This window comes from Candidatus Baltobacteraceae bacterium (assembly GCA_036489885.1).
In the GTDB taxonomy this organism is placed as follows: Bacteria; Vulcanimicrobiota; Vulcanimicrobiia; order Vulcanimicrobiales; family Vulcanimicrobiaceae; genus JAFAMS01.
Window position 1 is genome coordinate 979,300 of record DASXEW010000003.1, and the last position, 56,626, is coordinate 1,035,925.

Annotated in this window: 63 protein-coding genes (2 of these 63 running past the window's edge); 34 read left to right on the forward strand and 29 right to left on the reverse strand. The window is 61.0% G+C overall.

Going from position 1 to position 56,626, the window contains the following annotated elements; translation table 11 throughout:
• Positions 1–375 carry the beginning of an adenylate/guanylate cyclase domain-containing protein gene (locus tag VGG22_10600; GenBank protein HEY1728813.1) on the reverse strand. The gene continues 744 nt to the left of window position 1, outside the view, so the window shows 375 of its 1,119 coding nt (coding positions 1–375); its start codon is at positions 373–375; the stop codon falls past the left edge of the window.
• A gap of 106 nt (positions 376–481) precedes the next feature.
• Here VGG22_10600 and VGG22_10605 point away from each other — a divergent pair, with 106 nt between their 5' ends.
• Both VGG22_10605 and VGG22_10610 read left to right on the forward strand, forming a co-directional pair.
• A complete protein-coding gene (locus VGG22_10605) occupies positions 482–889 on the forward strand; it encodes a hypothetical protein (GenBank protein HEY1728814.1) in 408 nt (135 codons plus the stop codon).
• A 95-nt stretch (positions 890–984) separates the two neighbouring features.
• A complete protein-coding gene (locus tag VGG22_10610) occupies positions 985–1,824 on the forward strand; it encodes a 7-cyano-7-deazaguanine synthase (GenBank protein HEY1728815.1) in 840 nt (279 codons plus the stop codon).
• 1 nt (position 1,825) lies between these two features.
• On the opposite strand, the gene VGG22_10615 is transcribed toward VGG22_10610, so the two are convergent.
• On the reverse strand, positions 1,826–4,243 hold the full coding sequence (locus VGG22_10615; protein HEY1728816.1) for a FecR domain-containing protein: 2,418 nt from the start codon (positions 4,241–4,243) through the stop codon (positions 1,826–1,828).
• On the reverse strand, positions 4,224–4,766 hold the full coding sequence (locus tag VGG22_10620; protein ID HEY1728817.1) for a GGDEF domain-containing protein: 543 nt from the start codon (positions 4,764–4,766) through the stop codon (positions 4,224–4,226). Before VGG22_10620 ends, VGG22_10615 begins: the two co-directional genes overlap by 20 nt.
• A gap of 95 nt (positions 4,767–4,861) precedes the next feature.
• Between VGG22_10620 and VGG22_10625 the strand changes: the two genes are divergently transcribed.
• The 7 genes from VGG22_10625 (at position 4,862) to VGG22_10655 (ending at position 11,991) form a co-directional block, all read left to right on the forward strand.
• Positions 4,862–6,748 (forward strand): glycoside hydrolase family 20 zincin-like fold domain-containing protein, encoded by a 1,887-nt coding sequence (locus tag VGG22_10625; protein HEY1728818.1) that lies wholly within the window; start codon positions 4,862–4,864, stop codon positions 6,746–6,748.
• On the forward strand, positions 6,748–7,473 hold the full coding sequence (locus VGG22_10630) for a hypothetical protein (protein HEY1728819.1): 726 nt from the start codon (positions 6,748–6,750) through the stop codon (positions 7,471–7,473). The genes VGG22_10625 and VGG22_10630 overlap by 1 nt, the downstream gene beginning before the upstream one ends.
• A gap of 186 nt (positions 7,474–7,659) precedes the next feature.
• Positions 7,660–8,055, forward strand: coding sequence for a GntR family transcriptional regulator (locus VGG22_10635; GenBank protein ID HEY1728820.1), 396 nt, complete (start codon positions 7,660–7,662; stop codon positions 8,053–8,055).
• Positions 8,052–8,942 carry an ABC transporter ATP-binding protein gene (locus VGG22_10640; protein HEY1728821.1) on the forward strand — a complete coding sequence of 297 codons (891 nt, stop codon included), beginning with the start codon at positions 8,052–8,054 and terminating at the stop codon, positions 8,940–8,942. The genes VGG22_10635 and VGG22_10640 overlap by 4 nt, the downstream gene beginning before the upstream one ends.
• Entirely contained in the window at positions 8,942–9,697 is a 756-nt protein-coding gene (locus VGG22_10645) for a hypothetical protein (GenBank protein HEY1728822.1), read from the forward strand. The genes VGG22_10640 and VGG22_10645 overlap by 1 nt, the downstream gene beginning before the upstream one ends.
• The gene (locus tag VGG22_10650) at positions 9,697–10,458 is read left to right on the forward strand and encodes a hypothetical protein (GenBank protein ID HEY1728823.1); all 762 of its coding nucleotides are present in this window, start codon (positions 9,697–9,699) and stop codon (positions 10,456–10,458) included. Before VGG22_10645 ends, VGG22_10650 begins: the two co-directional genes overlap by 1 nt.
• A 123-nt stretch (positions 10,459–10,581) precedes the next feature.
• Positions 10,582–11,991 carry a dipeptidase gene (locus VGG22_10655; GenBank protein ID HEY1728824.1) on the forward strand — a complete coding sequence of 470 codons (1,410 nt, stop codon included), beginning with the start codon at positions 10,582–10,584 and terminating at the stop codon, positions 11,989–11,991.
• Here VGG22_10655 and VGG22_10660 read toward each other — a convergent pair.
• On the reverse strand, positions 11,946–12,995 hold the full coding sequence (locus tag VGG22_10660; protein ID HEY1728825.1) for an HD domain-containing phosphohydrolase: 1,050 nt from the start codon (positions 12,993–12,995) through the stop codon (positions 11,946–11,948). The genes VGG22_10655 and VGG22_10660 overlap by 46 nt on opposite strands.
• A gap of 75 nt (positions 12,996–13,070) precedes the next feature.
• Between VGG22_10660 and VGG22_10665 the strand changes: the two genes are divergently transcribed.
• From VGG22_10665 to VGG22_10700, 8 genes are all read left to right on the forward strand, one after another.
• Positions 13,071–14,420 carry an FAD-dependent oxidoreductase gene (locus tag VGG22_10665; GenBank protein HEY1728826.1) on the forward strand — a complete coding sequence of 450 codons (1,350 nt, stop codon included), beginning with the start codon at positions 13,071–13,073 and terminating at the stop codon, positions 14,418–14,420.
• Positions 14,417–15,325 carry a BadF/BadG/BcrA/BcrD ATPase family protein gene (locus tag VGG22_10670; protein ID HEY1728827.1) on the forward strand — a complete coding sequence of 303 codons (909 nt, stop codon included), beginning with the start codon at positions 14,417–14,419 and terminating at the stop codon, positions 15,323–15,325. Before VGG22_10665 ends, VGG22_10670 begins: the two co-directional genes overlap by 4 nt.
• Positions 15,326–15,336: 11 nt before the next feature.
• On the forward strand, positions 15,337–16,002 hold the full coding sequence (locus VGG22_10675) for a putative N-acetylmannosamine-6-phosphate 2-epimerase (protein HEY1728828.1): 666 nt from the start codon (positions 15,337–15,339) through the stop codon (positions 16,000–16,002).
• Positions 16,003–16,046: 44 nt separating this feature from the next.
• Positions 16,047–17,144, forward strand: a complete 1,098-nt coding sequence (coxB, locus tag VGG22_10680) for a cytochrome c oxidase subunit II (GenBank protein ID HEY1728829.1) — start codon at positions 16,047–16,049, stop codon at positions 17,142–17,144.
• A 2-nt stretch (positions 17,145–17,146) separates the two neighbouring features.
• Entirely contained in the window at positions 17,147–18,829 is a 1,683-nt protein-coding gene (ctaD, locus tag VGG22_10685) for a cytochrome c oxidase subunit I (protein ID HEY1728830.1), read from the forward strand.
• Between the two features lie 4 nt (positions 18,830–18,833).
• Positions 18,834–19,439, forward strand: coding sequence for a cytochrome c oxidase subunit 3 (locus VGG22_10690; protein HEY1728831.1), 606 nt, complete (start codon positions 18,834–18,836; stop codon positions 19,437–19,439).
• A 130-nt stretch (positions 19,440–19,569) separates the two neighbouring features.
• On the forward strand, positions 19,570–19,788 hold the full coding sequence (locus VGG22_10695) for a hypothetical protein (GenBank protein HEY1728832.1): 219 nt from the start codon (positions 19,570–19,572) through the stop codon (positions 19,786–19,788).
• A gap of 1 nt (position 19,789) precedes the next feature.
• Positions 19,790–19,978 (forward strand): hypothetical protein, encoded by a 189-nt coding sequence (locus tag VGG22_10700; GenBank protein HEY1728833.1) that lies wholly within the window; start codon positions 19,790–19,792, stop codon positions 19,976–19,978.
• Position 19,979: 1 nt separating this feature from the next.
• Here the strand turns inward: VGG22_10700 and VGG22_10705 are convergent, their stop codons facing one another.
• Positions 19,980–20,585, reverse strand: a complete 606-nt coding sequence (locus VGG22_10705) for a hypothetical protein (protein ID HEY1728834.1) — start codon at positions 20,583–20,585, stop codon at positions 19,980–19,982.
• 28 nt (positions 20,586–20,613) lie between these two features.
• On the opposite strand from VGG22_10705, the gene VGG22_10710 reads away from it, so the two are divergent.
• On the forward strand, positions 20,614–21,363 hold the full coding sequence (locus tag VGG22_10710; protein HEY1728835.1) for an SCO family protein: 750 nt from the start codon (positions 20,614–20,616) through the stop codon (positions 21,361–21,363).
• Here the strand turns inward: VGG22_10710 and cydB are convergent.
• The 5 genes from cydB to VGG22_10735 form a co-directional block, all read right to left on the reverse strand.
• On the reverse strand, positions 21,360–22,331 hold the full coding sequence (gene cydB / locus VGG22_10715; protein HEY1728836.1) for a cytochrome d ubiquinol oxidase subunit II: 972 nt from the start codon (positions 22,329–22,331) through the stop codon (positions 21,360–21,362). The genes VGG22_10710 and cydB overlap by 4 nt on opposite strands.
• On the reverse strand, positions 22,324–23,637 hold the full coding sequence (locus tag VGG22_10720) for a cytochrome ubiquinol oxidase subunit I (protein ID HEY1728837.1): 1,314 nt from the start codon (positions 23,635–23,637) through the stop codon (positions 22,324–22,326). Before VGG22_10720 ends, cydB begins: the two co-directional genes overlap by 8 nt.
• A 51-nt stretch (positions 23,638–23,688) precedes the next feature.
• Complete coding sequence (locus VGG22_10725) at positions 23,689–24,129, reverse strand: hypothetical protein (protein HEY1728838.1); 441 nt, start codon at positions 24,127–24,129, stop codon at positions 23,689–23,691.
• A gap of 214 nt (positions 24,130–24,343) precedes the next feature.
• The gene (locus VGG22_10730) at positions 24,344–25,054 is read right to left on the reverse strand and encodes a hypothetical protein (GenBank protein HEY1728839.1); all 711 of its coding nucleotides are present in this window, start codon (positions 25,052–25,054) and stop codon (positions 24,344–24,346) included.
• Positions 25,051–25,494, reverse strand: a complete 444-nt coding sequence (locus tag VGG22_10735) for a hypothetical protein (protein HEY1728840.1) — start codon at positions 25,492–25,494, stop codon at positions 25,051–25,053. The genes VGG22_10730 and VGG22_10735 overlap by 4 nt, the downstream gene beginning before the upstream one ends.
• On the opposite strand from VGG22_10735, the gene VGG22_10740 reads away from it, so the two are divergent.
• On the forward strand, positions 25,493–25,984 hold the full coding sequence (locus tag VGG22_10740; protein ID HEY1728841.1) for a universal stress protein: 492 nt from the start codon (positions 25,493–25,495) through the stop codon (positions 25,982–25,984). The two genes, VGG22_10735 and VGG22_10740, sit on opposite strands and share 2 nt — an antisense overlap.
• 1 nt (position 25,985) lies before the next feature.
• Positions 25,986–26,468, forward strand: coding sequence for a hypothetical protein (locus VGG22_10745; GenBank protein ID HEY1728842.1), 483 nt, complete (start codon positions 25,986–25,988; stop codon positions 26,466–26,468).
• On the opposite strand, the gene VGG22_10750 is transcribed toward VGG22_10745, so the two are convergent.
• The 4 genes from VGG22_10750 to VGG22_10765 are packed head-to-tail and all read right to left on the reverse strand — an operon-like array spanning position 26,443 to position 30,334.
• Complete coding sequence (locus tag VGG22_10750; protein ID HEY1728843.1) at positions 26,443–27,822, reverse strand: MFS transporter; 1,380 nt, start codon at positions 27,820–27,822, stop codon at positions 26,443–26,445. The genes VGG22_10745 and VGG22_10750 overlap by 26 nt on opposite strands.
• Complete coding sequence (locus VGG22_10755; GenBank protein ID HEY1728844.1) at positions 27,806–28,729, reverse strand: heme o synthase; 924 nt, start codon at positions 28,727–28,729, stop codon at positions 27,806–27,808. Before VGG22_10755 ends, VGG22_10750 begins: the two co-directional genes overlap by 17 nt.
• Positions 28,726–29,583, reverse strand: coding sequence for a COX15/CtaA family protein (locus VGG22_10760; GenBank protein ID HEY1728845.1), 858 nt, complete (start codon positions 29,581–29,583; stop codon positions 28,726–28,728). The genes VGG22_10755 and VGG22_10760 overlap by 4 nt, the downstream gene beginning before the upstream one ends.
• 58 nt (positions 29,584–29,641) lie before the next feature.
• Positions 29,642–30,334, reverse strand: a complete 693-nt coding sequence (locus tag VGG22_10765) for a hypothetical protein (protein HEY1728846.1) — start codon at positions 30,332–30,334, stop codon at positions 29,642–29,644.
• An 88-nt stretch (positions 30,335–30,422) separates the two neighbouring features.
• Between VGG22_10765 and VGG22_10770 the strand changes: the two genes are divergently transcribed.
• From VGG22_10770 to VGG22_10800, 7 genes are read left to right on the forward strand one after another with little or no spacing between them, the layout of a single operon-like run.
• On the forward strand, positions 30,423–30,854 hold the full coding sequence (locus VGG22_10770) for a hypothetical protein (protein ID HEY1728847.1): 432 nt from the start codon (positions 30,423–30,425) through the stop codon (positions 30,852–30,854).
• Entirely contained in the window at positions 30,854–31,852 is a 999-nt protein-coding gene (locus tag VGG22_10775; GenBank protein HEY1728848.1) for an alanine racemase, read from the forward strand. The genes VGG22_10770 and VGG22_10775 overlap by 1 nt, the downstream gene beginning before the upstream one ends.
• Before the next feature lie 4 nt (positions 31,853–31,856).
• Positions 31,857–32,921 carry a hypothetical protein gene (locus VGG22_10780; GenBank protein HEY1728849.1) on the forward strand — a complete coding sequence of 355 codons (1,065 nt, stop codon included), beginning with the start codon at positions 31,857–31,859 and terminating at the stop codon, positions 32,919–32,921.
• Between the two features lie 17 nt (positions 32,922–32,938).
• Positions 32,939–33,409, forward strand: coding sequence for a hypothetical protein (locus VGG22_10785; protein ID HEY1728850.1), 471 nt, complete (start codon positions 32,939–32,941; stop codon positions 33,407–33,409).
• Positions 33,406–35,031 (forward strand): peptide chain release factor 3, encoded by a 1,626-nt coding sequence (locus VGG22_10790; GenBank protein ID HEY1728851.1) that lies wholly within the window; start codon positions 33,406–33,408, stop codon positions 35,029–35,031. Before VGG22_10785 ends, VGG22_10790 begins: the two co-directional genes overlap by 4 nt.
• Entirely contained in the window at positions 35,028–35,483 is a 456-nt protein-coding gene (locus VGG22_10795) for a hypothetical protein (GenBank protein HEY1728852.1), read from the forward strand. Before VGG22_10790 ends, VGG22_10795 begins: the two co-directional genes overlap by 4 nt.
• Entirely contained in the window at positions 35,480–36,469 is a 990-nt protein-coding gene (locus VGG22_10800; GenBank protein ID HEY1728853.1) for a threo-3-hydroxy-L-aspartate ammonia-lyase, read from the forward strand. Before VGG22_10795 ends, VGG22_10800 begins: the two co-directional genes overlap by 4 nt.
• Before the next feature lie 31 nt (positions 36,470–36,500).
• Here the strand turns inward: VGG22_10800 and VGG22_10805 are convergent, their stop codons facing one another.
• The 4 genes from VGG22_10805 to VGG22_10820 all read right to left on the reverse strand — a co-directional run bounded on the left by VGG22_10805 (position 36,501) and on the right by VGG22_10820 (position 39,867).
• Positions 36,501–36,917, reverse strand: a complete 417-nt coding sequence (locus tag VGG22_10805) for a hypothetical protein (protein ID HEY1728854.1) — start codon at positions 36,915–36,917, stop codon at positions 36,501–36,503.
• 41 nt (positions 36,918–36,958) lie between these two features.
• Positions 36,959–37,531 (reverse strand): peroxidase-related enzyme, encoded by a 573-nt coding sequence (locus VGG22_10810; protein ID HEY1728855.1) that lies wholly within the window; start codon positions 37,529–37,531, stop codon positions 36,959–36,961.
• A 142-nt stretch (positions 37,532–37,673) separates the two neighbouring features.
• Positions 37,674–39,194 carry an NAD(P)/FAD-dependent oxidoreductase gene (locus VGG22_10815; protein HEY1728856.1) on the reverse strand — a complete coding sequence of 507 codons (1,521 nt, stop codon included), beginning with the start codon at positions 39,192–39,194 and terminating at the stop codon, positions 37,674–37,676.
• Positions 39,181–39,867 carry a YkgJ family cysteine cluster protein gene (locus VGG22_10820; protein HEY1728857.1) on the reverse strand — a complete coding sequence of 229 codons (687 nt, stop codon included), beginning with the start codon at positions 39,865–39,867 and terminating at the stop codon, positions 39,181–39,183. Before VGG22_10820 ends, VGG22_10815 begins: the two co-directional genes overlap by 14 nt.
• A gap of 91 nt (positions 39,868–39,958) precedes the next feature.
• Here VGG22_10820 and VGG22_10825 point away from each other — a divergent pair, with 91 nt between their 5' ends.
• Genes VGG22_10825 through VGG22_10835 form a run of 3 tightly spaced genes read left to right on the forward strand, consistent with a single transcriptional unit; the run spans position 39,959 to position 41,902 of the window.
• Positions 39,959–40,390, forward strand: a complete 432-nt coding sequence (locus VGG22_10825) for a hypothetical protein (protein HEY1728858.1) — start codon at positions 39,959–39,961, stop codon at positions 40,388–40,390.
• Positions 40,391–40,423: 33 nt separating this feature from the next.
• The gene (locus tag VGG22_10830; GenBank protein ID HEY1728859.1) at positions 40,424–41,380 is read left to right on the forward strand and encodes an ROK family protein; all 957 of its coding nucleotides are present in this window, start codon (positions 40,424–40,426) and stop codon (positions 41,378–41,380) included.
• Entirely contained in the window at positions 41,381–41,902 is a 522-nt protein-coding gene (locus VGG22_10835; protein ID HEY1728860.1) for a cytochrome c, read from the forward strand.
• Between the two features lie 71 nt (positions 41,903–41,973).
• Here the strand turns inward: VGG22_10835 and VGG22_10840 are convergent, their stop codons facing one another.
• From VGG22_10840 to VGG22_10850, 3 genes are read right to left on the reverse strand one after another with little or no spacing between them, the layout of a single operon-like run.
• The gene (locus tag VGG22_10840; protein ID HEY1728861.1) at positions 41,974–43,143 is read right to left on the reverse strand and encodes an amidohydrolase; all 1,170 of its coding nucleotides are present in this window, start codon (positions 43,141–43,143) and stop codon (positions 41,974–41,976) included.
• 10 nt (positions 43,144–43,153) lie between these two features.
• On the reverse strand, positions 43,154–44,320 hold the full coding sequence (locus VGG22_10845; GenBank protein ID HEY1728862.1) for a glycosyltransferase: 1,167 nt from the start codon (positions 44,318–44,320) through the stop codon (positions 43,154–43,156).
• A 15-nt stretch (positions 44,321–44,335) separates the two neighbouring features.
• Positions 44,336–44,914 (reverse strand): hypothetical protein, encoded by a 579-nt coding sequence (locus tag VGG22_10850; protein ID HEY1728863.1) that lies wholly within the window; start codon positions 44,912–44,914, stop codon positions 44,336–44,338.
• A gap of 57 nt (positions 44,915–44,971) precedes the next feature.
• Here VGG22_10850 and VGG22_10855 point away from each other — a divergent pair, with 57 nt between their 5' ends.
• Complete coding sequence (locus tag VGG22_10855; GenBank protein ID HEY1728864.1) at positions 44,972–45,673, forward strand: transglycosylase SLT domain-containing protein; 702 nt, start codon at positions 44,972–44,974, stop codon at positions 45,671–45,673.
• On the opposite strand, the gene VGG22_10860 is transcribed toward VGG22_10855, so the two are convergent.
• A complete protein-coding gene (locus VGG22_10860; protein HEY1728865.1) occupies positions 45,609–46,382 on the reverse strand; it encodes an amino acid racemase in 774 nt (257 codons plus the stop codon). The two genes, VGG22_10855 and VGG22_10860, sit on opposite strands and share 65 nt — an antisense overlap.
• A gap of 20 nt (positions 46,383–46,402) precedes the next feature.
• Here VGG22_10860 and VGG22_10865 point away from each other — a divergent pair, with 20 nt between their 5' ends.
• Positions 46,403–47,818, forward strand: a complete 1,416-nt coding sequence (locus tag VGG22_10865; GenBank protein HEY1728866.1) for an amino acid permease — start codon at positions 46,403–46,405, stop codon at positions 47,816–47,818.
• On the opposite strand, the gene VGG22_10870 is transcribed toward VGG22_10865, so the two are convergent.
• Entirely contained in the window at positions 47,799–48,488 is a 690-nt protein-coding gene (locus VGG22_10870) for a dienelactone hydrolase family protein (GenBank protein HEY1728867.1), read from the reverse strand. The two genes, VGG22_10865 and VGG22_10870, sit on opposite strands and share 20 nt — an antisense overlap.
• 103 nt (positions 48,489–48,591) lie before the next feature.
• On the opposite strand from VGG22_10870, the gene egtD reads away from it, so the two are divergent.
• On the forward strand, positions 48,592–49,587 hold the full coding sequence (egtD, locus tag VGG22_10875; protein HEY1728868.1) for an L-histidine N(alpha)-methyltransferase: 996 nt from the start codon (positions 48,592–48,594) through the stop codon (positions 49,585–49,587).
• Here egtD and VGG22_10880 read toward each other — a convergent pair.
• The 5 genes from VGG22_10880 to VGG22_10900 are packed head-to-tail and all read right to left on the reverse strand — an operon-like array spanning position 49,565 to position 54,465.
• On the reverse strand, positions 49,565–51,343 hold the full coding sequence (locus VGG22_10880) for a DEAD/DEAH box helicase (GenBank protein HEY1728869.1): 1,779 nt from the start codon (positions 51,341–51,343) through the stop codon (positions 49,565–49,567). The genes egtD and VGG22_10880 overlap by 23 nt on opposite strands.
• Before the next feature lie 59 nt (positions 51,344–51,402).
• Complete coding sequence (locus tag VGG22_10885) at positions 51,403–52,014, reverse strand: ABC transporter permease (protein HEY1728870.1); 612 nt, start codon at positions 52,012–52,014, stop codon at positions 51,403–51,405.
• Positions 52,011–52,964, reverse strand: a complete 954-nt coding sequence (locus VGG22_10890) for an ABC transporter ATP-binding protein (GenBank protein HEY1728871.1) — start codon at positions 52,962–52,964, stop codon at positions 52,011–52,013. The genes VGG22_10885 and VGG22_10890 overlap by 4 nt, the downstream gene beginning before the upstream one ends.
• Positions 52,961–53,854 (reverse strand): glycine betaine ABC transporter substrate-binding protein, encoded by an 894-nt coding sequence (locus VGG22_10895; GenBank protein HEY1728872.1) that lies wholly within the window; start codon positions 53,852–53,854, stop codon positions 52,961–52,963. Before VGG22_10895 ends, VGG22_10890 begins: the two co-directional genes overlap by 4 nt.
• Positions 53,851–54,465, reverse strand: a complete 615-nt coding sequence (locus VGG22_10900) for an ABC transporter permease (GenBank protein ID HEY1728873.1) — start codon at positions 54,463–54,465, stop codon at positions 53,851–53,853. Before VGG22_10900 ends, VGG22_10895 begins: the two co-directional genes overlap by 4 nt.
• Positions 54,466–54,484: 19 nt before the next feature.
• On the opposite strand from VGG22_10900, the gene ppk1 reads away from it, so the two are divergent.
• Complete coding sequence (gene ppk1 / locus VGG22_10905) at positions 54,485–56,608, forward strand: polyphosphate kinase 1 (protein HEY1728874.1); 2,124 nt, start codon at positions 54,485–54,487, stop codon at positions 56,606–56,608.
• On the opposite strand, the gene VGG22_10910 is transcribed toward ppk1, so the two are convergent.
• Positions 56,541–56,626, reverse strand: the final stretch of a protein-coding gene (locus VGG22_10910; protein HEY1728875.1) for an EVE domain-containing protein. The gene runs 391 nt beyond the window's last position; the window shows 86 of its 477 coding nt (coding positions 392–477); its start codon lies off the right edge, out of view; it ends in the stop codon at positions 56,541–56,543. The two genes, ppk1 and VGG22_10910, sit on opposite strands and share 68 nt — an antisense overlap.

The following is a 56,626-nucleotide window of genomic DNA, read 5'->3' on the forward strand; positions in this document are numbered from 1 at the left end:
GAACCCGAACGCGCCGCTGATCCCGTCGCCGAGGAATTTGTCGACCATCCCCCGGTGTTTTTGAATCGAGCGCCCGGCGACGGTGTAGAAGTCATTGAGATACCGCAGCGTCTCTTCGTGTTCCAGTTGCTCCGCAAACAGCGCGAAGTTCCAGATGCGGCAGACGAGCACCGTCGCGTAGCCGGTTTTCGCCGTGAACGCGCGCGCATCGCGCCGCTCCAAGAGCTCGTCGAGAATAATCGGCGAGACGTACCGCGAGAAGATATTCCGTACCCGGACCGTCTCGCGCTGGGCCGCGAGGACTCGCTGGGCCTGCACATATGCGACCACGACTGCAGCGACGGCCGCACAAAGCGCGAGGAGCGCGATTCCCATTACCTCCCACTTATCGGGTGCCGGGGTATACTTCCCGCCACGAGGCCCGAACTTGACGCTTTTTTTCCAGGGCAGGCGTGCGTCGCGGGCGAAGCGGCGCAGCCTCATGGACGGCTTGAGCTTTCTCAAAGAGCGTATTCCAGCATATGCCGATTACGGCGATGAGGACGCGCGCCATCTCGTCGACAAGCAGGTTCGCGCCTACGTTGGAGAGGCGCTAAGCACCATTCGCGAGCGGCTCGCCGCGGATCTCGTGGAGACCGTCTCGGAGCAACTCGAGAAGACACTGCTGATGTGCGAATTCTCGAATCAACAGTTGATTCATATCCTCGATCATGCGCATCTCTCGAACACCGAAATCGAAGAGCTGCACGAGGTCGATCACGAGCTGATTCAGACCGCGGATCGCGCCAACGGCGTCGACTCCTCCAAGCTCGACGGGTACCTTTCGGAGCTGACGCAGTTGTTCGCACGCCGCGCACAAGCGGTCTTCTGGTCGGAGGACCGCCGCTAACGGACCTGCCCAATTACATCGATCTGATCGACAGTCTTCTCGGGCCCGACGACGATCCAAAATCTGCATTCCACGATCTGAAAAAGATCGAAGGATTGCACTTCGACGGAAGCAAGTGCGCGACGTGTCCGAGGAACTGCTGCATCGTCCACGATCCCGACGAGCAGTACATCGCGATCCGCGAAGACGAACTCGAAACGATCTACGCGGCCTATCCCGACGCCGCGAAAGTTCGCGCGACCCGAAAAGGCAAGGACGGCCGGCGCTACTACACCGTTTCGAAGAAGGGTACGCGCTGCGGCTTTCTCGGCGACGATCTCAAGTGCACGGTCTATTCGGCGCGGCCTCGCTACTGCCGCGAGAATCCCGGCAATGCATATCAGATACACGGTTGGGAAGGCGTTCGGTACGATTTGAAACGCTGTCCGGGAACGACGTATGACAAGCCGGTGCTCTGCTTGAGCTCGGGCGGGATCGATAGCTTGGTCTTACAGGCGCATCTCAAAGCGCAAGGCTTCACGCCGTACTCGCTGTTCATCGACTACGGACAACCTGCGCGCGAACGCGAGCGCGCGTCTGCCGAAAAGATCGCCGAATACTACGACGGAAAGTTCTACATGGAGCATATGAGGCTCGATGTCTGGGACGAGCTTCCGGTCCAATCCGCGCCGGTCCGCAATGCTGTTCTCTTTTCGATTGCAGCGGCGTATTGCGATACGCTCAATATTCCGCGGATCGGACTCGCGTGGGAGCAAAAGCGCAAAGGACTCAAGATTATCGCGCCGCTGCTGGGAAAGACGAAGCTGAGCATCGTCCGTATGGGCAAAAAGTACGGAGCGCCGTTCGAGCTGTCGTGGTCGTGCCAAGAAAGCGCCGGCGCGCCGTGTGGCGCCTGCGCGAAGTGCAAGAAACGAAACGCGGTGCTCGGAGGCTGAGCTAGGGGAAGTGAAGTTTTGGGATCGAGGGCAGCTGGTTCAAGAGCTGATTCTTGAGCTGATCCCAATTGGTCGGAACGCCCAGCTCGCTGCTGAATTGGTCGACGGCGGCTTGCGTGAGCTTATTGACCGCAAGTTGCACGACGCCGTTGACGATCTTCGCCGTCAGTGATTGTCCGGCATTGACGACCTGAACTTTTCCGCCTGCGAACGTCACCGCGACCGGCTGGCTTGCGGAATAGACGTTGACCGTCAGCGAATCGCCATCGACGCCGATGTCACCCTCGGTTCCACGCACGGCGATCGACGAAGTTGGGGTGACGAACGTGTAGTTGGCTTTGGCGCCGTTCGGATGCTCGACTTTGAAACGCGTCTTTCCTTGATAGACGACGAATTGCGCGCTTGCAACTTCGGCTTGCGTGAAGAACGCGAGCTGCACGCGCGTTTGCGAACCGAGTGTTACAACCGAGGAGTCGGGTAGCTGCAGCTTGCCGAGCGACGCATCGCCAGTGATGGCGGTGTCTTTGTCGGAGAGCGCGATCGATCCATTCGGCGCGACCTGCGTCGTCTTTCCGGAATCTTCGTATGAGACGCTGCCCTTCACGTTCGAGAGTATTTGGTCGCTCGCGGCTCGGACGCTCTGCGGAAAGAAGATCAGCGCGAGGACGAGCGCGGCAGTCGCAACCGCGCGTGTAGGGATGGGCTGCGCGCGACGCTCGACGTCACGCAAGATCACGATGAAACATGCAGCCGCAAAGACCAGACATCCGATACCCACGCCGACCTCCCCAAGACAAAGCTTTCCGATTCCAAAGAGCATGCCGTAGACGAGGCCGCACCCCGCGACCCAATCGCGCAAACCAATTCCGAGATTCTCGTCGCCGGGACGAACGCGCGCATAAAAACGCTCGAGCGTTTCCGCGCTTTCGGGTTGTGTCAGGAACGTCACCGAAAGCCACACGACGGTCGCGACCGCAACGGTTACCAGCAGGCTGAGCGCAACCTGATTGGGTCCGGCGAATACATCGAGCAGCTTGAGCGCCGTCGCCGTGAAACCGGATGAGATGAGCGCGGCGATCTCGCTCCAGGCGTTGATGCGCGGCCAGTACCAGCGCAGAATCATCACCGGACCGACGCCGGCCGTAAATGTGATCAAGTACGTCCACGCGCCGCTGACCGAATCCATGAAACCGGTGACGACGGCCGCCAGAATCATCGCCACGATCGTGAGCGCGCGCGAGATCCAGACATAGTGTTCTTCAGATGCGTCCGGGCGCAAGAAGCGACGGTAGAGGTCGTTCGTCATATACGAGGCACCGAGATTGAGGTGCGTTCCGATCGTCGACATGTACGCCGCAAGGAATCCGGCCATCATCAGGCCGCGTAATGCAATCGGAAGATGATCGATCATCGTCTGCACGTACAGCAGCTCCGGATCTACCACGCCGGCCGCGTTTTTCACGCCGGCCGGATAGAGAACGAGCGCACTCAGCGCGACGAGGATCCAAGGCCATGGACGCAGCGCGTAGTGCGCGACGTTGAAGAACAGCGTCGCAAGGATCGAGTTCTTCTCATCTTTGGATGCAAAAATGCGCTGCGCGACGTAACTGCCGCCGCCCGGCTCGGCCCCCGGATACGACGACGCCCACCATGAGACCGCGATAAAAACGAGAAACGATTCGAGCGGCATCCAGGCTGCGCCGTGCAGCGGCGGAAAGAATGCGAGCAGCCCGCCTTGCGCGATATGATGTGCGGCGTCGAGCGCGCCGATCTTTTCGCGCAGCGCAGCGACTCCACCGACTGCAGCAACGGCCGCAACCGCGAGAACGACCGTCATCGTCATCTTCACGACGAATTGCAAAACGTCGGTGACGAGGACGCTCCACATCCCACCGATCGAGACATACATCGCGGTGAGCACGAGGCAAATGCCGATCGCTTCCCACTTCGGAATCCCGAGCGTCAGTCCGAGAATCTTTGCGATCGCAAGATTCACCCAGCCCATGATGATCGTGTTGATGATCACGCCCTGGTAGAAGCCGCGCGTCGCGCGCAGCACCGCTGCGGGTTTTCCGCTATAGCGTAGCTCGGTAAATTCCACGTCGGTGAGAACGCCCGAACGCCGCCAGAGGGCGGCAAAAAAGAACGTGGTGAGAATTCCGCTCATCACCATGTTCCACCACACCCAATTTCCGGCAACGCCATTCTTTGCGACGAAGCCCGTCACCGCCAGCGGCGTGTCGGCCGCAAACGTCGTCGCGACCATCGACGTCCCGGCCAGCCACCACGGCACGTTGCGTCCGGAAAGAAAATATTCCGACATGCTCTTGCCGCCGCGGCGTGCGAAAAAAGCACCGATTCCGAGGTTGATCGCAAAAAACGCTGCGATTACGCCCCAATCAAGCGGACGAAGCTGCATTGTCCTGAGCGAATACGACGCCTCCGCGTGCCTGGGCCTTTGCGCGCAGGAGCGCTCGCTCGGCCGCCGCGAGCAACGACGGCCCTGTTTCCCCATCTAAAGGAAAGAGCGCGATACCGATTGAGACGCCGACCTGGTAGCTATCGCTTCCCGCGATGACCGGAGCGTACAAGGCGCGCCGCAGGCGGTCGGCCATGTCTCGCGCGTCCTCTTCATCTTCGAGCTCGGGTTGCAGCGCGACGAATTCGTCCCAACCGAAACGCGCAACCGTGTCGCTTTCGCGAAGCGCAGCCACGAAGCGCTCGGCGATCAACTTAAGCGCAGCCTCGGTGCCGGCGTTGCCGGCGCGCTGCGCGACCGCCTGAAATCCGTCGAGATCGCATATGTGAATCGCGAAGCGCCGGCCGGAGCGATTCGATAAAGCAATGACCTGAGTCAAACGGTCATCGAACAGCGCGCGGTTCGGCAATCCCGTAAGCACGTCAAAAGCGGCCGAGTTGAAGGAGACCGCGGGCTCGTCCATAGGAATCACTCTACGTCGTGCGCCACTTGCTCGCAACCGCCACGTTCCTTTTCAGTTTGTCGTGGGGCCAGGCGGCGGCCGCGTTTGACCCGCCTGTGCTCGTCCCGCAGCCGCAAAGGGTGTCGCCGCTCACATGTGAGTCGCAGCGCCTTATGCGACCGCTGCGAGTCGACTCAACATTCGATGCCGGCGCGCGCGAGCTCATCGACGAACGTTGGCGTGCCCTCGGCATCCCGGCGTTGCAAGTCGCAACACCCGCCGATGTCTCGGTACGTGTGCGGCCGAGCAGCCAGCGCGAGCGCTATCGCCTGACGATTTCGAGCGGCGGCGTTGCGATCGTCGCGTCGGATGCGGAAGGCGCATTCGATGCGGCGATGACGCTCGCGCAGCTCGCGCGACGCGTTCCGGCTGGGTTCACGCTGCCGTGCGTGCAGATCGACGATAGACCGGCGTTGCGCTGGCGGATCATTTCCGACGACGTCTCGCGCGGTCCGCTTCCCACGATGCGCTACTTCAAAGAGCGCATTCGCGGCCTCGCCGCGCTGAAGATCAACGGTTACTCGATCTACATGGAGCACGTATTCGCGGACGCAGCCCATCCGCTCGTTGCGCCGGCCGATCCGATCACTCCGGCGCAGCTGCGCGAGCTCCGCGATTATGCAGCGCGCTTTCACGTCGCATTGATCCCAGAGCAACAAACGCTGGCCCACATGCACAACACGCTGCGTTGGGAACAGTTCGGTGCGCTCTCGACGCCGCCGCACGGCTGGCTTCTGTCACCGGCAAATGAAGGAACGTACGCCTATCTCACGCCGCTCTTGCGTGCGATCGGTGCGGCCGCAGGCAATGTCCCGTTCTTCCATCTCGGCTCCGACGAACCGCTCGAGCTGCACGGACCCGACGCCGCGAAGGTGTTCGCTGCGCACGTCACAGGCGTCGAATCGATCGTACGCCGTTTTGGGGCGCGCCCGATGATTTGGGACGACGCAATTCAGGCGAATCCGTCGATCCTCGGGATGATTCCCAAGGATACGGTCATCGTCGACTTTCACTACGGGCGCGAAAAATCGTTTGGCGGCTACATCTCGCGCGTCGCCTCAGCCGGCTTCGATCAAATGGTCGGTCCCGGCGCGAACAATTGGAACGAGATCTTTCCACGTCTCGATCTCGCGTTCGACAACATCGCTCGCTTCGTCGCGGACGGCCGCAGAGCGCACGTTCTCGGAATGTTCATGACCGTCTGGCATGATGATGGCGAATCGCTGTATGAAGCCACATGGTATCCGCTTGCGTTTGCGGCGGCGAGTGCGTGGCAAACGCAGGACGTCGATCGCAGCCGGTTTCCGGCAGCATTCGCGGCCGAATTCTTCGGCAGCCGGGATCCACGCTACGCGCAGTCGCTGGAACGCTTGCGTTCGATCGACGTGTATCTCGGCGCCGACGACGATCCGAGCAACTATCTCTTTTGGGTGGATCCCTTCGATACGCAGGTCGGTGAGCGTGTTCGCAGCTCCGTCGATCTCACCAAGCTTCGGCTCGACGCCGAGACGATTCTGCGTGACCTCGGAGAGGCGACGCCGCCCCTGCACGCCAACGCCGCGCGCGTGATGACGCTCGCAGCGCGGCGCTACGACGCACTCGGGCGCCGGTTTGAGATCGGCGCCGAAGCCAAGCGCTATTATGACGATGCGCGCAGCCACATCGGCGAGACGCCGGACAGTCCCGTCTATCGAGGACTCAATCTCGCAAAGTATCTGTGCTGGGAGCTGCGTGACGATCTGCTCGCGATCGAACCGCTGTATCGCACAGAATGGACTTATGAAAGCCGGCCCGGGGCGCTCGGCGCGGTGCTGACACGCTTCCATCTCGGTGAAGAAGAAGCGACGCTCGATGCCGACCGCTTGAACGAAGCACAGCGCGAAGACTACGAGCGGCACAAGACGCTTCCGGAATTCGAGAAGGCCTTACGCCGCAGGCAATAGTGGTCGCTCTCATCTCGGCATTGGCGTTCCCCGGTCTGCTCGCGCCGTCGCCGGCGCGCGGCGTGATCGGCGTCCAGCCGCTTGACGCTTTGGCGCGGCCTGCGGCAACGGTATTGATACGGCAAGTGCAAGCCTCTCAAACGCTACGCGCAATCCGGATCGATACCGATCCGTCTGCAAGCGATTGCACGAACAAGCCTTACGTCGCGGCAGCGCGGCTTGCGTCGACGGTCATTCATGGCGACGTCGGCTGGACGGTCGACATGGGACTCGTGCTCGTCGATTGCGCCGGTTGGAATGTCGATGAATTTCACGAGAACGAAGTGCTCGCGCATTCACCAACGGATGTTGATGCGGAGAAGCTCGGGATGAGCCTGTCGTTGCGCTTCACGACTTGGCGACACATGGAACCCGCGTTTTCAAGCGCGCTGCTGGCGAGCGGACTCGCGTACGATCCGGCGACGAAGAAGCCGACCTACTTCTACAGGCTGTTCAAGACCGACGACGGCAACATGCGAGCCTTTGTGCGTCCGGGCGGTCCCGCGTACGTTGCCGGCCTGCGCACGAACGACGTCGTTCAGAAGCTCGACGGAAAGTACTGGTGGGAGTACGGGACCTATCAGACCGAGCAGCGCGCCTACGACGGGAAGCCCCACAGCTTCGAGGTGACCCGGGGAAAGCAGAGCGTCCGCATTCAGCTCGGCGAGCCCTATAAGCCGGGGTAGCGCAAAGGGTATTGACAGCCCCATACTAATGAGTTATTGTACTAGTGTACTAGCACAATAACACGTTAGGAGAAAATCATGCTGGTCCGCCGCCCCGACCGCCCCCAATCAGGACTGAACCGCCCCTCGATGATCCCCTCGCCCCGTAATCCGGCATTCGAAGGCTGGGGTCCGAAGCTCTAACCCTTGGCTACAATCTTCACCGTCGACCCGCGCTCCGGAGTTCCGATCTACCTCCAGTTGATCGAACAAGTGAAGCGCGGCGTCGCTTTGGGGACCCTCGCCTCAGGCGAGCAGCTCCCCACCGTCAAGGCGCTCGCGCTCGAGCTCACGGTTAACCCGAACACCGTGGCCCGGGCTTACCGGGACCTTGAACGCGATGGCGTCATCGAGACGAGCCCCGGCCGCGGATCGTTCGTCCGCAACAACGGTCCGGCATCGTCCGAGATACGCACCGATGTCGCCGAACCCGCGGTCGACAACGCCATCCGAACTGCAAAAGGCCTTGGTCTCGATAGCAACGAGGTCCGCCGTCTCTTCGAACGCGCTCTTTCACGTTGGTACCCCGGAGAGGAACGATGAACCCAGCACCGCCCGTCATCGCATTCGATAATCTCACGAAGCGATATCGCAATTTTGAAGCGGTCCACGATCTGACGCTGCACATTGAAGCCGGCTCGATCTGTGGTTTGCTCGGCCCCAACGGCGCCGGCAAAACGACCGCAATGAAAACTCTGCTCGGTTTCTTGCGGCCGACGTCCGGAAGAGTCACCATCAACGGCGCGCCCGTGAATCCGCAGACGTTCGAGTCTCTCTCGTACGTGCCGGAGACCGACGCACTGTTCGGCGAGCTGACCGTCGCGCAACACGTCGAGCTCAACCGCCGCTCCCAACCCTGTCACGATCAGCAGCGTGCAAATGAGCTGCTCGGCGTATTCGGCCTCGATCGCCGCAAGCGTGTCCGAAAGCTTTCCAAAGGACAGAAGACTGCGCTCGCACTCGTTCTCGCACTTGCAAGTAGGCCACGCGTGCTCGTTCTCGACGAGCCATCGAGCGGGCTCGATCCCGTTTTTCAGCGCGTCGTCCTCGATCTGATGATCGACGCAGCAAGCGACGGTGGGACCGTGCTCTTCTCGTCGCATCAAGTCGGTCAAGTCGAGCGCGCCGCCGATCACGTGGCGATCATGCGCGGCGGACGCCTGCTCGTGTACAACGACGTCGACTCGCTCAAGGGACAAGAGAAGATCATCGAGGCGACCTTCCCCGGCGCGATTCCGGATCTCAACGGCGCAATTGCCGGCGAAGCCGTGCGACGGGTCGAGCGGGCCGGCAACATGGTGCGCATCAGCGTCAAACGCGATGATGGTGAGATTCCCCAGCGGCTCGCCCCGTACAACCCGACGAGCATCCGCATCGTCGACCGGAATCTGGAAGACATCTTCCTGGACGTGGTTTCGGAGAAGAGCTGATGTACTATGCCGAAGTTTTGTACGCGCGCAGCCGGTTGTTTTGGTTCACGCTGATCGCGCTGCTGGTCGCCGCAGTTTTCACCTATTTCGTGACGTTTCCACCACCGCACGCGCATATCAGGAACAACGGCCAAGACGTTCCGATAGATATCGTATTAACCTTCGCGGGCTTTTTCGCGACGATAATGGCCAGCATGGTTGCGGCCACGATGAACCGCGACGGCACGCACCTGCCGTACATGTGGACGAAGCCGGTTACACGCGCGCGGATAGCTCTCAGTTACATCGCAATTGACGTCCTTGCGATTCTTGCAGCCTATGCGGTCGTGGTCGTCGTGTGCGTCCTCGTACTCAGCATTCCGCCGCGCAATCCCATACTGTTTGACGCTCTGACGATTCCAATGCTGGCGCGAACGCTGGCGGTCCCGTTCATGCTCTATGGCGTTATCGAAATAGCGACATCCTGGTCGCCGACGCGTCTTGGCGCCGCGGGTGGCCTCGTGTGGCCGATCGGATTCGCTGTCCTCTTCCTCGGCGAGCTCAATCTCCCGTTTCCTTTGACGCCGATATTCTACGTGCTCAACGTCTTCAACCCGATGGCCTATTTCCCGGAGACTCACTTCCACGGTCATTTGGACATCTCCGGATCGACTGCTCTGCCCTTCGACTTCACGGGTCAAACGATCGTCGCGTTCTGCATCTTCGTCGTTAGCTGCGCTATCGCAACCTACAACTGGAAACGGATGCAAGCCTGATGTACTACATCGAGATTCTTACGGCGCGAAACCGTCTGGCATGGTTTTCAGCCGTAGTCGTTCTCATCGGCGTGATCGCGGTAACGACCGTGCGCCTCGTGCCGCAACCGGACTTCGACCAACCGGGCGTCGCCGTTCCGTTCAATATCATATTGCTGGGCTCGTCGTGGTTTGGGTGTGTGTTCGCCACCCTCGTGGCCGGTACGCTCAGTCGCGACTACAGCCACATTTCGTATTTGTGGACGCGTCCAGCCGCGCGCGAGCGCATCGCGCTCGGATATATCGGCGTCGACGTTGTCGCAATCTTGATCGCGTTTATTCTTTTGATCGGCGTATCGGTCGCGACGCTTTCGGCGATCCCGCGTCTGCACGTCGTCACGGATGCCTCGACATGGGAAGTTCTCGCGCGTTCGGTCGCCGTACCACTGATGTGGTACGGACTGGTCGAGGTTGCGACGTCGTGGAACGGTTCCCGCGCTCGCGCGATGGTCGGCGTATCGTGGGCAGTCTTCTGGGTGCTCGCAATTCTCGAAGCCTTGAGCTTCCCCGGACCTCTGGGCAAACTCTTCGTCGTGCTCAACGTCTTCAATCCGATGGCATATCTTCCGCAATCGCATGCACCGAACGTTGATTTTCAGGTCGGTGTGCTCGGCATCTCACCGGTCCCGCTGCCATACAACGAACAAACCATGCTCGCTTATGCCATCTTCGCGGTTAGCTGCATCGTCGCAATTTATGCTTGGAAACGGATGGAAGCCTAATGCGTTACCTTGGTAGCAACTTTGGTCTAACAATCGCGGGCTTGCGCCTGCGTGTCCGAATCGATCTCGACGACGTCGAGATGGAACCCCAGGACGTTCGTCGCGACGAAGGAACACCGGAGCATGTCGACGTCAAGCGCAAAGTCGTCCCTCATCACTTACGTTCGCGGCGAACGTGAACGGTATGTCGAGGAGCTAAAAAAGCTCGTCGCGATCCCGTCGATCTCCGCCGATCCCGCTTATCGCGATGACGTCCGCCGCTGCGCACAAACGCTCGTCGAGCGGATGCGCGAAGCCGGAATGCAGCGCGGCGACGTTTTGGAAACGAAGGGCAATCCCGTTGCGTACGGCGAGTGGCTCGGAGCACCGGGAAAACCGACGGTCCTCATCTACGGCCACTACGATGTGCAGCCGGTCGATCCGCTCGAACTTTGGAAGAGCCCGCCGTTCGAAGCCGAGATACGCGATGGCAACATGTACGGACGCGGCACCGTCGACGACAAGGGCCAGGTGATGATGCACGTCGCTGCGATCGAAGCGCATCTGCGCGAACACGGACGCTTGCCGGTCAACGTCAAGGTCGTCATCGAGGGAGAAGAAGAGATCGGTTCGCCCAACTTCGAGGCGTTTCTCGCTGACCACCGCGATTTGCTGGCGTGCGATCTTGCAATCATTTCCGACACCGCGGTGTTTGCGGAAGACGTTCCGTCGCTGACTATTTCGCTGCGTGGACTCGTCCGTTGGGAGATTCTGGTGCAGGGTCCCAATGGCGACATGCACTCAGGACTTTTTGGCGGTATCATCAAGAATCCGATCGAGGCGCTCGTGCAGATGTTGGCACTGCTCAAAGATGAACGCGGCCGCGTCGTCGTCCCCGGATTTTACGACGGCGTTCCCGAGCTTTCCGCAGACGCCAAACGCGATGTCGAATCACTTCCGTACGACGAAGCCGCGGAAGCACGAACCTTCGGCGTTCCGGCGCTGAGCGGCGGCGAGGCCGATCGGAAACCACTCGAACGCGCGTGGTACCGGCCGACGCTTGAGATCAACGGCATTTGGGGCGGCTATCAAGGCAAAGGTACGAAAACGATCATCCCCTCGTGTGCGCGCGCGAAGATTACGGCCCGGCTCGTCGGGAGCCAAGATCCGGAGCACGTGCGCCGCGTCGTGCGCGACTATTTGAATTCGATCGTGCCTAGCGGCGTGCGTGTCGAGATCGAAGATGACGGCGACACGAGCGCGGTCGTCACCTCACGCGACCATCCGGCCGTTGCGGCGGCCGCGCGCGCAATGGAGAAGGGTTTCGGAAAGAAACCGGTTTTCATCGGGTCGGGCGGCACGATCGGTCCGGTGTCATCCTTCGATCGCGTTCTGCACATGCCGCAAGTGTTGATCGGCGTCGGTCTTCCCGACGACGCGACTCACGCACCGAACGAGAAGTTCACGCTCAGTCAGTTTTTTGGTGGGATCGAAACGCTCGTCTATCTTTACGACGAGCTTTCGGAATCCATGAACTCGCGCCGTACGGCCTGAAGCGTCGGCATCACCTCGAGGAATTTGTCGATCAAAACGGGATCGAAGTGATTGCCCTTGCCGCGCTTGAGCGTCTCGATCGTATCCGGGAGAGACCATGCCGGCTTGTACGGACGCACGGATAGCAGCGCATCGAACACGTCGCCGATCGCGCAGATGCGACCTGAGATGGGGATTGCGTTGCCCGCGAGGCCGCTGGGATAGCCACTGCCATCGTACTTTTCGTGGTGCGAGAGTGCGATCTCCGCACCGAGATGAATTAGCTTTGAGTCCGTATCCTTGAGAATCTCGTAACCCAAGCGCGCGTGGGTCTTCATAATCTCCCACTCGTCGGGCGTGAGTTTACCCTCTTTGAGCAGAATGCGATCCGGGATCGCGACCTTGCCGACGTCGTGCATCGGCGCGGCCATCAAGATCAGCTCTTGGTAGTCCAACGGCATTCCGAGCGCGTGAGCGAGAACTCGCGCGTAGTGCCCCATTCGAACGATATGGTTCTTGGTTTCCTTGTCGCGATGTTCGGTCGCGCGAGTAAGCATGAAAATCGTCTCTTGCTCGCGCTTTACGATATCGGCGGTTGCGCGTTTGACTTCGCTCGAGAGCCACTCCATGCGATCGGCAAGCTGTAGCCCCTGCTCGCGCATCTTGAGAAGGTTGCGCGAGCGCGTGAGAAAGGCGACTGGATCTGCGGGCTTTTCCAAGAAATCGTCAACGCCGAGCTCGAGGGCCTTGTGCCGAATCTCTTTTTCCTTGGACGACGTGATCATGACGATCGGCACGCCCTTGCTCGTCGGCTGCGAGCGAAATTGCTCGATAAGCTGCAAACCGTCCAACTCGGGCATCCGGAAGTCGGTGATGACGAGATCCGGCTTATTGTCGAGAAGCCAGGTCATTGCGAGCTTCGATGACGTAAATCCCACGATCTTCGAGTCTTCGACTTTCGCAAGAATGCGCTCGTAGACTTCGACGTTGATGCGTGCGTCATCGACGACAAGTATGGTTTGCATGCCGCCTCCCTTAGGCTACGAGACTTAGGCTAGGACAAGGCGAGAAGCCTTCGAGGCAACGAAGTGAGCCCGCCGATGGAACAATGCGACGTCCTCGTCGTGGGCGGCGGTAATGCGGGCTGCGCCGCGGCGCTGGCAGCGGCGCGTAGCGGCAGCCGCGTACTCTTGGCCGAGCGGTACGGTTTTCTGGGCGGCACGGCGACCGCCTCGATGGTCGGGCCGTGGATGACATTCCATTCCGGACCCGATCGGATTGTCGGCGGCATCGCGCAAGAGATCGTCGAGCGTCTGGTCGCGCTCGGTGCGTCGCCCGGGCACATTCCCGATTCGAGCGACTACGTCGATTCGATCACGCCGTTCGATCCCGAAGTGCACAAGGCGTTGCTCTTTGAGATGATGCGCGAAGCCGGCGTCCGGTTGTTGCTGCACGTTTACTTTCTCGAAGCCGTGCGCGACGAACACGGCCGTGTTCGGGGCGCGCGATTTGCAACAGTCGGAGGGGTACGCGAGATTTTAGCCGGTCGTACGATCGATGCGACGGCGGATGCATTCGTTGCTGCTTCGGCCGGCGTACGAATGCAGGAAACTGCGCTGCGCGGTAACGTTCAACCCGCGACAATGATGTTTCGCTTGAGTCACGTTGACATGGAGGAGCTCTCCATGTACGTGCGCCGTCATCCCGAAGAGATGCGCACGTCGCTCAAAACGCACGAACGCACGCCGGAACGCATGACGGCGATCGCGGGACTCTATCGAATTTGGCAAGACGCCATAGAAAGCGGCGAGGTAACCGTCAAGCGCGAGCTGGTCTCGCTGTTTGCAACTCCGTATCCGGATGAATTGACGGTCAACATGTCACGCGTCGTCGACATCGATCCGCTCGATCCGGACGATCTAACGCGGGCCGAGATCGAATCGCGCGCGCAAGTTATGGAGCTGTTGCGTTTCTTTCGCGCGCGCGTGCCGGGTTTCAAGAATGCTCGGCTGGCCGCAACCGCAACGCAGATCGGGATCCGCGAGTCGCGTCGCATCGTCGGTGAGTACACGCTGACTGCAAACGATGTTCTCGAAGCACGGCAATTTCCGGATGCGATTGCGCGCAGTGCGTACCCGATCGACATCCACAATCCCAAAGGCTCGGGGACGACCACGGTCCGGTTGCCCAAAGGCAAGGCGTACGAGATTCCTTACCGGTGTCTCGTCCCGCTCGACGTCGACGATTTGATCGTTGCTGGACGTTGCATCTCGACCTCACATGAAGCGCACGCGACGACGCGTTTGACACCGACAGTCATGACGCTCGGACAAGGCGCTGGGACGGCGGCGGCAATTTCCGTGAAAAGCCACGTGCCGTTCCGGCACGTCGACACGAAGATGTTGCGCGACCAGCTTATCGCCTCAGGCGTTGACTTGCGGCGTTCGTGAAGCTCTTTGCCGGAGTCGACGGCGGGCAAAGCTCGACGGTCGCGCTCGTCGCCGACGAAAACAAACAGATCCTCGGCCGCGGTGTGGCCGGACCGTGCGATCACATCGGTCAAGCGGCGGATTCACCGCGTTTCGCACGCGCCTTGGAAGGAGCCGTCGCTGCGGCGTTGCGGGACGCAAAGGTCGAACCCGATTCGAGATTCGAAGCAGTTGTCGCCGGCATCAGCGGATACGAAGGAACGATTCACGGCCTCAAGCCGAAGCTGAATGCACGCCGCGTCACCTACGTGCACGATGGCCGCATCGCACATGCGGGCGCGTTCGATTTGGGCGACGGCATCGTCGTCATCGCCGGAACCGGTTCGGTCGCGTTCGCGCGCGATTCGAAGGGCGAAGATGTCATGGTTGGCGGGTGGGGATTTCTGTTCGGCGACGAGGGGAGCGGATTTGCAATCGCACGCGACGCTCTCGCAAGCGCGATGCGTTCTCAGGACGCCGGACGCAGCAGCGAGCTCGGAGATGACGCGCGCCGGCACTTTGAGCTGCCGAGCTTGCGCGCGATCGCGCGGGCATTTTACTTGGGCAGCATCGATCGCAAGTCGCTCGCATCGTTTGCCGGCCTCGTGCTCGGATCGGCAAAAGAGGGCGAACCCGACGCTGGCGACGTCGCGGTGAGGGCCGCGCGCGCATTGGCCGAACTGGCCGTCACCTGCGCGGGACGCCTGGGCGTCGCCGGCGGGATCGACGTGGCGCTTTGCGGCGGCACGTTCAACTCCGATTGGTTCCGCGCACTCACCACCGAGCAGATCGTACTCGCACTGCCGGCGGCCCGGATCGTCGGAGCGTATACCGATCCGGCCGGCGGCGCATTGCTCCTTGCATATAAGGAAGGAGCCGGCGTCTGAAACTCGATTTTTTGCGCGGGCTGATCGTTTCGATCCAGCCGCCGAGCGGCTCTGCGCTCGATGACCCGGCGATCGTTGCAGCGATGGCAGCGAGCGCGGCTGGGAACGGCGCAGTCGCCGTGCGCATCGAGGGCGTACAGCGCATCAAAGCGGTGCGTGCCCGCCTTCCTCAGACTCCGATCGTTGGTTTGATCAAGCACGCCTTCGACGGTTTTGCTCCATATATTACGGCGACGTTGTCTGATGTGGAAAAAGTCTTGAGCTCGGGCGCAAACATCGTCGCCGTCGACGCGACAAGCCGTCCGCGCAGCGACGGTAGCACCGTCGCCGATGCGATTGCGGCAATTCATGCGCGCAACGGGATCGTGTTCGCCGATTGTGCGCGCATTGATGACGCGCGCGCTTCGCTCGCCGGCGCCGCGGACGTACTCGCCACGACGCTGTGCGGCTATACGGACGATACCCGCGGAGCGGCGCTCCCGGCGCTTGACCTCGTTGCGGCTATCTCGACCCTCGGCGCGTTCACGGTCTGCGAAGGAGGTGTCGCCTCCCCCGCGCAAGCCGCCAGTGCGTTTGCTCATGGAGCGAGCGCTGTCGTGGTTGGCACGGCACTTACCAACCTCGATGTTCTCGTCCGCCGCTATGCTGACACGGCTCCTCGCTCCCATGATACCTAAGTCCACGAGGATGCGTCAGGAAATCGGCACAATAACGGAGGGAAATGGCGCAGCAAGCTCGTCCTAAGCAGGGCCTCGGCCCCGGATTCTGGCCGGTCACTATCCTGCTCACCGTTATCACGGTTGTCTGCGACTACTACGTCGTCGTTACACCGATAACGAACTTCCTGCGCGAGGCTGCGACGCCCGCGGATCAAACCGACGAGCTCTTCAAGTTTCTGACGTTCTTCGGCGTCATCGTCTTCGTTTATACGATCGGGTATCTCGTCTATTTCGCGATCGTCTGGCGCAAGAAGAAGAGCGATCCCGAAGATACGCTCGGCATTCAAATCCACGGTAGTTTTCAGCTCGAGCTGTGGTGGACGATTCTCCCAACGCTGCTCGTCATCGCGATCGGCTGGATCAGCGTCAAAGACTGGACCGGCATCTTTTATGCGCAAGGCGGTCAGCTCGCGGTCGAAGCGATCGGCTATCAGTTCGGATGGGAGTTCCGTTATCAGGGACTTCCCAATCCGGTTCCCGATGAGCTGCATTTGCCGGTCGGCGTTCCGACCACGATCCACATCAGCTCGCGTGACGTCATTCACGGATTCTGGACGCCGGAAGTACGGCTCAAGCAGGACGCCGTCCCCGGACTCGTCACGACGATTCATATCACGCCGACCGAAGTTGGAACCTACCGCATCATCTGCAGCGAATATTGCGGCGCGCGGCACGGCTACATGGTCGGCAAGCTCATCATCGAGCCCAAAGCGACGTTCACGGCATTTCTCGACAAAGAGAAATATCTGCAAGCGCATGCGCCCAAAGGCCCCGGCGGATTACCGCCCGGCGTGAATCTTGCAAACGGCAACGCGTCAGCCGGTCAGACGCTCTTTGCGCAAAAGTGCAGCGCCTGCCACTCGCTCGGCGCCTTCTCGCAAAAACTTGTCGGTCCGGGTCTCGGAAAAGTATTTGCCGATCCGGATCATCCCAAACTCGTCGACGGTGCTGCGGCTACGCCTGAAGATGCCGCCGGCATCATCAATAGCGGCTTCACCGGTGACATGGGCACAATGCCCAACGCCAAGACCAACGGGCTCTCGAATGACGACATTGCGAACCTTGTCGTCTATCTCGAGGGCGTCTCAAAGGGACAATAAGCATGGCAGTTGCGGCCCCACAACATAGCGCGCTTGCGGAGCACGTTCATCACGCTCCGAAGAATTTCATCAACCGATACATCTTCACGCTCGATCACAAGATCATCGGGCTGCAATACATGATCGTCGGTTCGCTGTTCTTCATCATCTCGGGACTGTTAGCCGAGCTGATCCGCGTGCAGTTGATGAATTCCGACGGACGCTTCTTGTCGCCGGAACACTTCAACGAACTGTACTCGGTGCACGGCTCGTCGATGGTGTGGCTCGTGATTATTCCACTGGCCACCGGCGGCTTCGGTAATTTCGTGATGCCGCTGATGATCGGAGCGCGCGACGTTGCGTTTCCGTGGCTCAACGCGGCAAGCTTCTGGTTGTTCCCGCCTGCGGGCTTGATCTTGTTCAGCTCCTTCTTGGTCGGCGCGCCAGATGCGGGTTGGACGGAATATCCGCCGGTTTCGCTGCAGGGACCACCCGGCACGTCGATGTGGTGTATAGCGATTTTCTTGATCGGAATATCGTCGACCCTGACCGGCATCAATTTCTTGGTGACGATGCTGAAGATGCGCGCGCCGGGAATGACGTTCACGCGCATGCCGCTTTTCGTGTGGGCGCAGCTTGCAACCGCCGTTTTGAACATGGTTGCGACGACCGCGCTTGCAGCCGCGCTGCTGGCGCTCTTCCTCGAGCGCACCTTCGGAATTCCGTTCTACGATCCGTCACACGGCGGAAGCCCGGTCATGTGGCAGCACATGTTCTGGTTCTATTCGCATCCGGCCGTGTACATCATGATCTTGCCGGCCTTCGGCGTCATCTCCGAAGTGTTGCCGACGTTTGCGCGCAAGCCGATCTTCGGCTACAAGATGATCGCGTTCAGCTCGATTGCGATCGCGCTGCTCGGATTCATGGTGTGGGCGCATCACATGTTCACGAGCGGAATGACGCCGTGGCTGGTGTTGCCGTTCATGATCCTGACCTTCATCATCGCAGTGCCGACCGGCGTCAAGATATTTTCTTGGGTCGCGACCCTGTGGGGCGGCAACATCCGGTATTCGTCCGCGATGCTCTTCGCAATCGGATTCATCGCGACGTTCACGTTCGGCGGCATCACGGGCATCTTCTTAGCTGCGGTTCCCGCCGACTACCAAGAGCACGGAACGTACTTCGTCGTCGCGCACATTCACTACGTGCTCTTCGGCGGATCGGTTCTCGGTTTGCTCGCGGGCGCGTACTATTGGTTCCCTAAGATGTCGGGACGCATGCTGAACGAGTCTTGGGGTCACATCCACTTCTGGGTCACGTTCATCGCGTTCAACGTGACGTTCTTGCCGATGCACTGGATCGGACTCTTGGGAATGCCACGTCGCGTACCGGTCTACGATCCACAGTTCACCGATTGGAACCGCGTCGCGTCGATCGGTTCTTTCTTCCTGGTAATCGGCATGGCGATATTCTTCATCAACGTCATCTGGAGCATCAAGCACGGCAAGAAGGCCGGGCCGAATCCGTGGGGCGCACGCACGCTCGAGTGGATGACGAGCTCGCCGCCGCCGTATTACAACTTCGTCAAGGTGCCGGGCGTGCTGCACGCGCCGTACGAGTTCGATCAGCCGCTGCCCTATGTCGGTTTGGAGCCGCCTGAGACCGTCGTCTCCGGTTACAAAGCGCCGATGCCGGCGGGACATTAGGTTCATGGCGGCAGCATCGATCGGTCACGAAGGCCATCACGACGATCACGCGCTAGCGCTGTACCGCGAAGTCGCAGATATACGGCTGCTCGGGTTCGTCCTGTTCCTGATCAGCGACTGCGTCTTGTTCTCGTCGTTCATCTTCGCGTACATCTATATGCGTGACGCGGCGCCGGTCTGGCCGCCGACGGGCGTCGGTCTGCCGGATGCGAATCTCGCCGCCGTCAACTCGATCGTCCTGTTCGGTTCCGGCGCAACGATGCACTTCGCGATGGAGAACTGGAAGCACGGGACGGAAGTGAAGTTCCGCCGATGGATGGTCGCAACGATCATCCTGGGCGCGCTTTTCTTGTGCGGTCAGGGTTGGGAATACACGCACATAAATGCGACATGGAACGGCTCGACGTTCGGTGCGGCGTTCTTCACGTTGACGGGGATGCACGGCTTCCACGTCTTCTGTGGGATTATTTTTCTGACGGTGCTTTTGAATCAGACGCTTGGCGGCGTCTACAACAAGAAGCAGTATTTCGGCTTGGTCGCGGGGACGCTGTACTGGCACTTCGTCGACGTCATTTGGGTGTTCTTGTTCTTCCTGTTCTATGTATGGTGAAAGAAATGAGAATGTCGTTACGAGCCCCCGCGGGGAATAAACACACTATCGTTATGATCCTGGGCTCGGCGGTTTGGGGGCCCCATGCGAAGCAGGGGGGGCGCGAAGCCTGGGGCGGAGCGCCTTCAAAATGACAGAGCAGACGTTCGCGCATATCCTGCGTACGATCGCGATCATTGGCGCGATCGTGGTCGGCATCGTTGCCGTTTATCAAGTCCGCAACGATTGGAAAACGCCGGGCCTCGACATTCAAGTCTCCAAGCTGTTGCTGGGGCTCATGGCATTCGGCTGCGTCATCGTCATCCTGTCGTCAACCGGAGTCATCGGTTGGCAAACGAAGGGTTACTGAGATGCACGATCACGGTAAGTCCGTACAACTCCCCGTCTCGTCCGGTTTTCCCGTCTTCGTACGTGTCTGCGGATGGGTGGGACTCATTGTTATCTTCATCATGGGCGGTATGGTCGTTGCGAATAGCGGCGGCAATCACGTTTGGCCCGCAAATGACAGCGTTCGAGTTCCGCTCGACTCAGCGAAATAGCTTAGTCTTCGAGCTTTCGAATCCGCGGCGAGCTAAGGCCGATGCTGAGCGTCGTCATACCGGAAGGTAAGACGCCCGTCGATCTTCCGTCGATCTTGTGGATGCCGCCGTATTCGCTGAACTCGACGTGCACCGGATGCACGGACGCTTCGAGCACCGTCTTGCCGTGTGAAGGCCATTCGAACGCGACGTCCTCTTCCGCAGTCAGCACGGCAACGTAACCGGCCGAGTCCTCTTCAGAGCGGGCATCGGGTGGACGGGAGCGCAGATAACCATCGACGATGAAGATCGGTTGTGACGTGGAGAGCAGCGCACGCAGCGGTCCGATCATCAGACCGAAACCATATGCAACGAAACCGAGAAAGCCGAACGAAAAAATCGCCGCGATGCAAATCGACCAAACCATATCATCTGGCGAGCGCAGCCCGCGAATCAGCATGCCAACCATAAGCACGAGAAAAACCAACGATCCCAGGGCCGGCTCGATCGCGATTGCGGCGCGGCCCCAGAAACCCTGGACGACGATATTTCGTTCATCCGGTGTCCATGGACGACGGATTAGGAGCGCTCTGCGCTCGGCTGCAGTCATGTACCGGTTAATACGCAAGGCGGCTCTATTCGCCGTGTTCTGCGTGATGCTTCTCGCGCTTGCACCGGCGCAAGCGGCCGAAAACGCGCATCCTCAAGTGCTTCCGACGCTCTCGCCGTTCCGCACCGCCCTGCACCTCAAGCTCGGCGACCAGCTCCCGTCGACGCCGTTTATCGATCAAACCGGTAAACCGTTCAGGTTTGCGGATTGGCGCGGTAAGTACGTCGTGCTCGCGTTCATTTACACGCGCTGCAGGGATGCCCGCGAGTGTCCGCTCACATCCGCGAAATTCGGGCAGCTGCAAACGCGACTCGGCGACGAGAGCCGTCTGGCGGAGGTCACGATCGACCCGGAATACGATCGTCCTGATGTTTTCGCTGCGTACGCCAAGACATTTCACTTCAACCGCGTCGAGCTTCTGACCGGCGATCCGAACGCCGTGATGGATTTTTCCGCAGCGCTTGGCGTCAATGCGTTCCAAGATCCGACCTACGGCTTCATTCACAACGAAAATACGGTCATCGCCGATCCCCAGGGCAGGATCATCGAGATGATCGCGGAGAGCTCATGGTCGCCCGACGAGATCGTATCGGTGATCGCGCACGCCCAAAATCGTCCGAGTAATCCGATCGCGCGTCTTGACCTCGCGCTCAGCGAAGCGGCCGTTGCGGTTTGCGGCAATTCGGTCGCCGGTTTTTCGGGACTCCTCGACTTGGGCGTCGTGCTTATAATCGTGGGGGCGGGCGGTTGGATCGTGTTCCGCGTTGCGCGTACGATTGCGCGCGGCAGCACCTAAGCGCTCAGGCGCCTGACGACGAAGAACGTGTACGTGCTCACGAGGATGAGTCCGACCAGCGTGGCCGAGATTCCCCAAACCATTGCCTGGGGTGACGCGCTCGCAGCGTAGATCGTGAGGCCGCCCGGGCCTGCGAAGTCAGGCAAGAGATATGGGTAGATCGTCGCGGCCGCCGCGACGAGCAGACCCGCGATGAATACGGTCGAACAAACGAACGGAGTCTTTTGCGATTCGCTCGAGAGCCGAATCCGCAAGAGAATGAATGCTGCCAGCGAGATTAGCGCAATTATCGCGAGCCATGGGCGCGAAAAGACAACGGGCCGGATTGCGAGCGTGAGGATCGTGATGACGATGTAAAGTGCGAGAACGATCCACCAGAGGCGCGCGATCGTATCGCGGCTGCGTACACCAATCTCCCCGCCCGCGACCATCCACAGGAACGTCGCGCCGTGTTGCGCAAGCGCGGCGACCGCGAACAAACCGACGGCGATTGCGTAGGGATTGAGCAAGAAGGCGAAGGTTCCCATGAAAAATCCGCTCGCGTGCAGTGGGAGGCCGCGAACGAGATTTCCGATCGTAAGACCGAAAAGCAAAATCAGCAGCGCACTCGCTGCGCTGAACGCGGTGTCCCAGAACGCATGCCACAGCTCACTTGGGAAATGCTCGCGGACTTCCATCGCGATTCCACGGAACATCAAGAGCCACAGCACGATCATGAACGGCAAATAGAATCCGGAGAATGCGGATGCGTACGCCAGGGGAAAGAGCGCGAACGAAACAGCGCCCGCTGCGATCAGCCAGACTTCGTTGCCGTTCCAGTATGGGCCGATCGCATGCATGGCGGCGGCGCGATCCTCTTCATTTCGGGAAACGAACGGCGCCAGCGCGCCGACACCAAGATCGTAGCCATCGAGCAGCACGTACACCGCGATCATGAAGGCGAGGATGGCGAAGGCAAGATCACTCATGCGCGGGACCGAGCCCGATCTCGCGCAACACCAAGTATAAGTAGGTCACGCCCAGCACGAAATACATCCCGAGAAAACCGATCAGCGTGAAGAGCACTTCGCCCGAGCCGACGTTCGCGGAAACGCCTTCACTCGTGCGCATGACGCCGTAAATGATCCAGGGTTGACGTCCTACTTCGCTGGTTATCCAGCCCGATTCGATTGCGATATACGGAAAGGGCATCAGCAGCATGAGGATCCAGAGTATCGCGCGCGTCGTATAGAGCCGCTTGAGCAAGAGAAGCAAGACGGCAAGTCCGCTTGCGGCTAAGAAAATCGTACCGAGCCCGACCATGACGTGATATGCGTAGTACGTCAGCTCGACGGGTGGCCACAAAACTGTCGCGTAGTTCGTAAGGCCGTCGACGTTTGCATCGAAGTTGCCGTACGCCAAGAAGCTAAGGAAGCGCGGGACGAAGATCGGGTCGATCAGCGTCTTGTGTGCGACGTCCGGCATGCCGATGATCGCGAGCGGCGCGCCGCGCGTCGTTTCGAACAGCCCTTCCATCGCGGCGAGCTTGACCGGTTGATAGACCGTCACGTCGTGCCCGTTGCGGTCGCCGGTCGGAAAAATCACGAGACACGAGGCGACGAAGGCGACGATCGCTCCCGCGCGCACGAAGCGCCGCCCAATCGGTTCGTCCCGTCGCGCCAGCACGTAATACGAACCGATGCCGGCCAGAATGAAGCCGCCCGCGACAGCCGCGCTGACGATGACGTGCGTGAACTGCCAAAACGCAAACGGCGATAGAAGAACGGCTGCGATATCATCGAGTACGATCGTGCCCTCAGGTGTGGCGTGGTATCCGACCGGGTGTTGCATCCAGGCATTGGCTGCAACGATGAAATAGCCCGAGATCCACGAGCCGATCCAGACGCAGAATGCGGAAGCGACGTACCAACGCGACGAGACGCGCTGCTTACCGTAGAGCAGAATCCCGAGGAAGACCGACTCCAGGAAGAACGCGTACATGCCTTCCATTGCGAGCGGCTGCCCGACGACGGAACCGCTCTTCGCAGAAAACGTCGCCCAGTTCGTTCCGAATTGAAATTCCATCGGAATGCCGGTGACGACGCCGGCTGCAAAATTGAAGGTGAAAATCTTCGTGAGAAAGCGGGCGATCGAATCGGCTTGCGCATCGCCTCGGCTCGCGCGATAGACGTACCACGCGATGAACGGCCCGAGCCCGAGCGTTCCGATCGGGAAAAGATAATGGAACATCACCGTAAAGGCGAACTGCAGCCGGTCGACGATTACGACGTCCACTGCGTTGCCTTAGACGCGGAAAGTGGTGGTCCCGCGGAGCTGGGGTGGTGTTTAGCTGCTAGCGGGCGCGGGTGCGGGTGGCTGTCCCGGAGCTGGAGGACCTTGCATCCCTGGACCGTTGTGGTAGCGCATCATTCCTGGCGGCCCTGGCGGAAACGGCATTCCACCATGTTCTCCGCCATGACCAGTCGCGACCATCAGGACGATTTCGCCGGCGCTAGGCTTGTGACGGTGGCGGTTCCCCCAGGCGGGCCGTTTCCCGCCTTGTGCACCTTGCGCGCTTTGGTGTTGCTTCATCATCGCTGACATCGCGTCGTGCATTTGCGTCATCGCCGACGTGTGCGCTGCAAGCACCGCACTCTTTTCACTTGGGCTGAGCGCAGCATCGAGGCGTGCGGCTGCAGCTTTATGATCGGGGTTCGCTGCAATTGCCATGTTGCCGACAAGGCTTGCGAGCAGCTCGCGGTGCGCCGGCGACAGCGTTGCGAGCACTTGCGCTCGCTCTGCACGGTGGATCTTCTCCATTTGCTCGAAGCCCTGTCGCCTTCCGGCGATATCAGGGCCCTGAGGTGGCATCGGCGGCGGTGCGTTTTGCGCCAGGACGGCCGATGGTAAAAGGAGCCCGCACAAAGCGACAAGCCCGAAAAATTGCTTCATGCGCGCAGAATAGCAACCAATGCTTAAAGGCTGCTCGGAAGCCCCTTGGCTATTGTGAGACGAGCGTTAGCGTCGAGGGGTCGAGTTGGTAGTTCCCCGGAGCAACCATTGAATTCGGGAACGCGCAGATCACGCTGTTGTCGGGGCCCCAAATGACGACGAGATCGGGTGGTCCGCACGGCGTTTGCTGCAAGCCGTAATCGGCAAGCAGCTGGGCACCCGCGCTGTCGGGCTCGACTTGATACGATTGATAGACGTCGTTGTTCGCATCGACGAGCGTCCCAAACAAAATCGCCGTCGTATCCGCGAACGCCCACGGGCCCCAGAATCCACCGCCCCAATAAATCGGAGCCGGTGTCCATGCGACGCCACGATTCCAATACCACGCTCCGCCGTTAGCATGCGGATTGCGAACGGACGCCCCATGAAAGCCGCGCGCAACCGGTTGCGGTACGCGAACCGGACGCGCCACCGGCTGCGGCCGCATCTGTGGTTGCGGTCGAGCTTGGGGCTGCGGTTGTCGAACTTGCGGCTGCGGCTGTCGTACCGGGCGCTGTGGTGCGATGTCGCGATTGAAGTTGAACCCGCCGGTATTCGCGGGCGGAGCAACGCGCGCTTGTGGTTGCGGTTGCGGGCGGCTGACGGGCGCAGGGCGTGAAACCGGCTGCGGTGCGCGTGCGCCTCCGCCACCGCGGTCACGCTGCGCGTATGCGATGCTCGGAAGTGCGGCAAGCAGAAGTACGGCGACTATGCGTTTCACTTGACCGCGTCCAAATGTCCGGTTGCGCTGAAATACGTTCCGCGCGACGTATGTAAGAAGACAATGACGGAGTGCGGCGCGACGACCTCACTCGAATGCAAGAGATGGTGCGGTTGCGCGGTCAAATTGACGTAGAAGACGCCGTGCGTAATCGCGATTTGATGCGTGCGGTCGGGCTTGTGCAGAAATACTTGGAAGGGCAGACATCGTTGCAATTCGTGCGGAAACGAACACGCCGCACTCACGATCTGCAAACGGTCTTTTCGATCCGGGCTGCGCAGCCATAGGGTCGTCCCGGACAGCGTCGCGTGAACGTCGCGGTAGACTTGCGTCGAACCGTCGTTCTGCTGTACGCGCACGACCGCCGTGGCACGAGCAGCGCTCGTTGCGAATAGCGTCATCGCGAATAATGCGCACAGGAGAGCAGCAGCTCGTTTCATGCAGCCGTCTTCGGCGGGACCGGATTCGCATCCCGTAGTACTGAAGGCCATGTTCGGTAACATTCTCGTCGCGATCGACGAGTCGTCGCAGGCCGCGGCCGCGCTTGACACGGCGATCGATCTCGCGAAAGCATTGAAATCCGCGGTCACCCTAGTGCACGCACTAGATCCGACCACGATTGCGACCAGCGCCGATGACGCCGGCGCGACCAGCGTGATCGAGATCGAGCTCGACGAGCTCCAGGCAGCTGCGAAGGAGCTCGTCGAGGCGACGAGCGCTCGCGTCCGCTCGGCCGGCCTCGCGGTCGAGGCCATCGTTCGCGACGGCCCGCCCGCTCGCGTCATTCTCGATACCGCAGTGCGCAGCAACTGCGACCTGATCGTCATGGGCACACACGGCCGTCACGGCGTCGCGCGCTTCTTCGTCGGCAGCTGTGCGGAGGCGGTGCTGCGTGAATCGCCAATTCCGGTGCTCGTGAAACGGAGTTGAGATGGTTCGTTATACTCTGCTCTTGGGTTTGCTTTTGGTATGCGTCGCCGGCGCGGTTGCGAACGCGGCCTCGAGCTCAAGCACGCCGATGATCGAGCGCGGTAAGTACCTCGTCAGGTTCGGCGCCTGCAACGATTGCCACACGCCGGGGTGGCGGGAGACGTTTGGTAAGGTGCCGGTTTCAAAATGGTTGATCGGATCGAACGTCGGTTTTCGCGGACCGTGGGGAACGATCTATCCGGCCAACGTACGACAACGCTTCACTCAAATCACCGAAGACGAGTGGCTTGCGATGGTTCGTACGCGCGAAGGTCCGGCACCGATGATCTGGCACGATCTGCGCGTGCTCTCGCTCAACGACCAGCGCGCAATCTATCGTTTCGTGCGTAGCTTAGGCAGCGCGGGTCCGCCGACGCTACAGGACGTGCCGGCGCAAGTCGAACCGAAGACGCCGTATATTACGACGGTGCAGCCGACGAAGTAAGTCCGCTTCCGCGAGCTTCCGCTGCACGCGATTTCAAGAGAAATGTCAGCGTCAGCGTCACGATTGCAACCATCGCGAGCGTTACGTAGAGGTCGACGTAACCCGCCGGGCCCGGATGGCTTCCTGCGATCCCGCCTGCAAGTCCGGCGCCGACGATCTGTCCGATGATCAGGAATATCGAAAGCAGCCCGACAGCTGTCGCGCGCTGTGTGTCGTCGACTTCGCGCGTCACGATGTAGCGCGTCGGTGCGCCGAGCAGCGCGCCGAAACCGATTCCGGCAACCACCATCGACAAAATCGCGCCGAGCAAACTCTGCATCGAGAACGCGAACAGCAAAAGGCCGGCGCTCGTGACCAACGTTCCGAGCGCGAGAACTGCACGGCTCCCGATTGCATCGAGCGCGCGCCCAGCACTTGGAATCACGAGTACGAACATGAAGGCACCGATGGCGGCGATGGCGCCGGCCATGACGAGCGAGATGCCTTGCGCGGCCACGAGCGCGGCCGGGATGAAGAACAAGCCGCCTTCGAGCGCGCCGATCAAGATTTCGAGACCGTAGGTGATCATGATTTGCCGGTTGCGGAGAAGCGAGGGTGCGATCACCGGTTGTGCGGCGCGGCGTTCGACCGGAACCAGCGCGAGAAAGCAAACGACGGCAAGCGCGATCGAAAACGCGGCGGGTGCATTTGCCGTTGCAACCCTTGCGTCAAGCTGCAAGAGTCCGGTCATCGTCGCGAGCAAACCCACGCCCAGGAGCACGATGCCGGTTGCATCGAGCGGACCGCGTACCGCCGGTGCAATGGCGGGAACGTAACGCTGCGCGAGCACGATCACGATAAGCGCAAGCGGGATGTTGGCTACAAAGATCCAGTGCCAGGAAAAAAAGTGCGAGATCGTTCCACCGACGAGTGGTCCGATGATTGCCGCAAGTCCCCACGTCGCCGCGACGAGGCCGAGCGCAGCGCCACGGCGCTCGGGCGCGATGCGATCGGCGATCGCAGCCGTCGCAACGGGAAAGATCCCGCCCGCGCCCGCGGCTTGAATCGCGCGCGCAATCAAAAAGACATCGAAGCTGGGAGCGACGATCGCAAGAATGCTGCCGGCGCCGAAAATCGAGACGCACAATATGTAGATCGAACGCCGTCCATAGCGATCCGCGAGCTGCGTCATGATCGGGATGGCGACGACGTTTGCGAGCAGGTAAAGCGTGAAGACCCATGCGAGCTGGCGTGCGCCGATGCCGAACGTCGCGCCGAGTGCCGGGAGCGCCGGCGAGAGTACGCCGAGATCGAGCGCGCCTGCGAAGACGCCGAGCCCGAGCGTTAGCAGGAGCGGTCTATGCGAGGATTCGATCGATCACCATGGCTGCGCAGATCAGCGCCAAGTAAAGCAACGAGAATTTGAACAGACTACGTGCCCACCGTCGAGTTTCGTCCTGCGTGAGCTTGATCGCATCGTACACGAAGATGGCACCCAGGATCGTCGCGCAAATGCCGTAGATCGCGCCCATTACGTGCAGATCGACGAGCGTGAGTGACACCGCGACCAGGACGAGCGTATAGAGCATGATCTCGCGCTTCGTTCGCGTGACGCCGTAAACGTTTGCGAACATCGGTACGCCCGCGCGATCGTAGTCGGCGTTCGTAATCAACGAAAGCGCCCAAAAATGCGGCGGCGTCCACAAGAAGATGATCGCGAACAAACCCAGCGCCGGGAGTCCGATTTGATGCGTTACCGCAGCCCAGCCGACGAGCGGCGGAACGGCGCCGGCAGCGCCGCCGATCACGATGTTCTGCGGCGTACGGCGCTTGAGCCACACGGTGTAAACCAGAACGTAATAGAGATTACCGGCGAGCGAGAGCGCGGCGGCGAGCCAACCGGCGAATACGAAGAGAATTCCAATCCCGGTGATTCCCGCGAGCGTCGCAGCAACGAGCGCATTGCGCACCGAGATGCGGCCGGTTACGACCGGCCGCAACATCGTTCGCCGCATGACGCGATCGATGTCGCGATCGATGACGCAGTTGAAAGCGCCGGCCGAGGCTGCCGAAAGCGCGCCGCCCATCAGCGTCCAGAACAGTAATTCCGGCGACGGCATGCCATGCGCCGCCATCAGCATGGCCGCGGCCGTCGTGACCAACAGCAGATAGACGATACGCGGCTTGCCGAGCTCGTAGTAATCGAGAAGCACGCCGCGCCAACCGGCGGCGTATTGTTTTGCTGCGACCGCGCTGCCGTCGACGCGAGAGAGCGTGTTCATGCGGTTTCGAGCGGTGCGCGGACCGCTGCAACCTTCGCGCGGACCGGCGCCACGTCTAAAACGCGTGAGGCAACCGCGCAAACACTCACGACGAAGAAGGCGGTCGCATTGATGGCGTGCGCTTCACGCAAAAGCGTCGGAAGTCCAAAGGCGACGTTTGCAAGCCCGAGCATGATTTGCACGATCAACAGCGCAAAGGCGCCGAAGACGATGTTGCGCGTTCGTGCCGGCGCAGCAATGGACGCCCACGCCGTCACAAGCGTGCCAAGGATAAACGTCGTTCCCGCGATCGCTCGGTGAATCGTCATCGCAAGCGGTCCGTGCAACGTCGCCAACATCGATCCGGCATCCATCGTGCAATAGCCGAACAGAACGAGAGCACCGAGTGTCCAGGTCAAACCGTCGGCCTTTTGAGTGCGCGCGATTCCGATTTGCGGCTCGACGATTGAAAGAATTGCAAGCACGACGAGAAACGCCAGAAGCGCCATACCCGTCGCCCAGTGAATCGCAACCGAGGGCGGATTATTTGCCAGGCGGACTGTGAGCGCACCCAAGATCACTTGTACGAAGAAAATCGCGGTCGTCAAGGTCGCAATCGTGCGGACGAACGCAATTCGATTGCGTTCGCGCCATGCTGCGATGAGCGTTGCGACGACAAGTACGGAAAGAATGAGGGCAATCAAGCGGTGCGTCCATTCCAGGACGACGCCACCGCTCAAAACCGGGATGACCGCGCCTCGGCAAAGCGGCCAATCCGGGCAAGTCAGACCAGCGCCGTTAATGCGCACCCAACTGCCAATCACGGCCGCAAGGAATGCGGCCGTAGCAGATGCGAGCGAGAGGGCGCGAAACATCAGGCTAATGCTAGTCTTCTAGCAACGAGAAAGGCAACGACTCCTCGCGGAGGCTCGTCTAGCAGCCGTTGACGGCGCCGACGACGTGATCAGCTGCCTTGGATTCGTCCCCGCTGATCAGGGGAACGCGCGTTTCGAGCCACTTGGCTTCGTCAGTTGCCATTTTATTGTAGACCGGCCGTTGAAAATCAGCATCGGCGAAACTAAACGGAGGCGACTGATCCTGACGATGCTCGACGGTTCGGTACATGTCGGCAGTCGAGTCGCGGCCGGCAATCCGCGCCAGCATGCCCTGCATCTCACCACCGATGTGCCGCTGCCGTTCGATTGCGCCACCGAGTGCATCGGCAAACGACTTGAGCTCTTCTTTGCGCACGGGGTCGGTCGAGTCTCTGGCCAGGGCGCGCAGCTCGATGATTTGTTTCTTGGCGTGTTCCGCGGACATCCGCAAATCGGTCGCGTATTGCTCGAGCTCGCGCAAGCCTTGGATCTTCGTGATGTGGTTGCTCGAATCGAGATCAACGGATCGTAACGCTTGAACGATGACCAATACGGTTTGATCGTTCCGAAGCGCGCTGCTGATCGCGCTATTTGCGCGCGTTGCGATCATCGTGCAGGCTCCAGTCGCATAGACATGACCGATCTCGCGAAGCCCTTCGGTCGAGGCGCTCGGATCGGGTGTCACATCAGGCGACGGCGCTGGCGCTGCAGCAGCGGCAATTGCAACCGCGAGAATGAGCGATACAAGCATCCGGGAGAACCTCGGCTCTTCTAAGGATTACGTGAGTTCTCGGGGGGCAGCCGGGGTATCCTACACCGGGGACCGAAGCGTCGGGCCGATGCGACGGCTGTTAGCACTCGCCTGCGTCGCGCTCTTGTTGGCTGGGTGTCGTGAGGTACGCGTCAAGTCGTACGCGCAGGGGGCAACATCAGTCCTCGGGCCGCCTCAGATATTGATCGTTCACGACGCCAAAGAGCTTGCTGAAACCGGCCTGCAGGCGCCGCTGCGGTATAAACACGAGTTCGGAGTCGTGCTGCTCATGGGGCCGCACAAAGATTCCGGCTATCATCAAGTCATCGAGTCGATTCGCGCCAACGAGGATCGCGTGCGAATCGTGGCCTTCGAAAAAGCCTCGCTTGACCCGGAGCCGACGCGCGAATACCGGACGTACACGCTCTGGATCGTCCCGATTTCCGTTTATCGTCCGGGCTCGGTCGTTGACGTCGTGACCCCCAGCGGTGACCCGATCGCTTCGACGACGCTGAGATAGTGCGTCCACGTATCGAGCTCGACGACGACGTTATCCGCCGTAACGCACGCCGCTGGCGCGAACATGCCGGCGCGCCGGTATGGGCCGTCGTCAAAGCCAACGGCTACGGCTGGGGCGCGGGTCGGCTAATGCGAGTCCTCGAGAACGAGGTCGCCGGGTTCTTTCTTGCCGACGCCGATGAGGCGCGTAAAGTCCGCGGGATCACGCGCCTGCCCGTCGCCCTATTGGCTGAAGCCCCGCTCGATCAGACGGCCGGCCTGCTCGAGGACGGCGTCATCCCGAACGTTGCGTCGCTCGAATCGCTGGCCGCCGTAGCGGGCTGGGCGAGCGGCCGCGGGCGAAGGGCGCGCATACGGGTTGGGATCGTTCCGGCGGCGGGCTGGAGCGGTTTGCTGGCGGACGCCATCGAGCCGTTTGCGCGCGCCGCAGCCGCGCTGCCGGTTGACATCGAGTTGTGGACGCATCTCACGGTGCCGGAGCTCTGGCCGTCGCAAATGGAGCGCTTCAACGCAGCGCGCGAGCGATTCGCCTCCGCGGGCGTCACCATCGCCGGAATTGACGTCTCCGGAAGCCTTGCAGCGGCTGCACGCCCGCACTGCGCCGAGAGTCTGGTGCGGATCGGCATCGGGCTGTTCGGTGCGTTCGGTGAGGGGCTGGAATGCGCGGTTCGGATCGACTCCCCGGTGACGGGAATCTTCCGTTCGGATTCCGTCCCGTCGGCAGGGTATCGCCTCCCTGAACGCGTCAGTAAACCATGGCTGGCGATCGTCCGATCGGGGTACTCGGACGGTTTGTCGTTAAGACTCGCCGGTACCAATGATATTGTCTCGATAGGGATGCAGTATGCGGTCCTGGCGCGAAATGAACCGGAAAGAGTCGGACAGACTCTGCGGCTGCTCGATACGTCGAGCAACTTGTGTATGTTTTTAGAAAATACGGGTGTCACCCCGCATGAGTTCATTGTAGGCTTGAGGCACACGGAAGCGGAGCGCCTTTAGAACATTGATCGAGGAATTCGCAACGCGCGTCGTCACTGACGTCAAGCGCCTAGGGATCGTTATGGAGCCGGACGGATCCGCTCTTGAAATCGAAGGGGTTCTGAATCCCGCACTTACGCGCGGCCGGAACAACGAGCTCATCATGTACGCACGCGTCGTTGCGCGTGGTAACATGTCACGCGTCGGTCTTGCGCGCGGCATCGAAACGAACGGCAAAGTCGAATTCGAACGGCTTGGCTTTGCGCTCGAACCGGAAGCCGATTACGAAGTGCGCAGCGTTCCGGGCGGAATGGGTTGTGAAGATCCGCGCGTGACCTTCGTCCCGGTGCTGGACAAGTACGTGATGACTTACACGGCCTTCGGTCCGGAAGGTCCGCGAGTCGCGCTGGCGCTTTCCGATGACGGCTACAAGTGGACGCGTCTGGGGCGCATGAAGTTCATCGGTGAGCTGATGCCCGTTGGCGACGACAAAGACGCGGTGTTTTTCCCCGAGCCCGTCATCTCGCCGTCCGGCATCAAATCGCTCGCGTTCTATCATCGTCCGATGTTGCACATTAGCTCGATCGATGGTCACGCTGCGATTCCCACGATTTTGGAGATGGATCCGGAAGACCGCGAATGCATTCGCATCGCGTACATTCCGCTCGAGGCTGCGCTAAAGGATCCCCTCAATTTGCTGGTCGCGACCGAAAGTGTCAAAGTCCTGATCCCCGACGGTCATTGGGGCCGCATCAAAAACGGCGGCGGAACGCCTCCGGTACGCACGCCGCATGGTTGGCTCTCGCTCTTTCACGGCGTCGACGCTGTCGAGCACGAGGGCCGCATTACGCTGTGCTACAGCGCTGGGCTCGTGTTGCACGATCTCGATCAACCGCATCGCATTCTGTATCGCTCGCCGGAGCCGGTCCTCTCACCCGATACGGTTGAAGAGCGCACGGGCATCGTCAACAACGTCGTGTTTCCGACGGGCATCGATGCCAAAGGCGACGGCGTCTATGATGTCTACTACGGCGCCGCGGACGCAAAGGTCGCGCGCGCACGCATGGACGTGGAGTTCGGGTCGGTCTGAAGTCATCCCAGCCACCGATGTGGCGTTTCTTCGCAGCCGCGACCGTGCTCGTCGCGGCTTTTGTTTTCGCGGTCACACTGCGCAAGATGTCGCCACCGAACCTGCGTGTCTCTGCGCCTGCGACCGGAACGCCGAGCGCTGCGCGCGCGCAGTCGAATCAGGCTGCCGCGAGATCCACGTCGCTGGGCGGTGATGCACCGTGGGCGCTCTCCGCGCTCCCAGATTGCGCGCGCCAACATTCCGAGGATCACGGCAGCACAGCAAGCGTGCGCGCGAAGATTCCCGCAAGCGCGACCGTTGTCGACGGGACCGTGCACGCGGGACCCTGCACGATTGAAATCGGCGCGCACGGAATTCTCGTGCAGCGTGGTAGCGATCGACTGCGCATCCCGCCGCCGGCTAGCCTCCTTCACTGGGACGACCGTTACTATCTGTACGAAGAAGACAGGAAAGGCGCAGTGCTCCGCGTCTATAGTTTTTTACCGTGAGCTTGGAAACCGAAGTCCAGCGCCGGCGAACGTTTGCGATCATTTCGCATCCCGACGCGGGCAAGACGACGTTGACGGAAAAACTGCTGCTCTACGGCGGTGCGATTCAAACTGCCGGACAAGTTGCGGCGCGCCGTCGTGCGCGTGCGGTCACTTCCGACTGGATGGCGCTCGAACGCGAACGCGGCATCTCGATCACGTCGACGGTGTTGCAATTCCCGTACGAAGGTTACGCCATCAATCTGCTCGACACGCCGGGCCATCAAGATTTCGGTGAGGACACGTATCGCACGCTCTTGGCCGCCGACGCTGCCGTGATGTTGATCGATGCGGCCAAAGGCGTCGAGCCGCAAACACGTAAGCTTTTTGCGATTTGCCGCGCGCGCGGAATTCCGCTGTTCACTTTCATGAACAAGATGGATCGTCCCAGCCGTGATCCGCTCGAGCTGCTCGACGAGCTCGAGTCGATTCTCGGCATCGGTGCGTACGCAATCAATTGGCCGCTGGGTTCGGGCCCGACGTTTCGGGGCGTGTACGATCGCGCGAGCAAGCAAGTCCATCTTTTCGAACGTACGGAGCACGGTGCGAAGCGCGCGCCGGTTGAGGTCAGTGGCCTAGGTGACGAACGCTTGCGCGCGCTCGTCGATGAAACCACGTACCAGCAGTTCCGCGACGAGATCGATTTACTCGAAGGTGCGGGCGAGACATTCGATCGTGGAGCGATGTTAAGCGGCGCGAAGACGCCGGTCTTTTTCGGCAGTGCCGTGACGAACTTCGGCGTTCAGCTGTTTCTGGATGCATTCGTCGACATGGCGCCGCCGCCGGTCGCGCGCCAAGGAGAACGTCTTCCCGGACACGAGCGCGTTTCGGTTGAGCCCGCGACGGACCGCTTCAGCGGCTTCGTCTTCAAGATTCAGGCTAACATGGATCCCCGGCATCGGGATCGCGTCGCGTTCGTCCGCATTACGAGCGGACGCTTCGAACGCGATATGATGGTGCACAATGCGCGCAGCGGAAAGGACGTGCGTCTGACGCGCGCGATGAAACTCTTTGCTGCCGATCGCGAGGTCGTGGATGAAGCCTACGCGGGCGACGTCGTAGGTCTCGCAAATCCCGGCATTTTCGCAATCGGCGATACGCTCTGCACCGGCGATCCTATTGCCCTGGATCCAATTCCGTCGTTCGCGCCGGAGCATTTCGCGCTCGTGCGCAGTCCCGACACGGCGAGTTACAAGTCGTTCCAAAAGGGAATCGAGCAGCTACGAGAAGAGGGCGCGATTCAGGTATTCTTCACCCCCGATCGGACCCGCACCGAACCGATCTTGGCGGCAGTCGGTGAGCTGCAATTCGAGGTGACGAAATACCGGCTCGAAGCCGAATACGGCGTGCGAACCGATTGGTCGCGATTGCCGTTTACCTTTGCGCGGCGTGTCATCGGAAACCGCGAGACTATCGCGTCGGCTCAGATGCCCTCGGCCGCGCGGATCGCAGAAGATGCATCCGGTGAACCGTTGGCGCTATTCGAAAGTGATTGGAGCGTACGTTTGGCCGAAGAATGGAATCCGAGTCTTCGATTTGTCTCGTTTGAAGATTCGTCGCAAGTACAAGGAGAGGTAGCGTGAGCACGAGCGGTCCGACTCCAACTCCCCTCACCGGAACAGTCCGCCGCGGGGGCGGCGGAATCCCGATTTCGAAGCCCGCCGCATGGTTCATCATCGCTGTGCTGCTCGTTGCGATCGTGATTTCAGTGACGACGCGACACGAGAGCAAGCAAGAACGTCTGGTTACGCGGATCATCACCGCGGTCCAGCACAATGACATGACGCCGGTATCCAGTGAATTCGATGCGCAAGCGCGCGAATCGATGACTCACGCCAAGGTCGGCCATCTCGCCGATTTGCTGGCGCCTATGGGCGCGCTCAAGAACGTCGAGGAAACGACTCCCAAAGATGCCGCGCCGCGCGATCACGAATATCTGGCGCATTTCGAAAAAGGCAATTGGCAGGTCAAGATGCCTGTCGACATCGACGGAAAGGCGGAAAGTTTCTACATGCGGCGGGCCGGCGAACAATGAGCGATCCGGCAACGCTTTCGACCGTGACCTTCGATGACATCGCGGCAGCTGCCGCGCGTATCGAAGGCGTGGCGCATCGCACGCCCGTCATCACCTCACGCACGCTCGACAAGTGGACGGGCGCGACGGTCTTCGTCAAGGCCGAAAATTTCCAACGCATGGGCGCTTTCAAATTTCGCGGTGCCTATAACCGGATCTCGCAGCTTACACCGAGCGAGCGCGAAAGAGGCGTCGTCGCATTTTCGAGCGGCAATCACGCGCAAGGCGTGGCGCTCGCCGCGCAGATCCTGAATACTCCGGCGACGATCGTGATGCCGTACAATGCGCCCAAAGCAAAGGTCGCCGCAACGCGTGGCTACGGCGCTGAGATCGTCCAATACGATCGCTTTCGTGAAGATCGTACCGCGATTGCGCGCAAGCTCGCCGAAGAGCGCGGCGCGACGCTCGTCCCGCCGTACGACGACCCGCATATCATTGCGGGACAAGGAACGGCCGCGCTCGAGCTGTTCGCGACATCGGGACCGCTCGACATGTTGCTGGTGCCCACCGGTGGCGGCGGATTGCTGTCCGGTTCGACATTGGCGGCGATCGAAAATTCACCGTCGGTTGAGGTCTTCGGCGTTGAGCCCGAAACCGGCAACGATTGGCAGCAGTCGCTCCAGCGTGGCCAACGCGTGACGATCGACGTTCCGAAGACGATTGCGGACGGCATTCAAACGACAGCGCCCGGCGTGCTGCCGTTTGCGATCTTTCAGCGTTACGGCAAGGGCATCGTTACGGTGAGCGACGACGAACTGCGCACCGCGATGCGTTTCGCCTTCGAGCGTTTGAAGATCGTGATCGAGCCGAGCGGGGCCGCGGGATTGGCAGCGCTGATGCATGCCAAGGTTCAGGCGCGAGGGAAGCGTGTCGGGATCATCATCAGTGGCGGCAACGTGGATCCAGCCACTTTCGCCGACGCCATCGCTTCAGTCGCGTCGAGCTAAATGGGTGCGACCGAGCCTCGCACCCGGTTAGTTACTGTTTGATATTGCCGCAGGCGACGTAGGTCCCAACTTCGTTGGGCGACTTGTGAACGTTGACCGCAAATGGTCCGGAGAGCAGCGACGCTAACGAGACATTTTCGAGCGTCGTCGACGACGAGCCGCCGTCGAGGGTCATCAGTGGATATTTCGGCTTTGGATTGAGTTTCGCGCAGGTTCCATCATGGATGTGAACCGGCTGCTTCGCGGCCGTCGGATTCGTCATGTTGACAGAAACGACGAGGTTCGGACCGCGCTGGAGGAACGTCGCGGTTCCGTATTCGCCGGAACCGTTTTGTGAGCTCAGAACGATCGTGAGATGATCCGGTGCGGAGGACATTTGGGCGAGGACTGTCGCCGGGACGGCGCCGCACAACACCGCCACCGAAGCGAGCATAAGTAAACGCTTCATGGTCGCGGCCGTTCAGTTAAGAGGCGCTCCGCCCCTGGCTCCTAGCGGCCCATTGAGTAAAATTCGGCGTTGGGGCGCATGTCCATCAGTCCGGCCATCCGATTCGAGAAGCCGAAAAACGCGGCGATTGCGGCGATATCCCAAATGTCGTCGTCTGAAAAGCCGAGAGTCCGCAGCGCGTCAATCTCCTCGTCGGTCGCCGCGAACGACGGCTCGTTCACGCGTGAGGCAAACGTCAAGATCGCGCGCAAACGCGGCTCGAGATCGGCAGTCTTCCAATTGTTCGCGATCTGCTCGGCCAGAATCGGATTCTTCCCGATCACGCGCAAAGCCGCGCCATGCGCAGTCATGCAATACTGACAGCGGTTCTCGCCCGAGACCGCGACGACGATCGCCTCGCGTTCGGCGCGCGATAGTCCGCCCTCGCCGCGCATCAACACGTCGTGGTAGTGCATGAATGCACGAAAGTGTTCGGGACGGCGCGAGTACGCGCGAAAGACATTCGGAACGAATCCGATTTTGCCGGAATTCTGATCGTAGATCGCGCGAATGTCATCCGGGAGCTCGTTCTCCGGCATCTCGCCGAATCGTGAGAAACGCTTTTCTGTAATCATTTTAAAGGCGCTCCGCCCCAGGCTCCGCGCCCCCCATGCTTCGCATGGGGTCCCCCAAACGCCGAGCCCATCATCACTGCGGTGGTGCAAACATTCCCCGAGGGGGCTCGTAACAACATTTCTTGTTCTGTCTCCATTCAATCTATCGTGAGACGGCAGTCTTGAGATCCGAAAGGACCGCGCGCGCGGCGCGCCGGCCCGGAAAACCGGTGACGCATCCACCCGGATGCGTTCCCGATCCGCACAAATAGAGTCCGCCAAACGGCGTGCGAACGTTGAAGCGGTCTTCGAAGATCTGACCGGGCAAGAGCTCGCCGTGGAAGATGTGCCCTCCCGAGATGCCGATGCGTGCTTCGATGTCGGCCGGCGAGAGGATATCCCAATCTTCGATGAGGTCGAGCAGGTTCGGTGCGTATTGCCCGAGCGTTTCGATGATCGTGCGTACGACCGCGCGCTTCTCGTTCGCACTCCAGCGAACGGCGGTGCTGTAGGGAAAATACTGGGCGAAAATCGAGAGAATGTGCTTGCCTTGCGGCGCGAGTGAATCGTCGGTCGGGGTTTGCATGAAGCACTCGAGCATCGGTGCGCGCGAGGCGCCGCGACTGCGCGCATCGTCGTGTGCGCGCTGGAGATAGTCGACGTCCGGGGCGACGTGGATCGTCGCTTTGTGGTGCGGCTGCAGATTCGTTCCCGGTCGCGCGGTAAAGTCGGGTAATCCGCCGAGCGCGAGATTGATCTTGAACGACACGCCTTCGGCACGCCAGGCTCGCACGCGCTCGAGAAAGGTGCTTTCGAATTCATTGCTCGCGCACAAATCGAGGAATGTCGTCTTCGGATCGGCGTTCGAGAGAATTGCACGCGCGCCAAACGCGCGTCCGTCCGCACATTGGGCTTCCATCCGTCCGTTGCGTGCGATCCGCGTGACTTCGGCGCCGCTGTGGACGTCGACGCCGGCAGAACGCGCCGCCGAAGCAACGGCGGCGGAAAGTGCGCCCATGCCGCCGCGCACGAATCCCCACGCACCTTGTTCGCCGAGCACGCGTCCCGCGTAATGGTGCGCGAGCACGTACGTCGTCCCCGGGTCGCGCGGGCCTGCATAGGTTCCAATCAATCCGTCCGTTGCGAGTGTCGCTTGCAACAGCGGCGTCTCGACGAATTGCTCGACGTACGCGCTGACCGGAAGATCGAAGAGTTCGCGAGTGGTCGCATCCAGCGCGTCGAGCCGCGGATCATCATCGTCGAGATGATCGAAGAGCTCCGTGCCAAGCGCTTCGGCGCTCTCGGCAAACGCTTCGAAACCGTCGATGTCGGATTCCGAAAAGCGCCCGATCTCCTCCGCGTTCGCCGTCGCATCCGAACCGAGCAGCAGAGACCGGCCGTCGAGCAGCGGCGTGAATGAGGCCGGCTCTTTGCGGTACGCGCTGAATCCGTGCTTCTCGAGCTCGAGCTCCCGTACGATGACCGGATCGAAGAGGCTGCAGACGTACGAGGCGGTCGAGACCGTGTAACCGGGCCAGGTTTCCTCGCAGCGCGCTGCGCCGCCGATCGCGGCCGATTTCTCGAGGACCGCTACCCGCGCGCCGCCTTGGGCAAGGTATGCGGCGGCGACCAGGCCGTTGTGGCCCGCGCCAATGACTATCGCGTCGTACTCAGCCTCGGCCATTGGGGCGCGGTTTGAACGGGGCGCCGATCTTGAACTCGCGGTCGTGCCGTAGGTCTCGATCGACGTCATCGCAGCCAATCGGGGAGAAATCCGCGCAGTCGTGCGGCCGAGCCGGATAGATGCCGCAATAGTACTGGCCGGATTTGGGGCCCATCAGGAATACGCACGCGCTGCCGCTGTCGCTGGGGTCGACTTTCTTGAGCCAGCCGACTGCGTGATCGTCAGGCGCCGGTCGCGCGTTCACATAGCGCTTCATCGTCATCTTGTACGACAGTCCCAGATGCTTTGCAATCCGTTCGACGTCAGCTTTGCTGACGAATGGTTCGTACGACTTACAACACTCAGCGCATCCGGGTGGACACGAAACGTTATCGGGCAGATCACGCAGATGTTCGCGCGCAAGCTCGACGAGACGTCCGATCGCTGCGACGAATTCCGGATCGTCGTTGTATTTGTACACCCACTCCTTGTGCGTAATTTCATTCGCGTTGTATTTGCGAACGGTCTTTTCGTTGAACGTGATCGTGACGTGTTCTTCATCGATGTCGATCGAACTGAATTGACGTAACCCCTCGAGATCCAAGAGCTCGATTTTGGTAGGCTGCTTTGTCTCGCGCGTGAACGTCGAAAGCTCGCGACGTGCACGTAGGGTGATGAGATCGATTGTCTCCATAGCTCCACGGCCTTACGCTTCGTGCGCAATGCGAACCTTTGGACAACGGGAGGGGCCGCGATTGACCGGGGGAAGGGGGTACGAAGACGTGGTGGCGGCACAACGTACGGACGCGGATCGTGTCCTCAACGCGAGCATCTCTCTTGCCCTGGACAAGCTCGTCCAGCAAGGCGAGTTCTACCCGTTCGGTGTTGCAATAACGCGTGAAGGGCAGATTGCAGTGCTCACCACGCAAGAAATGGCGCGTCCGACGAGCGACGCATTTCTGGGCGCGCTGCACGATGCGCTGAGCGATGGTGCGCGCTCGGGAAGCTTCAGAGCCACCGCCATCGTTGCCGACTTCTCGTTTGAGCGGACGCGGCAAACCGGCGAGCACGATGCGGTTCGCGTTGCGGTCGAAAGCGCGGACGGCGAGGCAATGACGTGCTATCTCCCCTACACGCTCGTTACGCCGGGCGGCACGCGCGACGTACGTCCCGGTCAACCGTTTGCGCAACGGGGCGAGCGGAGCATCTTCACGTAGGGAGTACGTGCTACGGGCCGAAGCGCGAAAAACGTGAAAGCAATCGGAGTTGACCTCGGCGGGTCACACGTCATGGCGGCGGTCGTCGAAGACGACGGCTCGATTCGCAGCAAACACGAGATCGACGTCAACGATCGCTCCTTCGACAACGTCATGAAGCTTCTCGAGACGGCGATTGGGGGTGCGCTGAGCGACGCAGGTTCGAACGTCGTCGGAATCGGCATAGGCTCTCCCGGGAATATCGACCCGGACAGCGGCACGATCCGCTACTCGCCGAACTTCGGATGGAAGGATGTCCCGCTCGGGCCGAGGCTGCGCGAGCGCTTCGGCATCCCCGTCTTCGTTGGAAACGACGCGCGCTGCGCGACGCTGGGTGAATACACGTACGGCGTCGGACGCGGGACGCAAGATTTCGTTCTGATCACGCTCGGTACGGGGATCGGTGGCGGAATCGTCGCCGACGGCAATCTCGTTCTCGGGCACGCGTGGGGCGCCGGCGAAGTCGGGCACCATCAGATTCGCCCGACCGACGGGTTCGTGTGCAGCTGCACCAAGATCGGCTGCTTTGAGGCGCAGGCCTCAGGAACCGGACTTATCCGTCACGCGATGGCGCTCGTTCCGTCCTTTCCACGCAGCACGCTGCTTGCGGGCGCGCCCTCCGATCTCGGTTCGAAACGGATCCGCAAGGCCGCGCAGGCCGGGGACCAGCATGCGGTTGCGTCCTGGAAAAACTATGTCTCGGACTTGGCGCTCGGCGTTGCGAACATCGTTGCGTTCATCAATCCCGAGGTCATCGCGCTCGGCGGCGGCGTCAGCAAAGCGGAAGAGTTCTTACTCGATGCCGTTCGGCCGCTCGTCGACGATCTCGTAACGATGGCGCCGCGCGGTTCGACGCGCATTTGCATCGCACAATTCGAGAACGATGCTGGTGCGCTTGGAGCGGCGACGATGGCGATGCGCGGTGGATTGACGACGGGCAAAGTCGCCTAGGTGAGGGGCTTCGTCCTCGGTGTCGCGCTGGCGCTCGTCGTCGAAGCGCTAGCGATCTATTTGGTCGTGCAGAACGGGTGGATCGATCCGCGCGCCGACGACGGCTACATGCCGATGGAGAAGTGGGCGTCGCGCGCCGTTCCGCGCGCGATTCGCAACGACAGCCAACATCTTGCGAGCCCGATCGAAGCGACAAGCGACAATCTCGTCGCGGGCGCGAAACTTTATGGTGCGAATTGCGCGGTTTGTCATGGCGCCTCCGACGCCAAAGAGTCGAACGTCGCGAAAGGCCTGTATATCAAGGCGCCTCAGCTCGCTAAGGATGGCGTCGAAGACGATCCCGTCGGCCAAACGTATTTCAAGATTGCACACGGCTACCGCATGACGCCGATGCCGGCGTTCAGCAAATCATTGGATGACACGCAAGTTTGGCAGTTGGCGCTGTTCTTGAAAAACATGGACAAGCTTCCACCCATCGCGGAAGCCGAATTCAAGAAGATTCCGTCACAAGCGGCGCGCTAAGCTTCTTCGAACGGTCCCTCGACTACGGCGCTCTGCGAGCGCCTACGCTCGGGATGACAAAATGAAGCGCCTTAGGGCGCGTTGGCTCCCGCGTCGAGGCCGAGCGCGACCATCATGCGCACGCCGTATTGCAGTGCGCCCTCGTCGATGTCGAAGCGTTCGTGATGATGCGGGAACGATGACCGTTCACTGCCGCGGCAACCGACTTGGAAGAAACATGCCGGCACGCGTTGCGCGAAGAACGAAAAGTCTTCGGCGCCCATCAGCTTCGGGAACGATGTCACATGCTCGGAGCCGAGCGCGTTCTCGGCTACGACGCGTGCGTACGCGGTTTGAACCGGGTCATTCTCGGTGACCGGGTACCGCCACAGATAATCGAAATCGTACGTCGCGCCTGAAGAAGCGCAGACACCCGCGAGGACGCGTTCGATGCGCTCTTTCATGGCCTTGCGAACTTCGGGGTCGAACGCGCGCACGGTACCTTTGAGCTTCGCGCTCGTCGGAATCACGTTGTACGTGGTTCCCGCATGAAACGCGCCGATCGTCACGACCGCGGGTTCAATGGGATCTATCACGCGGCTGACGACTTGCTGTAAGCTGACGACAAAATTCGAGGCCACGAAGATCGGATCGATCGAGAGATGCGGCGCCGCGCCGTGCCCGCCTTTACCGTGAATCGCAATGTCGATCGAATCGCTCGATGCATAGAGCGGTCCAGGCGTGAAGCCGACCATCCCGACCGGATGCTTCGATGCGAGATGTAAACCGTAAGCCCGCTCGATGCCGTATTCCTCGAGGATCCCGGCTTCGACCATCGCGCGCGCACCGCCAAGGCCTTCTTCGGCGGGCTGAAAACACAAGACGACCGTTCCCGGAATCTCCGCACGCTTCTGCGCGAGAATTTGCGCAGCTCCGAGCAGCATCGCGACGTGTCCGTCGTGTCCGCAGGCGTGCATCGTGCCTTCCGATTGCGAACGATAATCGGTTTCATTGAGCTCCAAAATCGGGAGCCCGTCCATGTCGGCGCGCAGCATGATCGTCTTGCCGGGCCGTCCGCCCTTGATGACGCCGAGCACACCGGTCTGCGCGATGCGTTCGTGAACTTCGATTCCGAGCTCGCGCAATTTTGCGGCCACGATTCCGCTGGTGCGGACTTCCTTGAACCCAAGCTCGGGATGCGCGTGAAGATCCCGTCGCGTGGCGACGACGAAGTCGAGCAATCCGCTCGGAAGATCGATCACGCTCATGCGCTTAGGAGACGGCTGCGAAAGGCGTGATCGTGGGCAAGCCCGCGTAGGCCGTTTGAGCGATCAGCTCGGCGATACGCCGCGACGCACCACGCGGTGCAAGCTCGGATTGGCGGCGGCACATCTGCTCGCGCAGCGACGGATTGTCGACGATACGGCGCACCGCTTTCACGACGCCCGGCGTCGTGAGCGCCACGAGACCGATACCATTGGAACGCACATACTGCAGATTACCCCGTTCTTGTCCGGGGATGTAATCGTAGATAACGACCGGCAGCTCGGAGACGCTTGCTTCCGCGATTGCACCGGGGCCGGCTTTCGTTACGAGCAGGTCGCTCGCGCGCATCAGCTCCGGAACGTCGTCGCGGAAACCAAGCGCAGTAATCGGCGTAGGCAACGACGGCGCGATATCGTCGAGCCGGCGCTGCAGCGGCGCGTTGCGTCCGCACACGACGATGAGATGCAACGGCATTCCTGATTTCGCAAGTGCGAGCGTTGTCGGATAAAGCTTACCGCCGCCTTCGCCGCCCGCCATCAACAGCGCGACGGTTGCATCTTGCGGAATCCCCAACCGCTCGCGAATCGCCGACTTGCCGGCGGTGACATCTTCAAACTTCGGATGAACCGGATGTCCGAGGCGGAAGAGCCGGTCGCGCGGGATGCCGCGCTCGAGCGCGCGCTGCAAAACTTCCTGCGCCGGGACGACGACCGCGTCGACGCGCGGACTCAGCCACGATTCGTGCACGCGCCCGAGATCGGTGACGACCGTAATGATCGGAACGTGCAAGTGCGCATCCGCGCGTGCGCGCGATGATGCGTGATTCAGCAAGGGATGGACCGAGACGATGACGTCGGGACGATACGACAGGAAGACGTCGCGCAAGCGTTCGCGATACAGCGGCTCACAGACACGCACCAGCGAACGGAAACGGCGCCGTCCGTTCGTGGCATAAAAAAGCGCCCCGTAGACTGGGGGCGCAAAACGAAGCGCTGCGCTATACGCGGGGCCGAGTTGCGAAAGCGGGAACCCGCAGTGATTGCCGATGTCCTCGATTCGCCATTCGAAGGGGTCGCCCGTTTTGATCTCGTCTAAGGCGGCGCCAATCGCCAGTGCACCCGCACGATGGCCACCACCCGTATCGGAGATCAAAAGCAGAACGCGTTTGGACATCTACCCCCTCTGAGCTTACCCCCGTCCGGGACTTGGCATCGGACCTTTGCGCCGGACGGCAGTACGTCCCGTTTGGCGCCTGACGGCGGTTCGCAATGCAGCTCGTCGACGACGTGTACCCCGGCTGAAGGCTCGCATGAAGGCGATGAACGCTCGGGCAGGCGCATCGTAAAACCGGAAAATGTCGCCGAACTCGATTTCGGGATTTCGGTGATGCCCGTCGTGGTCCTCGGGCAGGACGATTTGGAGGGCTCTTGCGACCGGTACGGCCCAGGCGGGCGTCTTCCAGCCCAAATCCGAGGTATGCCGCCACCAAACGTGCAGCTGTCCGAGGATCAGGCCGATGACGGCGCCGACCGGCGAGAGCGGCCAGCACAGCACCGCGAGCGCGAGGTACGGAAGCGCACCCAGAAGGCCGTCGAGCAAGACGGCCGGATCGCGTGAGAGCACCGCATGATCCCAGTATGACCGGCGCCGGTCGTGATGCGTCCGTAGATGCAGCTTGAACCAGACATGTTGCGGGACGTGATAGAAGAACGTCGATGCAAAGTCGCCGATTACTAAGACGATCACGAGGCTGAGAATCGTCGTCATGCTACAACCCGCCGATTACCGGTGATCAAGAGGGCTCCTTCGTACAGAGCGGTGCTTATGGGCGCATGTCTGCTCGCAGCTGGGTGCGCGCCTTCCGAGCCCACGATATCTCATTCCGAACTGTCCCAGAGTGTCAGTCTGCCTGCGGTCCGGGATGCTGTTCTGTCCTGGCATATTCCCCAGGGCGTTCCGGTGTTTCGCGGAGCACGACTGCTGGCCGACGCGCCGAGGCCCGCGAGCGCTGCAGTTGCCCTTACAAAGTCTATCATCCGAAGCAACCCTCGGTTAAGCCCCCTGGATGCGCTCCGTCTTGCAATTTTATCGGAGAGGTCGGCACGCCGCTTCGGACTGAATCAAGACTTCTTCGGCGCGACGATTTTGCAAGAGAGTGGCTTCGATCCATTTGCAATATCATCGGCCGGCGCGCTGGGAATCGCACAGTTCATGCTGGAGACCGCGGACGCGGTTGCGATCGATCCGCTCGACCCGCGCGACGCGCTTGCCGGTTCTGCACAACTCCTGGCGACATATGTCGCACGCTATCGCTTGCGTTTCGTGCACGCGGATCCGTACGCGCTTGCACTCGCCGCGTACAACGCCGGCCCGCTTGCCGTTTCACATTATGAAGGGGTGCCGCCCTATCCTGAGACGCGTGATTATATTGGAGACATATACGAGCGTATCGCCCGTATCGTTAGCGACCAACACCGGCCGCGAGCAGTGGTAGCGGCCGTTTCCCCGTCCCAACATCGTAAGTAGCGCTTGCGAGCGCATCCAGCGGATCGATCACCGGCAGCGCCGCATTCGTAACATTCGCAAAAGCAACCGACAGCTCGGTGCAGCCTGCAATTGCGCACACGGTGCCCGGCGTTTTCGTAAGCGCTTGTTTCGCGAGCGTAACGGCGCGCTCATCGACGCGCGTTCCCGTCGACTTGATGCCGAAATCGTTATCGAAGATCGCGCGCATGACGTCGGCTTGCTCAGGTGAATCGACATCGAACTCGACCGCTTCGAATCCGGCCTCGCGTAAGCGCGTGCGGTAGAGTCCGGTTTGGAGCGTTCCGCTCGTTGCGAGGACGAGCATGCGTGAACCGGGTGCAAATCTGCGCGCAAGTTCCTCCGTGGTGACGTCGATCAAGTCCAGCCACGGCAGAGGAACGAGCGCCATCACATCGTCGCGTAATGCGTGCGCAGTATTGCACGGAACCGCGGCAAAATCGGCGCCCGCTGCAACCAGCCGTCGCGCTGCCCCCGCGATCCGTTCGACCGCTTCACGCGTATCGTTTGCGAGCAACGCGACGGTGCGCTCCGGTACCTCGGTGGCATTGAAGAGCACCCACGCGAGATAATCCTGATCGGCGCGCGCACCGCGGCGCGCACCTTCGGCTAAGAGACGCTGCTCGAACTCAACGTGCGCTGCCGGCCCGAGGCCGCCGATGATTCCGGGTAGGCGGACTTGCTGCTTCACGAAATGAACGTTCGACGCGCATGAACCGCGTCTTTCGCCGGCTCTTCATGACGATGCCGCTCGAACGAGCGCGGACCGAAACTCAAGGTGTCACGCTGCGCCGCGTGTTGGGCAAACCGGGCTTGATCGGCATTGGCCTGGGAACGATGCTGGGCGGAATCTTCACGACGATCGGCGCCGGCGCGAACGCTGCGGGGCCGGGCGTGATCGGCTCGTTCGTCCTCTCGGGACTGGCGTGCTTGTTCGTCGCGCTCTGCTACTCGGAGCTTGCGTGCATGGTCCCCGTCGCGGGCAGCGCGTACACGTACGCGTACGCGACGCTGGGTGAGATCGTCGCGTGGATCATCGGCTGGGATCTGATCCTCGAGTACGGGATCAGCGCGGCGCCCGTGGCGTCGTCGTGGTCGTCGTACGCTCAAAACGTCCTCGGCGGTTTCGGAGTCACGTTGCCGGTATGGGCACGTACCGCGCATCTTTCATCCGGCGGTTCGAGCGTCGACGTGTTAGCGTTTGCGATCGTGCTCGGAATCTCGATTTTGCTCGCGATTGGCATCAAAGAATCGTCGTCGACGAATAGCGCGATGGTGTGGCTGCAAATCGGCGCAATCGTCGTCTTCGTTTTGGCCTGCATCGGAGCGATCCGCGGACAGCTCTTCATTCCGTTCGCGCCGCTTGGCGTAAAAGGGATCGTTACGTCTGCGGCGCTCGTGTTCTTCGCGTACATTGGTTTCGATACCGTGACGGTCGCCTCTGAGGAGTGCCGCGAGCCGGCACGCGATTTGCCCTTCGGAATCATCGGGTCACTCGTCGTCGGGGTGATTCTCTATCTTGCGATCGCCGTCGTGTGCGTTGGGCTCGTCCCGTGGAAGACGATCGACGCCGGCTCGGGGATGCTCGATGCGGCGCGACACGCGGGCGGGAATCCGATCGTCCTCGCGGCGGTCGCGGCCGGCGCGATTGCCGGAACGACGACGGTCATCTTGACGTCGCTGCTGGGTCAGGCCCGCATTTTTTTCGTCATGTCGCGCGATGGGCTATTACCGCCGATCGTCGCAAAGCTTCACCCGCGCACGCGCACGCCGGTGTTCACGACGATGACGACCGGTATCATCGTCGCGATCATGGCGGCTGCGATTCCGCTCGACGTGTTGCTCGCGCTCGTCAACATTGGGACGCTCTCGGCCTTTGCGATCGTCTGCGTCGGCGTCGGCGTCCTGCGAGTAACGCAGCCGAATGCGAACCGGCCATTCCGTGCGCCGTTCGGAATGGCGGTCGCAATTCTCGGTGCGCTGTTGTGCACCGCTCTTGCACTGTTCGGCTTAGGCGGCGATACGTGGCTGCGCTTTATCGTGTGGTTCGCGGTAGGCGCGGTGATCTACGCGGTGTACGGCTATCGGCGCTCAACGCTGGCCCGCACTACCACAACGACGCCTTAAGAAATTCCTGAACGCGCGACCACGCGTCCCCCAGATCGGGATTGTCTAGCTCTTTCGAGGACTGACGGAAGAAGCCGTGACCTTCATCCGGATAGACTTTGAGCGTGAAGCGTTTCTTGTGCGCGCGTAAGCCGCTCTCGATACGCTCGACTTCGTCGGGCGGAATGCCCTGATCTTTGCCGCCATAGCACATCAGCAGCGGCGCTTTCACGCGCTCGGCTTCCTCGATCAACGGCGCCCCGCCGCTCATCAGCGGTTTGCCGACTTGACCGCCGTAGAAAACGATGCCGCCCGATATTCCGCGTAACATCGAGCTGAAGAATGCCATCGATCCGCCGAAGCAAAAACCCCAGGTCGCGATGCGGTTGAAGCGCACGAAATCCTGAGCATTCAGCCAGTCCATAGCGGCGTTGAGGTCCGATTCGATAGTTTGACGTGTGACTTTTGAGGCAGCCCCGCGGCCTTTGGCGACGCCTTCATCGTCATAGGCACAGTTGAGCTCGGGGTCGGTCCGGTGATAGTAGTTGATCGCAAGGCCGACGTAGCCGGCCGATGCAACGAGGTCGGTGATGCGGCGCATCTCGGTGTTCACGCCGAAGATCTCTTGCAGGACGATCACGGCGGGGGCCGGTGCAACCGATTCCGGGCGAGAGAGGTAAGAAGGCATCATCGAGCCCTCGAGGGGGATCGATAAGTTGCTGGTGCGCAATTAGCACCTCCCAGGGTTTTCAGTGACTTCGGGACCGGGTAAGGAGTCCACGATTAGAACGCACATGACGACGGCTCTGGTTACTCAGCGATTGGTCGTGCACGATGACGTCAAGCGTGGTCGCGGCACGACGTTTGCCGACGACGTGCGTCGCGGACTACGCGCGTTGCCCAAGCGACTCCCCCCGAAGTCGTTTTATGACGATTTGGGTTCGTCTCTGTTCGAGGCGATCACGCATCTCCCCGAATATTATCTGACGCGCGCGGAGAGCGAGCTGCTCGCAAGATACGCAGGAGACATCATCGATGAAATGGGGACGCCGATCGAGCTGCTCGAGCTCGGTTCCGGCAGCGCAACGAAGACGCGCTATCTGATCGAAGCGGTGCTCGAGCGGCAACGGATCTTGCGCTATTCACCGATCGACATCTCTTCTGCGGCGCTGAACGCAAGCGCCCAATCACTCATCGACGAGTATCCGAGTCTTTCCGTTGAAGCCTTTGCCGGCGACTATTTCGATCTGCTCGAGGGCCAGAAGCTGCGCTCGCACGGGCGGACGATGGCGTTATTCTTGGGGTCGAACATCGGTAATTTCGAACCTCAGGAAGCCAGCGCGTTACTGCAAGCCTTGCGGCGGACGCTCAAACCGGGCGACGCGTTGCTGCTCGGCACCGACCTCAAGAAGTCGATCGATCGTCTGGAGCTTGCCTACGACGATCCGGCCGGCGTGACTGCAGCATTCAACAAGAACGTGCTCGGCCGCATCAACCGCGAGCTGGGTGGCAACTTCGATCTGCGAGCCTTCGAGCACGACGCGCACTACGATCCCGTCCGCGGCGCGGTCGACATGTTCTTGATTGCGACCTCCGCCCAGAACGTGCGCATTCGCGATCTCGACATGCAAGTCGGATTCGCGGAGTTTGAATCGATCCACACCGAATCGTCATACAAGTACGATCCGGAAAGTATTAGCCGAATCGCCGAATCCTCAGGCTACCGTCTCGTGCGCTGCTGGTTTGATTCGGGGATCGACTACGCCCTTAGCTTGCTCTCCGTCGCATAACCGGCGTTCGGCGATGCCGTCGTCGCCGTTGCCCACCGGTTGTACCGCCGCGGCGTTTCGGACGCCGGCCGACTGTTTCGTAGATGTCGCCGCTCGCAACGCGCGCGTCGGCTTTTCCGATTGCGTCGACGAGCGTTGCTCCCGTGGCGAGATCGCGCGAGGGCTCGTCGCCGACTGCGACCGTCGCAACGAACACGTCACCGCGCGCGCGTACGTCGATCGTCGCGCCCTCCTCGCGGATCGAGCGCTTGTCGACGTTGAGTACGCGTAGCGCAAAACCGTCGGCGTCACCGTTCGGATTGATGCGCTTGGCCTCGGTCACGAGCTTGGCAAATTCTTGCGCGAAGTCGGGGATCAACTTGCCGGTCCGGTCGCGTGCGATTCGCTTGGGAGGTAGCGAGATACGCCAATGATTTTCACCGATCGGCTGCCATGTCGAGAGATTGGCGCGCGTGATGGCTGAGGCTTCGAGATCTTGGACGGCTTGCTCGATCGCGCCCGCGGTTCGTACGCGTGCTGCAATCTTGGGATCGAGGCCGACGAGCTTGTCGTAGAGGCGCGAGACTTCGCCGACGTTGCGGCCTTCGATATCGATCTGTGCGGGCAATCCCCACAGCGTCGGCGCCGTGATCAGCTCGTGCCGGCGCGCGATGTCGACGATGTCGAGGACCGTTGCAAACTGTTTGTGGCTTTGGCGGATCAGCGTGCGGCGCAGCTCGGGATCAGGCGCATCGGAGAGAACGTTCGCGATTTCGTCGACCGGCCGTAAGCCGCGTCCGGTGATCTGCGTGTACAGCGTCTGGCTCTTGGTCGGACGCGCGTTGATGATTGTCTCGATCGATGGCACGTCGAAGCCTTCGAGGTAGAGGCCGCAGTTGACGAGCACGCTGGCTTTGCCTTTGCGGAAATCGGAGACGACTTTCGCGCGTTCATCCGGCGGCGTGTCGCCGCTCGCAAAGAGCGCCTCGATCCCGCGGGCCTTGAACGCATCGCGCAAATTGCGTGCATGCTGTACCGATGCCGCGAAGACGAGCGCTTTGCGTTCGGGAACGCGCTCGAGATACGCGTCGATGACCTGCCCGTTGCGTTCCGGGTTGTCGACGGCGTCGGCCAGCTCGCCGACCACGAAGTCGCCGGCCCGCGAGTTGACCTGATCGAGACTCGTCTGCGTATGAATCATGAACGCGTGCACCGGGACGAGGTAACCGGCCTCAACTGCTTCGGCCGTGTCCATCGAGTACACGATTTTTTGGAAGATATCGCCAAGCCCGACTTTGTCGGCGCGCCGCGGCGTTGCCGTAAAGCCCATGATCATTGCGTCGTCGCGACGCCAGCGGATAGCGGTGACGATCGCGCGATACGTCGGCGCCGCCGCGTGATGCGCTTCGTCGATGACGAAGAGTCCGATGCGGCCGCCGAAACGGCGCATGAATTCTTCGAGCCGTTTGCCGGTGAGGCTCTGCACGGTGGCGACGATGATCTGGCAGTCTTCGCCCGCGCGTTTCGCGGCTTTCTCGATCCCGACTTTGCGATCGGGATTGAGGAACTTCATTTTCTCGACGGTTTGCTCGATCAGCTCATCGCGATGAGCGATCACGAGCGTTACGTCATTGTCGCGCAAACCGAGCAGCTCCGGCAGCGTCGCAATGATGATCGTCTTGCCGAGCCCGGTCGCACAGACAATCATCTGCGAGCGCACGCCGAGATCGCGTTCGCGAAGGATAGCCTCTTGCGCATCCCGTTGATACGGGCGCAAGCGGAACATCATCGTTTCCGTAAGTGTCTCCGAGGTTTTCGAGTTACTGGCTTCGCCGGTTAAGTACGCACAACGCGTTCGATACCACGCAAAAGCGCATCCGCGATGACTGCCAATACAGCCGACGCAATGCTGCCCGCGACGATCTTCTGCACATCGTTTCGATGAATGCCGTCGAAGAACAGCACCCCGAGCCCCCCGGCATTGATCCATGCCGCGACGCTCGCTATAGCGATGAGCGCTACCGTCGCGATCCGCACGCCCCCGAGGATAACGGGGAGGGCGAGCGGCAATTCGACGCGCCATAATTGTTGCGCACGGGTCATCCCAAGTCCCGCTGCGGCCTCCAGTTGGGCGGGATCAATTCCCCCAAAGCCTGCGGCGGTATTCCGGATCAGAATCATCTGCGCGTACGCAGCCAAAGCAACGACGGCCGTCCAGAAACCCAGGCCCAGGACGGGTACCAAGAGCGCCAAAAGCGCGAGGCTCGGGATTGTATAGATTGCGCCAAAGATGCCATAAATCGGTCCTGTGGCCGCCGGACGGCGGGCCGCCAAGTAGCCGAGCGGGAGCGCTATTACCAGCGCCGCGAGGAGCGCGGTGCCGACAATCGCAAGGTGCTGTTCGAGGAGCTCCGCGAGCTCGAACGGGTGCGTCGCCAGCCAGTTCATTGTCGTAAGGCCGCGGCGATCGTCGCGAATCGCAGAACACCGCGCGCGCGTCCGTCCTCGACGACGAGAAGCGGTTCGCCGGCGAGCAACATCTGCCCGAGAGCGTCGCGCAACGTCGACCGGGCGTCGACGCGGGGTGCAGTCTCCTCGACACCCGCCGGTACCTCGGCGGTTGCGGCGTCTGCCACGCGCATTACGCTGAGGCGCCGCAGCACGTCCGACGCGTCGGTTAACTCCGCGACGTACGGATCCGCGGGATGCGTGAGCAAACGGAGCGGTACGTCGACTTGCAGCAGACGTCCGTCGTGAAAAACAGCGATCCGGTCGGCGAGCCGTAAGGCTTCATCGATGTCGTGGGTGACGAAGACGATCGTCGTGCCGAGATCGCGATGTATCCGCAGCATCTCCGCACCGAGCTCGGAGCGGACGATCGCGTCGAGCGCACCGAACGGCTCATCCATTAACAGGAGCGGCGGCTCTGCGGCAAGCGCGCGCGCAACGCCGACGCGCTGCTGCTCGCCGCCCGAAAGCTCGCGCGGCAGTCGCGTGCGATACGAACGATCGAGCCGCACCATTTTGAGCAGCTCGTCGATGCGCGCAGCGATGCGCGCCTTTTCCCAACCTAAGAGCTCCGGCACGATCGCGATGTTTCCTCCGACGCTCAGATGCGGAAGCAATCCGACGGCTTGAATCACGTAACCGATGCCGCGTCGCAGCTCGGGTGCCGGTCGCGACGCAGCGTCCACTCCGTCGATGAAAACGCTTCCGGCGCTCGGAACGACGAGCCGGTTGATCGTGCGCAACAGCGTGCTCTTCCCCGAACCCGATGCGCCGAGAAACACCAAGAATTCACCCGGCGCGACCTTGAGATCGATGCTCGTGACCGCGTCGCGCTGTCCTCCGGAATAGCGGACGCCGACGCCCCGCAGCTCGAGGCTCGCGCTCTTCACGCGAGCTGATGCTTCTGCAAGAAGTCGTGTACGACGTCCGCGGGTTCGAGTTTTTTCGGGCCGTTGATTGCGAAATTGACGCCGCGAATCGTTGCGTCGTCGAGCAGGGGTGCGATCTTATTGAGCGCCGGCGCAATCGACGGATATTTCCCGAGCGCCGCATCTCGGACGATCGGCGCCGCCTGGTAGGGCGGAAAAGCGTGCTTGTCGTCCGCGAAGACGGTCAGATCGTATTCGGCGATTTCGCCGTCGGTCGAGAAGGCGACCGCGATGTCCGCGCGCCGATCGAGCAAGGCTTGATAGCGAAGACCGATGTCGACCTGGACGATTTGTTTGAACGCGAAGCCGCCATACGCGCGACGAAGACCGGGTAAACCATCGGGGCGGTTCAGAAACTCCGCGGTGACGGCGATTCGCAATTGCGGCGCCGCGCGGCTCACATCGGAAAGCGTCCGCAGCGCCAAGCGTTGCGCCACGTCGCGCGTCGAAGCGAGCGCTTGCGAATCATTGAAGGGCGACGGGTCGAGCCACGTGATCGCGTAACGCTGTTCGTATTCGCGCTTCACGGTCGCGTAGACGGCATGCGGATCCACAGCCAGCGGCAATTTCAAAACGACGAGGAGCGCAGTTCCGGTGTATTCGGGATAGAGATCGATCTCGCCGCGACGCATCGCCTCCATTGCGATCTGGGTCGAGCCAAGGTAGGGTTTGCGCTCGACGTGCAGGCCGGCTTTTTCGAGCAGCTGCGCATACAGCTCGCCGAGAAAAAGTTCTTCCGAGAAGTTCTTCCAACCAACGCGGACCATGTCGCGCCGCGCGCATCCGAGGACACTCATCGCGGCAAATTTTCCGCCTGCGCGCAAAAGATTCGCGCGCGTCAGAAGACTCACGTTCGTACCGTTATCTTACGCGCAATCGCGGTGAGCGCAACGTCGACGCCGAGCGCGAGCACGGCAACCGAAAGCGACCCGAGCAGCAACTGCGTCGTGTCGTCTGTCGACAGACCGGCCGTAATGTATTCACCGAGACCGCCTCCACCGATGAATGCGGCAAGCGTTGCGCTTGCGATCACCTCGACGCTTGCGGTGCGAATACCCGCGAACGCAACCGGAAACGCAAGCGGCCACTCGACGCGCCTCGCGAGCTCGAAGCGTGTCATACCCATCCCGCGCGCCGCATCGACGAGCGCAAATGGAACGCCGCGCAACGCGAGGTCGGTGTTCACGACGATCGGCGGGATCGCGAGCACGACGAGCGCGACGAGCGCCGGGCCGAAACCGAGCCCCATTAAGGGCAGCATTAACATCAAAATTGCAAGGCTCGGGACAACGCGAAATGTGTTAACAACCCCTAGGACCGCAGGGCGGATCAGGTTTGTGCGCGCGATAGTGGCACCGAGCGGAAGGGCGATGATAGCCGCCATAGCCAAGGCGGAAGCCGCCAGGGCGACGTGGGTTCGTACGTGGACCCAGTAGTCGGGCCCAAAGAGGTCCGCGTTCATTCGGAGAAGGCTTACTTCTATGGCATCGCAGACGATCGCTGTTGCGGTCGAAGCACCGCCGCTCGATCATCCATCGCTGTATATCAATCGCGAGCTGTCGTGGTTGGAGTTCAACAATCGCGTCCTCGAAGAGGCGTTCGATCGCACGAACCCGTTGCTGGAACGCTTGAAGTTCATCGCGATCTGCACTACTAACCTGGATGAGTTTTTCATGATTCGGGTTGCGGCGCTCAAGCAGCAAGTCGAAGCCGAGGTCATACGGCGCTCCGATGACGGGTTAACGCCGGCTGAAACGCTGGCTGCAATCTCGGAGAAGCTGCGGGTCGCGCTCAAACGCCAAACGGCGTGTCTACAAGAGATGATTTTGCCGGAGATGGCGGGATACGGTATCCGAGTTCTGCGGATCGGGGAGCTCAATGCCGATCAACGCTCTGCGCTGCGCGTGCTTTTCGAGGAGCGCGTCTATCCGGTTCTAACGCCGCTCGCGGTCGACTCCGGACATCCATTCCCGTACATTTCGAACCTGTCGCTTTCGCTTGCCGTCGAGATGATCGAACACACCGACGAAGGCGAGCTGCTCCATTTCGCGCGTGTGAAAGTCCCGCCGAGTCTCCCGCGCTTCATCCCGGTCGAGGGTGCGCCCGAAGGCGAGCACTGGTTCGTCACGCTCGAAGATGTGATCGCCTACAATCTCGACGATCTCTTCCCCGGCATGATCGTGAGCGCGTCGCATCTCTTCCGCGTCACGCGCGATGCCGATCTCGATTTGCAGGAAGATGAAGCCGACGATTTGCTGCGCGCGATCGAATCCGAGCTGCGCCGCCGCCGTTTCGGCGAGCCGGTGCGCTTGGAAGTCTCAGCCGACATGCCGCCGCATTTGATCGAACGGTTGCTCGAAGCACTGCAGCTCGAAGAGCAAGATCTCTACAAGTGCGAGGGACTCCTCGGACTTTCGGATTTGATGTCGCTCTCCGGCATCGAGATCCCAAACCTGCACTACGAGCCGTTTACGCCGTCGATACCGCGTCGTTTCATCGACAATCCGGACATCTTCGCGGTAATGCGCGAAGGCGACATCCTTTTGCATCACCCCTACGACTCGTTCGAGCCGGTCGTCCATTTCGTGCGCGAAGCTGCGGACGATCCGCAAGTGCTCGCGATCAAGATGACACTCTACCGGACCTCGGGCAGTAACTCGCCGATAGTCACCGCCCTAATGCAAGCCGCAGAAAACGGTAAGCAAGTTGCGGTGCTGATCGAGCTCAAAGCGCGCTTCGATGAAGAGAACAACATCAACTGGGCACGGCACCTGGAGCGCGTTGGCGCGCACGTTGTGTATGGTTTCGCGGGGTTGAAGACGCACGGCAAAGTTACGCTCGTCGTGCGCAGCGAGCCCGACGGCCTGCGGCGCTACATGCACTTCGGCACCGGTAACTACAACGAGCGAACCGGGCGGCTGTACGCCGACCTTTCGCTTTTCACGTGCCGCCCGGAGCTGGGTGGAGATGCGACGGAGCTGTTCAATTCGCTGACCGGCTTCTCGAAGGTCGACACGTACGATGAATTGCTGGTCGCACCGGTTGCTCTACGCAAAGAGTTCTCGGCGATGATCGATCGCGAGCGCGAACACGCGCTTGCCGGACGCCCGAGCGGGATTCGCGCCAAGATCAATTCGCTCACTGACGAGCGTATGGTCGCCGAGCTCTATCGCGCTTCACAAGCCGGGGTACCTATTCAGCTGAACGTGCGCGGAATGTGCAAGCTTCGTCCGGGCCTTCCCGGCGTCAGCGAAACAATCAGCGTCCAGAGCATCGTCGGGCGCTTTCTCGAGCACTCGCGCATCTATATCTTCGAGAATGCCGGCAATCGCGAAGTCTACATCGGCAGCGCCGATTTAATGGGCCGTAATCTCGATCGTCGCGTCGAGACGATCGTGCCGGTTCTGGATCAGACGATTCAAGCTACGATTTGCGATGAGATTTGGGCGACGTTTGCCGCCGACAATCAGAAGTCGCGAATACTACGCGCCGACGGCACGTACGTACGCCGTCAGCCGCGTGCGGGCGAAGCGCCGGTCAACTCCCAGCGCCTATTTCTGGAGCGCGCGCAAGCAAAAGAATCGTCTCCCATTCTTGCGGGCTGACGGGCTGAACCGAGAGCC

Coding starts and splice junctions, on each gene's coding strand:
- VGG22_10605 (HEY1728814.1), top strand. CDS start 482: ATGGACGGCTTGAGCTTTCTCAAAGAGCGTATTCCAGCATATGCCGAT.
- VGG22_10615 (HEY1728816.1), bottom strand. CDS start 4,243: ATGCAGCTTCGTCCGCTTGATTGGGGCGTAATCGCAGCGTTTTTTGCG.
- VGG22_10620 (HEY1728817.1), bottom strand. CDS start 4,766: ATGGACGAGCCCGCGGTCTCCTTCAACTCGGCCGCTTTTGACGTGCTT.
- VGG22_10640 (HEY1728821.1), top strand. CDS start 8,052: ATGAACCCAGCACCGCCCGTCATCGCATTCGATAATCTCACGAAGCGA.
- VGG22_10645 (HEY1728822.1), top strand. CDS start 8,942: ATGTACTATGCCGAAGTTTTGTACGCGCGCAGCCGGTTGTTTTGGTTC.
- VGG22_10650 (HEY1728823.1), top strand. CDS start 9,697: ATGTACTACATCGAGATTCTTACGGCGCGAAACCGTCTGGCATGGTTT.
- VGG22_10655 (HEY1728824.1), top strand. CDS start 10,582: ATGTCGACGTCAAGCGCAAAGTCGTCCCTCATCACTTACGTTCGCGGC.
- VGG22_10660 (HEY1728825.1), bottom strand. CDS start 12,995: ATGCAAACCATACTTGTCGTCGATGACGCACGCATCAACGTCGAAGTC.
- VGG22_10665 (HEY1728826.1), top strand. CDS start 13,071: ATGGAACAATGCGACGTCCTCGTCGTGGGCGGCGGTAATGCGGGCTGC.
- coxB (HEY1728829.1), top strand. CDS start 16,047: ATGGCGCAGCAAGCTCGTCCTAAGCAGGGCCTCGGCCCCGGATTCTGG.
- ctaD (HEY1728830.1), top strand. CDS start 17,147: ATGGCAGTTGCGGCCCCACAACATAGCGCGCTTGCGGAGCACGTTCAT.
- VGG22_10690 (HEY1728831.1), top strand. CDS start 18,834: ATGGCGGCAGCATCGATCGGTCACGAAGGCCATCACGACGATCACGCG.
- VGG22_10695 (HEY1728832.1), top strand. CDS start 19,570: ATGACAGAGCAGACGTTCGCGCATATCCTGCGTACGATCGCGATCATT.
- VGG22_10700 (HEY1728833.1), top strand. CDS start 19,790: ATGCACGATCACGGTAAGTCCGTACAACTCCCCGTCTCGTCCGGTTTT.
- VGG22_10710 (HEY1728835.1), top strand. CDS start 20,614: ATGCTTCTCGCGCTTGCACCGGCGCAAGCGGCCGAAAACGCGCATCCT.
- cydB (HEY1728836.1), bottom strand. CDS start 22,331: ATGAGTGATCTTGCCTTCGCCATCCTCGCCTTCATGATCGCGGTGTAC.
- VGG22_10740 (HEY1728841.1), top strand. CDS start 25,493: ATGCAGCCGTCTTCGGCGGGACCGGATTCGCATCCCGTAGTACTGAAG.
- VGG22_10735 (HEY1728840.1), bottom strand. CDS start 25,494: ATGAAACGAGCTGCTGCTCTCCTGTGCGCATTATTCGCGATGACGCTA.
- VGG22_10745 (HEY1728842.1), top strand. CDS start 25,986: ATGGTTCGTTATACTCTGCTCTTGGGTTTGCTTTTGGTATGCGTCGCC.
- VGG22_10755 (HEY1728844.1), bottom strand. CDS start 28,729: ATGAACACGCTCTCTCGCGTCGACGGCAGCGCGGTCGCAGCAAAACAA.
- VGG22_10760 (HEY1728845.1), bottom strand. CDS start 29,583: ATGTTTCGCGCCCTCTCGCTCGCATCTGCTACGGCCGCATTCCTTGCG.
- VGG22_10765 (HEY1728846.1), bottom strand. CDS start 30,334: ATGCTTGTATCGCTCATTCTCGCGGTTGCAATTGCCGCTGCTGCAGCG.
- VGG22_10770 (HEY1728847.1), top strand. CDS start 30,423: ATGCGACGGCTGTTAGCACTCGCCTGCGTCGCGCTCTTGTTGGCTGGG.
- VGG22_10785 (HEY1728850.1), top strand. CDS start 32,939: ATGTGGCGTTTCTTCGCAGCCGCGACCGTGCTCGTCGCGGCTTTTGTT.
- VGG22_10800 (HEY1728853.1), top strand. CDS start 35,480: ATGAGCGATCCGGCAACGCTTTCGACCGTGACCTTCGATGACATCGCG.
- VGG22_10805 (HEY1728854.1), bottom strand. CDS start 36,917: ATGAAGCGTTTACTTATGCTCGCTTCGGTGGCGGTGTTGTGCGGCGCC.
- VGG22_10810 (HEY1728855.1), bottom strand. CDS start 37,531: ATGATTACAGAAAAGCGTTTCTCACGATTCGGCGAGATGCCGGAGAAC.
- VGG22_10815 (HEY1728856.1), bottom strand. CDS start 39,194: ATGGCCGAGGCTGAGTACGACGCGATAGTCATTGGCGCGGGCCACAAC.
- VGG22_10820 (HEY1728857.1), bottom strand. CDS start 39,867: ATGGAGACAATCGATCTCATCACCCTACGTGCACGTCGCGAGCTTTCG.
- VGG22_10845 (HEY1728862.1), bottom strand. CDS start 44,320: ATGTCCAAACGCGTTCTGCTTTTGATCTCCGATACGGGTGGTGGCCAT.
- VGG22_10850 (HEY1728863.1), bottom strand. CDS start 44,914: ATGACGACGATTCTCAGCCTCGTGATCGTCTTAGTAATCGGCGACTTT.
- VGG22_10855 (HEY1728864.1), top strand. CDS start 44,972: ATGGGCGCATGTCTGCTCGCAGCTGGGTGCGCGCCTTCCGAGCCCACG.
- VGG22_10865 (HEY1728866.1), top strand. CDS start 46,403: ATGAACCGCGTCTTTCGCCGGCTCTTCATGACGATGCCGCTCGAACGA.
- VGG22_10870 (HEY1728867.1), bottom strand. CDS start 48,488: ATGATGCCTTCTTACCTCTCTCGCCCGGAATCGGTTGCACCGGCCCCC.
- egtD (HEY1728868.1), top strand. CDS start 48,592: ATGACGACGGCTCTGGTTACTCAGCGATTGGTCGTGCACGATGACGTC.
- VGG22_10885 (HEY1728870.1), bottom strand. CDS start 52,014: ATGAACTGGCTGGCGACGCACCCGTTCGAGCTCGCGGAGCTCCTCGAA.
- VGG22_10900 (HEY1728873.1), bottom strand. CDS start 54,465: ATGAACGCGGACCTCTTTGGGCCCGACTACTGGGTCCACGTACGAACC.
- ppk1 (HEY1728874.1), top strand. CDS start 54,485: ATGGCATCGCAGACGATCGCTGTTGCGGTCGAAGCACCGCCGCTCGAT.